Raw genomic sequence first — 55,286 nt, forward strand, 5'->3', positions numbered from 1 at the left:
TTAGCGTTTTGAACGCCGCTAGCGGCGGCCCGAAGGGCGAGCGTAGCGAGTCAAACCTCACGTACTACGTGTACGCTGCGGTTTTTGCGCGCTGTCCGTGTCCAAACTGGCTGCGTCAATAACGCCTGGTGGGACAGGCTCTTAATTTTTATTTTAAGGAACCATATATCTGGTCAACAATCCAGCCATACGTTGCCGCAGGTAATAATCCACTGACAAAAACATTCGGATTCACTTTAGGATTTGCTACCGGCGAGTGCGGCCTGTTACCTAAAATCACAATCGCCATATGATTAACCGGATCGATAGACGTCAGCGTTCCGGTCCATCCGGTATGTCCATACGTTTGCGGACTGGCTAATACCCCGAACGTGGGGGTCATTGAGGCGTTGCCGTTAACGCGCCACCCCAGACCAAAGGTAGCGTCTTCTGGCGAGCGGCGAGTAAACTGCGCAACCGTTTTGTCGTCGAATAGCTTCACGTTACCGTAGCCGCCCCCATTGAGCATGACTTGCATTAACACAGCCATATCATGGGTGTCAGAAAACAGTCCGGCGTGTCCTGAAACGCCGCCCATTGAGTACCAGGCTTTTTCATCATGCACCTGGCCCCATAGTGTATTGGTGCGAATATTGGGGAAATGAATCACGCCGCCACGCGTATTGCCGTGTAGTTCCGTTGCGGCGATTTGCGGCGGCGTGAAGCCTTTCATCAGCGGGTTAAAGACGGTATGTTTTAATCCGAGCGGTTTATAAATGGTGGTTTCGACGTAGCGATCTAATGGCATTGCCGTTATCGATTCAACGATAAAACCAAGAATCATATAATCCACGTCGCTGTAGATATGCTTTGACCCAGGTTGATATTCCAGCGGCGTCTTTTTAATCATCTCCAGAGTAGTGATTTTACTCTGTGAGAATAATTTACCGGCGACGTTTTTATTAGGATATTGTGGGTCGGCAGGAAAGCCCGCGACGTGATGAAGAATATCAATAATGCGGAGTTTATCTTTGCCTTTTATTTTATCCCCAGGCATATCCTTAAAGCCGGGGATGTATTTTGATACCAAATCATTGACATCTATTTTTCCTTCATACACCAGTTTTTGCAATGCAAAGTTAGTGGCATACATTTTTGTGTTTGAAGCCAGGTCATACATCGTGTTAGTGGTCGCCCGAATAGGATGGGCTAACAGCGTGGAACCGTCATATTTTTTGGCATAGCCCCAGGCTTTTTGTAGAACAATATGATTATCTTTTATCACCAGAAGATTAATACTGGGATATCCGGCATCAATTTGATTTTGAATCCAGCCATCAAGTCGGTGAAGTTTTTGGCTATCAAACCCCACCTGATCAGGACTCGCGGTGGTCAATACCGGATACTCAACGGCAAAAGCTGAAAGGGAAAACGTCAGTAGAACCGTCGCAACGAGAGTAAATTTCATGATGATTCCCTCAGTCTCACCCCGGCTGTCAAATCATATCGCGAGCATGGACTCTGCGGCCCGGAGAAGCAGAATATGGTCATGGCAGTGACAGAAAAATATGGCTGTACGTCCGTTCAGTTGGCATTAAGGATTAACCCTTCAGCAGACAAAACCGGCCTCACGGCGTAATATTAATGCTCTTTTTACACCCTGGAGCCAGCATGTCGCAAACCATTACGCTTATTAAGGATAAAATTCTTTCTGATAATTATTTCACTCTGCGCAACATTACCTATGACCTGACCCGTCGTAATGGCGAGGTTATCCGTCACAAGCGTGAGGTTTACGATCGCGGGAATGGCGCAACCATTCTGCTTTACAACTCAACTAAAAAAACCGTGGTTCTGGTTCGCCAGTTTCGCGTGGCGACATGGGTCAACGGTAATCAAGACGGTATGTTAATTGAAACCTGCGCTGGCCTGCTTGATAACGACGAGCCGGAGGTCTGTATCCGTAAAGAGGCCATTGAAGAGACAGGGTATGACGTTGGTGAGGTACGCAAGATATTTGAGCTTTATATGTCGCCAGGCGGCGTCACGGAGCTGATTCATTTCTTCATTGCCGAATATCATGAAAGCGAGCGTGCCAGCATCGGCGGCGGCGTGGAGGACGAAGAGATTGAGGTGCTTGAACTGCCGTTTTCCCGGGCGCTGGAAATGGTGCGCTCAGGCGAGATTCGGGACGGTAAGACCGTGTTATTGCTTAACTATTTACAGACATCTCATCTAATGGACTGAAAAAAAAGAAATATATTTCTTTACACAAAAAAGACCAATCCGATAAATCTGATTGAGAACCCTGAGGCGCGCAAGGAAGATACCGCCTTAGCTGTGTTGTTCTGAATCTGGGGTTGTTCCGTTCATGCGCTACCGCGTTATTCTTTTTTGTCTGTTTGGCCTGTTGCCGGTCCAGCTACTGTGGGCTGCGCCAGCGCAACGGACTTTTTCCGACTGGCAGGTCACCTGTAATAACCAAAATTTTTGCGTAGCGCGCAATACTGGCGAACATCATGGGCTGGTGATGACATTAAGCCGCAGCGCCGGGGCGCGTACCGATGCGGTACTGCGTATCGACCGCGGCGGTTTGGCGCCGCCCGACGCTAAAGAAGCCGCAATTGCGCCTCGCTTATTGCTGGATGGCAAACCGCTTTCGTTCAACAGTCCACACTGGCGCGTGTCGCCCTGGCATCTCATGACCGGCGATCCTGCCACCATCACCGCATTTTTACAGACGATTCAGGATGCGCAGGCCATCACCTTAAAAAACGGCGTTCAGACGCTTTCGCTGGCGGGATTAAAAGCGGCATTACTGTTTATCGACGCGCAACAAAAACGTGTGGGTAGCGAAACCGCCTGGATTGAAAAAGGAAACGAACCGCCGCTCAGCGTGCCCCCGGCGCCGGCATTAAAGGGGATCGCCGTGATTAATCCAACGCCCGTACCGCTGAGTGAGGAAGAACGCGACGATCTGCTGGACTACGCAGCATGGCGGGTAAACGGCATTCGTTGTTCGCTTGACCCGCTGCGTCGTGAGACGCAGGTCAGCGCGTTGACGGATGATAAAGCGTTATTGATTGTTAACTGCGAAGCCGGCGCCTATAACACTATTGATCTCGCCTGGGTAGTTTCACGCAAAAAAACGCTCGCCTCGCGCGCCGTACGTTTGCGGCTGCCGTTTAATCGCGGCGTCGAAAGTAATGACATGGAGTTGATGAACGCCTTCTTTGACGAGAAAACGCGCGAGCTGGTGACGTTGGCGAAAGGGCGGGGGTTAACCGACTGCGGTATCCAGACGCGCTGGCGTTATGATGGCGATCGTTTTCGTCTGGTACGTTATGCCGAAGAACCGAGCTGCGATAACTGGCACGGGCCGGATGCCTGGCCTACGCTATGGATCACGCGTTGAATCCTGGTTGTTATCCCCTTTTCAGAATAGGGATACACCTATTGAGGTTTCATTTATGGTATAGAGATTGCTACGTTACGGTAGGATTGTTACTTTACCCGATAGCCTCACCACAGCAGGAAATAGTATGAAAATAAATAATGGCCCCGTATTATGCCCCCATTGTGGCTGCCTGAGCGCTTATTATGAAATAGATCGGCTGGCGGCGATAAGAGAAAAAGTGAATAAAGAAGGCGGATCAGCGGCGTGGGATTCAACATTACAGGCGCATAAAAAAAAGGCCTTTTGCCTGATGTGCCATAAATCCATTGATGAGGTCGTCATCGGGCAGTCAGATGCGCCTGAGTCTACGAAGTAATTTTGCACAGCCTACAGAACAGGTCTGCAGACTGCGCAAAGTCTGTGTTGCTAACGCTCGCCTTAGCCTTTGATGTTCAGCACCCGGCGGGCTTTTTCTACAATATTTTCCACGGTAAAGCCAAAATACGGGAACAGTTTGTCAGCCGGAGCGGATTCACCGTATCCCGTCATGCCGATAATTGCGCCTTTTAGGCCAACATATTTATACCAGTAGTCGGCTATACCGGCCTCCACCGCGACGCGGGCGGTTACGTGCGCCGGTAGCACTGATTCGCGATATGCCTCGTCCTGCGCATCGAAAATATCCGTTGAAGGCAACGACACCACCCGAACGTTATGCCCCTCGCCAGTCAATTTTTCCGCCGCCTGGAGGGTAATTTCCATTTCCGATCCGGTAGCGATCAGAATGATATCCGGCTTGCCGCCGCTATCTTTCAGAATATAACCGCCGCGGGCAATCGCTTTCACCTGTTCCGGCGTGCGTTCCACCTGCGCCAGATTCTGCCGCGAGAGAATCAGCGCCGTCGGCCCGTGCTGACGTTCAATGGCCAGCTTCCAGCCGACCGCCGCCTCAACCTGATCGCAGGGACGCCAGGTGCTGAAGTTTGGCGTTAAGCGCAGGCTCGCCAGTTGTTCCACGGCCTGGTGCGTCGGGCCATCTTCGCCCAAACCGATGGAGTCGTGGGTATAGACCATAATCTGCCGGGCTTTCATTAAGGCCGCCATACGCGCCGCGTTACGCGCATATTCGACAAACATCAGAAACGTGGCGGTATACGGTACAAAACCGCCGTGGTGGGCGATGCCGTTGGCAATGGCGGTCATGCCGAATTCGCGCACGCCATAGTGGATGTAATTACCTGCCGGATCCTCTTTCAACGAGGTCGAACCTTTCCAGATAGTCAGGTTGCTCGGCGCCAGATCCGCCGATCCGCCCAACAGTTCCGGCAACAGGGGACCGTAGGCATTGAGCGTATTTTGCGATGCTTTACGGGTGGCGATTTTGGCCGGATTAGCCAGCAAGTCGTTAATAAATTTTTGCGTGGCGGATTCCCATGTCTCCGGCAGTCCGCCGTTCATCCGGCGGGTAAACTCTGCGGCCAGCTCAGGATAAGCCTTCTCATAAGCAGCAAACTTTTCCTGCCACTGCTGCTGCGCTTTCTCACCTTTTTCACGGCCATCCCACGCGCGGTAAATTTCTTTTGGGATCTCAAACGCCGGATGATGCCATCCCAGCTTCTGGCGGGTCAGCGCCACCTCTTCTTCGCCCAGCGCCGCGCCGTGCGACTCCTCCTTCCCGGCTTTATTCGGCGAGCCAAAACCTATCACCGTCCGACAGATAATTAGCGAAGGTTTGTCTTTTACGCTCTGGGCTTCCAGAATGGCTTTTTTCACCGCCTCCGGATCGTGCCCGTCAATGTCATGCACGACATGCCAGTGGTAGGCTTCAAAACGTTTGGCGGTATCGTCGGTAAACCAGCCTTCGGTTTCGCCATCAATGGAGATGCCGTTGTGATCATAAAAGCCGATCAGTTTGCCCAGTCCCAGCGTACCAGCCAGCGAACACACCTCATGCGAGATCCCCTCCATCAGACAGCCGTCGCCCATAAAGACATAGGTGTAGTGGTCGACAATCTCATGGTCCGGCCGGTTGAACTGTGCGCCTAACGTACGCTCGGCAATCGCCAGCCCGACGGCATTCGCCAGCCCCTGGCCCAGCGGCCCGGTGGTGGTTTCAACGCCGGGCGTATAGCCAATCTCCGGGTGACCAGGCGTTTTAGAGTGCAGTTGACGGAAGTTTTTTAACTCCTCCAGCGGCAGGTCATAACCGGTTAAATGCAGCAGACTATAGAGCAGCATGGAGGCGTGACCGTTGGAAAGGATAAAACGGTCACGGTCATACCAGGTCGGATCGGTGGGGTTATGTTTAAGAAAATCGTTCCATAGCACTTCAGCGATATCCGCCATCCCCATCGGCGCGCCGGGGTGCCCGGAATTGGCTTTTTGAACGGCATCCATGCTCAGCGCACGAATCGCATTGGCAAGGTCTTTACGGGACATAAATCACTCCATGCAAGGTTTATAGTTTGGCGGCAAGCAGGTCTTCCAGTTTGCGCTGGTCAACGGCAAAAAGACGGATACCTTCCGACAGCTTCTCTACGGCCATCGCGTCCTGATTATGTTCCCAGCGGAACTCCGCTTCCGTCATTGGCGTAGGACGGTGGAACATCTGCGAGGAAGGCACCAGTTTACGGATCACCGGTTCTTCTTTTTCTTTCAGCTCTTTAAGCAGGTTAGGGGAGATAGTCAGTCGATCGCAGCCGGTTAGCGCGAGGATTTGCTCAGTACGGCGGAAACTTGCGCCCATCACGATGGTTTCATAGCGATGCTGTTTAAAGTAATCGTAGATATTGCGTACCGATTTCACGCCGGGATCTTCCTCCACGACATAGGGCTCCAGCGGACTACGCGCCTGATACCAGTCGTAAATTCGGCCCACGAACGGAGAGATCAAATAGACGCCCGCTTCGGCGCAGGCGCGCGCCTGGGCAAAAGAGAACAACAACGTCAGGTTGCAATTAATGCCCTCTTTTTCGAGCTGCCCGGCGGCGCGGATACCTTCCCAGGTTGCGGCGAGCTTGATCAGAATGCGTGATTTATCAATACCCTGCTGCTGGTAGAGATCCACCAGATGGCGCGCTTTCTCGATACTTTTTTCTTTATCGAACGATAACCGCGCGTCGACTTCAGTGGAGACGCGACCGGGAATACTTTTCAGTATTTCCGCGCCAAAATTGACCGCCAGTTTATCGCTGGCTGCCGCAACCTGCTGTTCCTGCGTACCGCCGTGTTTTTTTCCCCAGGCAATCGCATCCTCAATCAAATGACCATACTGCTCAAGCCCGGCGGCTTTCAGCAGTAAAGAGGGATTTGTTGTGGCATCCTGCGGCTGGTAGTGGCGGATGGACTCGATGTCGCCGCTGTCGGCGACGACGGTAGTGAATTGTTTGATGCCGTCTAGCTGGTTCATAGGAAATACTCCTTGAAAAGTAAAGTGTTAGATGAGTGTGTTGATTCACACTTCTGAAAGATTGATACACTACATAACCAAAAAGCATAGCAGACAGGCATGGTATTGCTGGTATAAGCAGGTAACATGGCCGTTATAAGTTGATAACAAACTCTTGCGCCGCGTCGTGATAGTTTGCAGACCTTCAAAGTTTGTGTTGCGCAGTACGGTGATAATGTGCGGCGCACCAGGCCGCGTCACTTTTTGAACGATACGTGAAAGGAACAACAAGATGGATGAGCAGTTAAAACAAAGCGCCCTTGATTTCCACGAATTTCCGGTACCCGGTAAAATTCAGGTTTCTCCGACTAAGCCCCTTGCTACCCAACGCGATCTGGCGTTGGCTTACTCGCCAGGCGTGGCGGCGCCCTGCCTGGAAATCGAAAAAGATCCGCTGGCAGCCTACAAATACACCGCGCGCGGCAACCTTGTCGCGGTCATTTCCAACGGTACAGCGGTACTGGGGTTAGGCAACATTGGCGCGCTGGCCGGCAAGCCGGTCATGGAAGGCAAAGGCGTTCTGTTTAAAAAATTCGCCGGCATTGATGTGTTTGACATTGAAGTCGATGAGCTTGATCCGGACAAATTTATCAATGTGGTCGCAGCGCTGGAGCCGACCTTTGGCGGCATTAACCTCGAAGACATTAAAGCGCCGGAATGTTTCTATATTGAGCAGAAACTGCGCGAGCGCATGAACATCCCGGTTTTCCATGACGATCAGCACGGAACGGCGATCATTAGTACGGCCGCCATTCTTAATGGCCTGCGAGTCGTAGAGAAAAATATTTCCGACGTGCGGATGGTCGTCTCCGGCGCAGGGGCGGCGGCAATCGCTTGTATGAACCTGCTGGTCGCGTTGGGGATGCAAAAGCACAACATCGTGGTGTGCGACTCTAAGGGCGTTATTTACAAAGGCCGTGAGCCGAATATGGCGGAGACCAAAGCGGCCTATGCGGTAGACGACAGCGGCAAGCGCACGCTGGATGAAGTCATTGACGGCGCGGATATTTTCCTCGGCTGTTCAGGCCCGAAAGTGCTGACTCAGGAGATGGTGAAGAAAATGGCCCGCGCGCCAATGATTCTGGCGCTGGCCAACCCGGAACCGGAAATTCTGCCGCCGCTGGCGAAAGAAGTGCGTCCGGACGCCATTATCTGTACCGGTCGTTCCGACTATCCGAACCAGGTGAACAACGTATTGTGCTTCCCGTTTATCTTCCGCGGCGCACTGGACGTCGGCGCGACGGCGATCAACGAAGAGATGAAACTGGCGGCGGTCCGTGCGATTGCCGAGCTGGCGCATGCCGAACAGAGCGAAGTGGTGGCCTCGGCCTATGGCGATCAGGACCTGAGCTTTGGGCCGGAATACATTATTCCGAAACCGTTTGACCCGCGTCTGATTGTCAAAATCGCTCCGGCGGTCGCGAAAGCGGCAATGGATTCCGGCGTGGCGACGCGCCCGATTGCTGACTTTGATGCCTATATCGATAAACTGACCGAGTTTGTCTACAAAACCAACCTGTTCATGAAGCCGATCTTCTCGCAGGCACGCAAAGATCCGAAGCGTGTAGTGCTGCCGGAAGGGGAAGAGGCGCGCGTGCTGCACGCAACCCAGGAGTTGATCACCCTGGGGCTGGCGAAACCCATCCTGATCGGACGTCCGAGCGTGATCGAAATGCGTATCCAGAAACTGGGGCTACAGATCAAAGCGGGCGTTGATTTCGAGATCGTGAATAATGAATCCGATCCGCGCTTCAAAGAGTACTGGAGCGAGTATTACCAGATCATGAAGCGTCGCGGGGTAACTCAGGAACAGGCGCAGCGTGCGATGATCGGCAACCATACGGCCATTGGCGCGATCATGGTGCAGCGTGGGGAAGCGGATGCGATGATCTGCGGCACCATCGGCGACTACCATGAGCATTTCAGCGTCGTGAAAGCCGTCTTTGGCTACCGTGACGGCGTGCATACGGCAGGGGCGATGAACGCCTTACTGCTGCCAAGCGGCAACACTTTTATCGCCGATACTTATGTTAACGAAGATCCCACGCCGGAACAGTTGGCGGAGATCGCCGTAATGGCGGCGGAAACCGTTCGCCGCTTTGGTATTGAGCCGAAAGTCGCGCTGTTGTCGCACTCTAACTTTGGTTCCTCAAATTCGCTGTCCGCCAGCAAAATGCGCGAAACCCTTGAGCGGGTACGCGAACGAGCGCCCGATCTGATGATTGACGGTGAGATGCACGGTGATGCGGCGTTGGTGGAAAGTATTCGTAATGACCGGATGCCGGATAGCCCGCTGAAGGGAGCCGCCAATATTCTGGTGATGCCGAATATGGAAGCCGCCCGCATTAGTTACAACTTACTCCGCGTCTCCAGTTCCGAAGGCGTCACGGTCGGCCCGGTCCTGATGGGCGTGTCTAAACCGGTACATGTATTAACGCCGATCGCCTCTGTACGTCGTATCGTGAATATGGTGGCGTTAGCGGTAGTTGAAGCGCAAACCACGCCGCTTTAATAACGCATATACTCTCTCTTCTGGCGCAGGTTCTCCTGCGCTTTTTTTATGCGCCGCTGGGCTTCGCCATGGTATGAAAGGCTCAGGTGGGGATATTCTGGAACCTATTGCGTTACCCCTACTTATTTCACTGAATCTGTACTATGCACAAATCGAGTGATACGCATTATTTTTATCAATAATAGTAATACAAAGAATAGCCGGTGGGTATTTATTGCGGAACAAGCTTAAATTCAGAATGACGCCTGAAAATGTGATGCACCACGATATTTATCGTTAACATCTTCGACAGAAGTCCCTTTTATTTTCTTTCTCTTAGTGATCTACCTCACCTTTTACATCACCTTGCCGAATTTTGTTATTTACTCCGACAAAAAATTGCCACGATGACGGCAGTTTCAGTGGAGACGGTGAGCAATGAATAAAGAACGCATTATTCAGGAATTTGTGCCGGGCAAACAGGTCACGCTGGCGCATCTCATTGCGCACCCTGGTGAAGAACTGGCGAAAAAGATCGGCGTTCCCGATGCTGGCGCGATTGGCATTATGACCTTAACGCCGGGAGAAACGGCGATGATCGCTGGCGATTTAGCGATGAAGGCTGCGGATGTACACATCGGTTTTCTCGACAGATTTAGCGGTGCGCTGGTGATTTATGGCACCGTCGGCGCAGTAGAAGAAGCGCTATTACAGACGGTCAGCGGGCTGGGGCGATTATTAAACTTTACCCTGTGTGAGTTAACAAAAAGTTAATTGGTGGCGGTAATGAAACGTATTGCTTTTGTCGGCGCGGTCGGTGCCGGAAAGACAACGCTTTTTAACGCGTTACGGGGAAATTATTCCCTCGCCAGAAAAACGCAGGCCGTGGAATTTAATGATCATGGCGATATCGATACGCCGGGTGAATATTTTAGCCATCCCCGTTGGTATCACGCCTTAATTACCACGTTGCAGGATGTGGACACGCTGATTTATGTCCACGCGGCAAACGATAAAGAAAGTCGCTTACCTGCCGGGTTATTGGATGTTGGAACCCGTAAACGACATATCGCCGTTATCAGCAAAACGGACATGCCGGATGCCGACGTCGCCGCTACGCGGCAGTTGCTTTGCGAGACTGGATTCCGGGAGCCGATTTTCGAGCTCAACGGCCACGACCCGCAAAGCGTGCGGCAGTTGGTGGATTATCTGGCGGCTCTCAGTGAACAGGAGGAAGAGGCAGGTGAAAAAACTTATCACAGCTAACGATATTCGTGCGGCCCACGCCCGCGGCGAACAGGCGATGTCGGTAGTGCTGCGCGCCAGCATTATTACCCCGGAGGCTCGCGAAGTGGCGGAACTACTGGGCTTCACGATTACCGAATGCGACGAGTCCGTCCCGGCATCCACATCGGCGCAGGCGTGTAAAAGCGAAAGCCAGCGCATTCGGGAAGCCATCATCGCGCAGCTCCCGGAAGGGCAGTTTACTGAAAGCCTGGTGGCGCAGTTGATGGAAAAAGTGCTCAAGGAAAAGCAATCGCTGGAACTGGGGACGATGCAGCCGAGCTTTACCTCCGTCACGGGTAAAGGCGGCGTGAAAGTCATTGACGGCAGCAGCGTGAAATTTGGCCGCTTCGACGGTGCCGAACCGCACTGCGTCGGCTTAACCGATCTGGTTACAGAGCAGGATGGCAGCAGCATGGCCGCCGGGTTTATGCAGTGGGACAACGCCTTTTTCCCGTGGACGCTGAACTACGACGAAATCGACATGGTGCTGGAGGGCGAACTGCACGTACGTCATGAAGGCGAAACCATGATTGCCAAAGCCGGAGATGTGATGTTCATCCCTAAAGGCTCCAGCATTGAATTTGGCACGCCAACGTCCGTGCGCTTTCTGTACGTCGCCTGGCCTGCGAACTGGCAATCCGTATGAACGATTTCATCACCGAAACGTGGCTCAGAGCGAATCACACGCTCAGCGAAGGATCGGAGATCCATCTGCCCGCTGATGCACGACTGACGCCCTCGGCCCGGGAACTGCTGGAAAGCCGCCGCCTGCGCATTAAGTTTCTGGATCAGCAAGGCCGGCTGTTTGTCGATGATGACGAACAGCAACCGCAGCCGGTACATGGCTTAACCAGTAGCGATACGCACCCACAGGCCTGCTGTGAACTGTGCCGCCAGCCGGTGGTGAAAAAGCCCGATACGCTGACCCATCTGACGGCGGACAAAATGGTCGCCAAAAGCGACCCGCGCCTCGGCTTTCGCGCCGTGCTCGACAGCGCCATCGCGCTGACCGTGTGGCTACAAATCGAACTGGCGGAACCCTGGCAGCCGTGGCTTTTCGATATCCGTTCGCGGCTGGGCAACATTATGCGCGCCGACGCTATAGATGAGCCGCTGGCGGCGCAGTCTATCGTCGGGCTGAACGAGGATGAGCTGCATCGGCTTTCCCACCAGCCGCTGCGCTATCTCGACCACGATCACCTGGTGCCGGAGGCCAGCCACGGTCGCGATGCGGCGCTGCTTAATCTCCTGCGAACCAAGGTCCGCGAAACGGAAATCCTCGCCGCACAAGTGTTTATTACCCGTAGTTTTGAGGTCTTGCGCCCGGACATTTTACAGGCGCTGAACCGTCTCTCCAGCACGGTTTACGTGATGATGATTTTGAGCGTGGCGAAACATCCGCTGACGGTCGCCCAAATTCAACAACGGTTGGGAGAGAAGCCATGATCATTGAACGCGCCCGCGAACTGGCGGTACGCGCCCCCGCCAGAGTCGTCTTTCCCGATGCGCTGGACGAACGCGTGCTGAAAGCGGCGCATTACCTGCAACAGTACGGTCTGGCTCGCCCCGTTCTGGTCGCCAGTCCGTTTGCGCTGCGTCAGTTTGCCCTGAGTCATCGTATGGCGATGGATGGCATTCAGGTCATCGACCCACACAGCAACCTGAGTATGCGCCAGCGTTTTGCGCAACGCTGGCTTGCCCGTGCCGGAGAAAAAACGCCGCCGGACGCAGTGGAAAAGCTTAGCGACCCGCTAATGTTCGCTGCCGCCATGGTGAGCGCCGGTGAGGCTGATGTGTGTATCGCAGGCAACCTGTCGTCAACGGCGAATGTGCTGCGCGCAGGGCTGCGGGTGATTGGCCTGCAACCCGGGTGCAAAACATTGTCGTCTATTTTCCTGATGCTGCCGCAGTATGCCGGCCCGGCATTAGGGTTCGCCGATTGCAGCGTAGTGCCGCAGCCGACGGCGGCGCAGCTGGCGGATATCGCTATCGCCAGCGCCGACACCTGGCGGGCTATTACCGGCGAAGAGCCGCGCGTGGCGATGCTGTCATTTTCAAGCAACGGCAGCGCCCGTCACCCCAATGTTGCCAACGTGCAGCAGGCGACAGAGCTCGTTCGCGAACGTGCGCCGCAACTGCTTGTGGACGGTGAATTGCAGTTTGACGCCGCTTTCGTACCGGAGGTCGCCGCGCAAAAAGCGCCTGACAGCCCGCTGCAAGGCCGCGCCAACGTGATGATTTTCCCGTCGCTGGAGGCGGGCAATATTGGCTACAAAATCGCTCAGCGTCTGGGAGGCTATCGCGCTGTTGGGCCGCTAATTCAGGGGCTTGCCGCGCCGCTTCACGACCTCTCCCGAGGCTGTAGCGTGCAGGAAATTATCGAACTGGCGTTGGTGGCAGCCGTGCCGCGCCAGGCTGACGTGAGCCGCGAACGCAGCTTACACACACTGGTTGAATGAACGGTCCCGTTCTGGACCCCTTTAATGAGAGGAAAACACGATGGAAGCATTAGGAATGATTGAAACCCGGGGCCTGGTTGCGCTTATTGAGGCCTCAGATGCGATGGTAAAAGCCGCACGCGTGAAGCTGGTCGGCGTGAAGCAGATTGGCGGTGGCCTGTGTACGGCCATGGTGCGTGGCGACGTGGCGGCGTGCAAAGCCGCAACCGATGCTGGCGCCGCTGCGGCGCAGCGCATTGGCGAGCTGGTCTCCGTACACGTGATTCCACGCCCGCACGGCGATCTGGAAGAAGTGTTCCCGATCAGCTTCAAAGGCGACAGCAACATTTGATGGTAGGCCGGATAAGACGCGCAGCGTCGCCATCCGGCATGAATGCGCGCCATTGCCTGATGGTGCGCAGATTCAAGGCCTACGACCCAACGGGCAATCCATGGAGGCGGATATGAAACTGGCAGTCGTCACAGGACAAATCGTATGTACCGTCCGCCATCAGGGACTGGCGCATGACAAATTGCTGATGGTGGAAATGATCGATGCCCAGGGCAACCCCGACGGGCAGTGTGCCGTCGCTATCGACAGTATCGGGGCGGGAACCGGAGAGTGGGTACTGCTGGTCAGCGGCAGTTCCGCACGCCAGGCGCATCGCAGCGAATTATCACCGGTCGATCTGTGCGTCATTGGCATCGTCGATGAAGTGGTGGCTGGCGGGAAAGTGGTTTTCCATAAATAGGACTGAACATCATGAATCAACAGGATATTGAACAGGTGGTGAAAGCGGTACTGCTGAAAATGAAAGACAGCAGCCAGCCGGCCAGCACTGTTCATGAGATGGGCGTTTTTGCCTCCCTGGATGACGCAGTGGCGGCAGCAAAACGGGCCCAGCAGGGGCTGAAGAGCGTGGCGATGCGCCAGCTTGCCATTCATGCCATTCGCGAGGCGGGCGAAAAACACGCCCGAGAATTAGCGGAACTTGCCGTCAGCGAAACCGGCATGGGACGCGTTGACGATAAATTTGCTAAAAACGTGGCGCAGGCGCGCGGCACGCCGGGCGTCGAGTGTTTATCTCCGCAGGTGCTGACCGGCGATAACGGCCTGACGCTGATTGAAAATGCGCCGTGGGGCGTGGTGGCCTCGGTCACGCCGTCCACCAATCCGGCGGCGACGGTGATTAATAACGCCATCAGCCTGATTGCCGCAGGCAACAGCGTTGTGTTTGCTCCGCATCCAGCGGCGAAAAAGGTCTCTCAGCGGGCAATCACCCTCCTCAATCAGGCGGTGGTCGCCGCCGGTGGCCCGGAAAATTTGCTGGTCACCGTGGCGAACCCGGATATCGAAACCGCCCAGCGGCTGTTCAAGTATCCCGGTATTGGCCTGCTGGTGGTGACTGGCGGCGAAGCGGTGGTGGACGCGGCGCGCAAACATACTAATAAACGCCTGATTGCCGCTGGTGCCGGCAATCCCCCGGTGGTGGTGGATGAGACCGCCGACCTGCCGCGCGCTGCACAATCCATCGTCAAAGGCGCGTCGTTTGATAACAACATCATCTGCGCCGACGAAAAAGTGCTGATTGTGGTGGATAGCGTCGCCGACGAGCTGATGCGTCTGATGGAAGGTCAGCACGCGGTGAAACTGACCGCCGGTCAGGCCGAACAGCTCCAGCCGGTGCTGCTGAAGAATATTGATGAGCGCGGCAAAGGCACCGTCAGCCGTGACTGGGTCGGTCGTGACGCGGGCAAGATCGCCGCAGCCATCGGCCTGAACGTCCCGGATCAAACGCGCCTGCTGTTTGTGGAAACGCCAGCTAACCATCCGTTTGCCGTCACTGAAATGATGATGCCGGTACTGCCGGTGGTGCGGGTCGCCAACGTCGAAGAAGCCATCGCCCTGGCGGTTCAGCTTGAAGGCGGTTGCCACCATACGGCGGCGATGCACTCGCGCAATATCGACAACATGAACCAGATGGCGAACGCCATCGACACCAGCATTTTCGTCAAAAACGGGCCGTGCATTGCCGGGCTTGGATTGGGCGGAGAAGGCTGGACCACCATGACTATCACTACGCCAACCGGCGAAGGGGTGACCAGCGCGCGTACCTTTGTGCGGCTGCGTCGATGCGTGCTGGTGGATGCGTTTCGCATTGTATAAGGGATGACTCATGGCGCACGACGAACAACTCTGGCTCACCCCAAGACTGCAAAAAGCGGCGGCTCTGTGTAACCAGACGCCCGCCGCCAGCGATACACCGCTGTGGCTGGGCGTCGATTTGGGCACCTGCGACGTGGTGTCGATGGTGGTCGACGGCAACGCCCAGCCGGTGGCGGTGTGCCTTGACTGGGCCGACGTTGTGCGTGACGGCATCGTCTGGGATTTCTTCGGCGCCGTCACCCTCGTGCGCCGCCATCTCGACACCCTTGAACAGCAGCTCGGCTGCCGCTTTACCCACGCGGCGACCTCGTTCCCGCCGGGCACCGACCCGCGTATTTCGATCAACGTGCTGGAGTCTGCCGGGTTAGAAGTCAGCCACGTACTGGATGAACCGACGGCGGTGGCGGATCTGCTGGCGCTTGATAATGCAGGCGTGGTGGATATTGGCGGCGGCACTACCGGCATTGCCATCGTCAAACAGGGCAAGGTGACTTACTCCGCCGATGAAGCCACTGGCGGGCACCATATCTCCCTGACGCTGGCGGGCAACCGCCGTATTCCCCTGGAAGAGGCGGAACAGTACAAGCGCAGCAATGCGCAGGAGATTTGGCCGGTAGTGAAGCCAGTGTACGAAAAGATGGCGGAGATCGTCGCTTGCCATATTGAAGGGCAAGGAATTGCTGATTTATGGCTGGCGGGCGGTTCCTGTATGCAGCCGGGCGTGGAGGCGTTATTTCGCCAGCGTTTCCCGGAGTTACAGGTGCATTTACCGCAGCACAGCCTGTTTATGACCCCGCTGGCGATAGCTAACAGCGGGAGAGCGAAAGCGGAGGGACTCTATGCAAGCTGAACTACAGACGGCGCTGTTTCAGGCATTCGACACACTGAATCTGCAACGGGTGAAAACGTTCAGCGTACCGCCGGTCACGCTGTGCGGGCTTGGGGCGCTCGGCGCCTGCGGGCAGGAAGCGCAAGCGCGGGGCGTAAGCCATTTGTTTGTGATGGTCGACAGCTTCCTGCATCAGGCGGGAATGACCGCGCCGCTGGCACGCAGCCTGGCGATGAAAGGCGTGGCGATGACGGTCTGGCCGTGTCCGCCAGGCGAGCCGTGCATCACCGATGTCTGCGCGGCGGTGGCGCAACTGCGTGAGGCGGCGTGCGACGGCGTAGTGGCCTTTGGCGGCGGTTCGGTGCTGGACGCGGCGAAAGCGGTCGCCCTGCTGGTGACTAACCCTGACCAGACGCTGAGCGCCATGACCGAGCACAGTACATTACGCCCGCGTCTGCCGCTGATTGCGGTGCCGACCACCGCCGGAACCGGTTCTGAAACCACCAACGTAACGGTGATTATCGACGCGGTCAGCGGGCGCAAGCAGGTACTAGCGCACGCGTCACTAATGCCGGACGTGGCGATTCTTGATGCTGCCGTGACCGAAGGCGTTCCGCCAAACGTGACGGCAATGACCGGTATCGATGCGTTGACGCATGCGATTGAGGCCTACAGCGCGCTCAACGCCACGCCGTTTACCGACAGCCTGGCGATTGGCGCGATAGCGATGATTGGCAAATCGCTGCCGAAAGCCGTGGGTTACGGCCACGATCTGGCGGCGCGTGAAAATATGTTACTGGCCTCCTGTATGGCGGGAATGGCTTTTTCCAGCGCTGGTCTGGGGCTGTGTCATGCGATGGCGCACCAGCCAGGGGCGGCGCTGCATATTCCGCACGGCCAGGCCAACGCCATGCTGCTGCCAACGGTCATGGGCTTTAACCGGATGGTATGCCGCGAGCGCTTCAGTCAAATCGGTCGGGCGTTAACCAATAAGAAATCGGACGATCGCGATGCGATTGCGGCGGTGAGCGAGCTGATTGCCGAAGTAGGGCAGAGCAAACGGCTGGCTGACGCTGGCGCCAAACCCGAACACTACAGCGCATGGGCGCAAGCCGCGCTGGAGGATATTTGTCTGCGCAGTAACCCACGCACCGCCACACAGGCACAGATTATCGACCTGTACGCGGCTGCCGGGTAATGCCTGTAGGCCGGATAAGGTGCTCACACCGCCATCCGGCAATAACACGGCGTTAATGCCGGAGGCGACGTAAACGTCTTATCCGGCCTACAAATCATAAATGGCAGGGAGTAAGGGCTATGGGAATTAACGAAATCATCATGTACATCATGATGTTCTTTATGCTGATTGCCGCCGTGGACAGAATCCTGTCGCAGTTCGGCGGGTCGGCGCGCTTCCTCGGTAAATTCGGCAAGAGTATCGAGGGGTCTGGCGGCCAGTTTGAAGAGGGCTTTATGGCGATGGGCGCGCTGGGACTGGCGATGGTCGGTATGACCGCGCTGGCGCCGGTGCTGGCGCATGTACTGGGGCCGGTTATTATCCCGGTATACGAAATGCTGGGCGCGAACCCATCCATGTTCGCGGGTACGCTGCTGGCCTGTGATATGGGCGGATTCTTCCTCGCCAAAGAGCTGGCCGGCGGTGATGTCGCGGCGTGGCTATACTCAGGGTTAATACTTGGGTCGATGATGGGGCCGACCATTGTGTTCTCCATTCCGGTGGCGCTCGGCATTATCGAACCGTCTGACCGCCGCTACCTGGCGCTTGGCGTACTGGCGGGTATCGTCACCATTCCCATTGGCTGCATTGCGGGGGGACTGATCGCCATGTACTCAGGCGTGCAGATCAATGGTCAGCCAGTGGAGTTTACCTTCGCGCTGATCCTGATGAACATGATCCCGGTATTGATCGTCGCGGTGCTGGTAGCGCTGGGGCTGAAGTTCATCCCGGAAAAAATGATCAACGGTTTCCAGATTTTCGCCAAATTTCTGGTGGCGCTGATCACCATCGGTCTGGCGGCTGCGGTGGTTAAATTCCTGTTGGGTTGGGAGTTGATTCCGGGACTCGACCCGATCTTTATGGCGCCAGGCGACAAACCCGGCGAAGTGATGCGCGCCATTGAAGTGATCGGCTCTATCTCCTGCGTGCTGCTCGGCGCGTATCCGATGGTGCTGTTACTGACCCGCTGGTTTGAAAAACCGTTGATGAATGTCGGTAAGCTGCTGAACGTAAATAATATTGCGGCGGCAGGCATGGTGGCGACCCTGGCGAACAATATCCCCATGTTCGGCATGATGAAGCAGATGGATACCCGCGGCAAAGTGATTAACTGCGCATTTGCCGTCTCTGCGGCGTTCGCGCTGGGCGACCATTTAGGCTTCGCCGCCGCGAATATGAACGCCATGATCTTCCCGATGATCGTCGGCAAGCTGATCGGCGGCGTGACGGCGATTGGCGTGGCGATGATGCTGGTGCCGAAAGATGACGCCGCCCAGGTGAAAACCGAAGCGGAGGCGCAATCGTGAACACTCGCCAGCTACTGAGCGTCGGTATCGATATCGGCACCACCACCACGCAGGTGATCTTCTCGCGCCTGGAGTTGGTTAACCGTGCGGCGGTGTCGCAGGTGCCGCGCTACGAATTCATCAAACGCGACATTAGCTGGCAAAGCCCGGTCTTCTTTACGCCCGTGGATAAGCAGGGCGGTCTGAAAGAGGCCGAACTTAAAGCGCTGATTCTGGCCCAGTATCAGGCCGCAGGCATCGCGCCTGAATCGGTGGACTCCGGGGCTATCATTATCACCGGCGAAAGCGCCAAAACCCGCAACGCCCGTCCGGCGGTCATGGCGCTCTCGCAGTCGCTGGGCGACTTTGTGGTCGCCAGCGCCGGGCCGCATCTGGAATCAGTCATTGCCGGTCACGGCGCCGGAGCGCAAAGCCTGTCTGAACAGCGGATGTGCCGGGTGCTGAATATTGATATCGGCGGCGGCACGTCTAACTACGCGCTGTTTGACGCGGGAAAAGTCAGCGGTACCGCCTGCCTTAACGTCGGTGGTCGCCTGCTGGAAACCGATGCTCAGGGGCGCGTGGTTTATGCCCATCAGCCGGGGCAGATGATTATCAATGAGGTGTTCGGTTCGGGTACTGATGCTCGCGCCTTAGCTGCCGCACAGTTGGGGCAGGTGGCGCGGCGGATGGCGGATCTCATCGTCGAGGTTATCACTGGCGCGCTCTCGCCGCTGGCGCAATCGCTGATGCAAACCGGGCTGCTGCCCGCCGATATTACGCCGGAGGTGATCACCCTTTCCGGTGGGGTAGGTGAATGCTACCGCAACCAACCTGCCGATCCGTTCTGCTTTTCTGATATCGGGCCGCTGCTGGCGACCGCGCTGCATGAGCACCCGCGTCTGCGCGAGATGAACGTGCAGTTTCCGGCGCAAACCGTGCGCGCCACGGTGATTGGCGCGGGGGCCCATACGCTCTCGCTTTCCGGCAGTACTATCTGGCTGGAAGACGTCCAACTGCCGCTGCGCAACCTGCCGGTGGCGATCCCGCAGGATGACGCCGATCTGGTGAACGCCTGGCGGCAGGCGCTTCTCCAGCTTGATCTCGACCCGCAAACCGACGCTTACGTGCTGGCGCTTCCCGCCACGCTTCCGGTGCGTTACGCCGCATTACTCACGGTCATCAACGCGCTGACGGCTTTTGTCGCGCGTTATCCCAATCCACATCCCCTGCTGGTGGTGGCCGAGCAGGATTTTGGTAAAGCGCTGGGCATGTTATTGCGCCCACAGTTACCGCAACTTCCGCTGGCGGTCATCGATGAGGTGGTCGTGCGGGCGGGAGACTATATCGACATTGGTACGCCTCTTTTTGGCGGATCGGTTGTGCCGGTGACGGTGAAATCACTCGCATTTCCTTCCTGAGGGAACGACTTATGAAACTAAAGACCACATTGTTCGGCAATGTTTATCAGTTTAAGGATGTAAAAGAGGTACTGGCTAAAGCCAACGAACTGCGTTCGGGGGATGTGCTGGCCGGGGTTGCCGCGGCAAGTTCGCAGGAGCGCGTAGCGGCAAAACAGGTACTGTCGGAAATGACGGTGGCGGATATCCGCAACAATCCGGTGATTGCCTATGAAGAGGACTGCGTGACGCGCCTGATTCAGGATGACGTCAACGAAACGGCCTATAACCGGATTAAAAACTGGAGCATCAGCGAACTGCGCGAATACGTACTGAGCGATGAAACCTCCGTGGACGATATCGCGTTTACCCGCAAAGGCCTGACCTCCGAAGTGGTGGCGGCAGTGGCGAAAATCTGCTCCAACGCCGACCTGATCTACGGCGGCAAGAAAATGCCGGTGATCAAAAAAGCCAATACCACCATCGGTATTCCGGGCACCTTTAGCTGCCGTTTGCAGCCGAACGATACCCGTGACGATGTGCAGAGTATCGCCGCGCAAATCTACGAAGGGCTTTCTTTCGGCGCAGGCGATGCGGTGATCGGCGTTAACCCGGTGACCGATGACGTGGAAAACCTGACCCGAGTGCTCGACACCGTTTACGGCGTTATCGATAAATTCAATATTCCGACCCAGGGCTGTGTGCTGGCGCACGTCACCACCCAGATCGAAGCGATTCGTCGCGGCGCGCCGGGCGGACTGATTTTCCAGAGCATTTGCGGCAGCGAGAAGGGCTTAAAAGAGTTCGGCGTCGAGCTGGCGATGCTCGACGAAGCGCGGGCTGTGGGGGCGGAGTTCAACCGCATCGCCGGGGAAAACTGCCTGTACTTTGAAACCGGGCAAGGGTCTGCGCTGTCGGCTGGTGCGAACTTTGGTGCCGACCAGGTGACGATGGAAGCGCGTAACTACGGGCTGGCTCGCCACTACGATCCGTTCCTGGTGAACACCGTGGTGGGCTTTATCGGGCCGGAATATCTCTACAACGACAGGCAGATTATCCGTGCCGGTCTCGAAGATCACTTTATGGGCAAGCTGAGCGGCATCTCGATGGGCTGCGACTGCTGCTATACCAACCATGCCGACGCCGACCAGAACCTTAACGAAAACCTGATGATTCTGCTCGCCACTGCCGGCTGTAACTACATCATGGGGATGCCGCTCGGCGACGACATCATGCTCAACTACCAGACCACCGCTTTCCACGATACCGCCACCGTCCGTCAGTTGCTGAATTTACGGCCGTCGCCGGAGTTTGAACGCTGGCTGGAAACGATGGGCATTATGGCAAACGGTCGTCTGACCAAACGGGCGGGCGATCCGTCACTGTTCTTCTGATGACGCGGGGATAACACCATGGATCAAAAACAGATTGAAGAAATTGTACGTAGCGTGATGGCGTCAATGGGACAGGACGTACCGCAACCCGCCGCGCCGTCAACGCAGGAAGGCGCAAAGCCGCAGTGCGCCGTGCCGACGGTGGCCGAAAGCTGCGCGCTGGATTTAGGTTCTGCGGAGGCAAAAGCCTGGATTGGCGTCGAGAACCCGCATCGTGCGGACGTGCTGACCGAACTGCGTCGCAGTACTGCGGCACGCGTCTGTACGGGTCGTGCCGGGCCGCGTCCACGTACCCAGGCGCTGTTGCGCTTCCTGGCGGATCACTCCCGTTCGAAAGACACCGTGCTCAAAGAAGTGCCGGAAGAGTGGGTCAAAGCGCAAGGGCTGCTGGAAGTACGTTCGGAGATCAGCGACAAAAACCTGTACCTGACGCGCCCGGATATGGGGCGTCGCCTGAGCCCGGAAGCCATTGACGCGCTGAAGTCGCAGTGCGTGATGAACCCGGATGTGCAGGTAGTGGTCTCCGATGGCCTCTCTACGGATGCGATCACCGCCAACTATGAAGAGATCCTGCCGCCGCTGCTTGCCGGTCTGAAGCAGGCCGGGCTGAACGTCGGCACGCCGTTCTTTGTGCGCTATGGCCGCGTGAAGATTGAAGATCAGATTGGCGAAATTCTCGGCGCGAAGGTCGTCATCCTGCTGGTGGGCGAACGTCCGGGGCTGGGGCAGTCGGAAAGCCTCTCCTGCTACGCCGTCTATTCCCCGCGCGTGGCGACCACCGTCGAGGCCGACAGAACCTGTATTTCAAACATTCATCAGGGGGGGACGCCGCCAGTAGAAGCCGCCGCCGTGATTGTGGATTTGGCCAAACGGATGCTGGAGCAGAAAGCGTCCGGCATCAACATGACCCGTTAAGGAGACATCATGCCTGCATTAGATTTGATTCGACCTTCAGTGACTGCCATGCGCGTGATTGCCTCCGTGAATGACGGCTTTGCGCGGGAACTTAAATTACCGCCACATATCCGTAGCCTCGGACTCATCACGGCAGATTCTGATGATGTGACCTATATTGCCGCTGACGAAGCGACCAAACAGGCGATGGTGGAAGTGGTCTATGGCCGCTCCCTCTATGCCGGGGCGGCTCACGGGCCGTCGCCGACCGCCGGTGAGGTGTTGATTATGCTGGGCGGACCGAACCCGGCGGAAGTGCGCGCCGGTCTGGATGCGATGGTCGCCAGTATTGAAAACGGCGCGGCGTTCCAGTGGGCGAACGATGCGGAAAATACCGCGTTCCTGGCGCATGTGGTTTCGCGTACCGGCTCGTACCTCTCGTCTACCGCAGGTATCGCGCTGGGCGATCCAATGGCCTATCTGGTGGCGCCGCCGCTGGAAGCGACATTCGGCATTGACGCGGCGATGAAATCCGCTGACGTTCAGCTGGTGACTTACGTGCCGCCGCCGTCGGAAACCAACTATTCGGCCGCGTTCTTAACGGGAAGCCAGGCCGCGTGTAAAGCCGCCTGCAATGCCTTTACCGACGCCGTGCTGGATATCGCCCGTAACCCTGTCCAGCGTGCGTAACGGAGGCTGCCAATGATCAATGCCCTGGGATTACTGGAAGTGGACGGAATGGTCGCCGCCGTCGATGCGGCGGATGCCATGCTGAAAGCGGCCAACGTGCGTTTGCTCAGTCATCAAGTGCTCGACCCTGGCAGGCTCACGCTGGTGGTGGAGGGCGATCTGGCGGCGTGTCGTGCGGCGCTGGATGCCGGAAGCGCCGCCGCGCAGCGCACAGGCCGTGTGATTAGCCGCAAAGAAATTGGTCGTCCGGAAGAGGACACCCAGTGGCTGATTGGCGGGTTTGCGCGTGCGACAACGCCGACTGAGAAAGCGCCCCAGGTACCCGCAACGCCTGAGTTCGCTGAGGCGTTACTGGCGCTGCTGGCATCAGTACGCCAGGGAATGACGGCGGGAGAGGTTGCCGCGCATTTTGGCTGGTCGCTGGAGCAGGCCAGAAACGTGCTGGAACAACTCTTTTCTGACGGAGCGTTGCGTAAACGCAGTAGTCGCTATCGCATCAAAAATTAATCTGTCGGAGGGCCGGGCGTCCTGGCGGGCGTCCGGCATAGAAGATCATGAAAAAGACCCGTACAGCGAATTTGCACCATCTTTATCATGAAGCGTTACCCGAAGACGTTAAACTTACGCCCAGAGTCGAGGTGGACAATGTTCATCAGCGACGGACGACGGATGTCTATGAACATGCTCTGACTATCACCGCCTGGCAGCAGATCTACGATCAGTTACACCCGGGTAAATTTCATGGCGAGTTCACGGAAATCCTGCTTGATGAGATTCAGGTGTTCCGTGAATACACCGGCCTGGCGCTGCGTCAGTCGTGTCTGGTTTGGCCAAACTCTTTCTGGTTTGGTATTCCGGCGACGCGCGGCGAACAGGGATTTATCGGCGCGCAGGGGCTCGGCAGCGCCGAGATTGCCACCCGACCGGGAGGCACCGAGTTTGAACTGAGCACGCCGGATGATTACACCATTCTGGGCGTTGTTATCTCGGAAGATGTTATTTCCCGTCAGGCCACGTTTTTGCATAACCCGGAAAGGGTGCTGCATATGCTACGTAACCAGTTAGCGCTGGAGGTAAAAGAGCAGCATAAAGCGGCGCTGTGGGGCTTTGTGCAGCAGGCGCTGGCCACCTTCAGCGAGAGTCCTGAAACCCTGCATCAACCTGCGGTGCGTAAGGTCTTGAGTGATAATTTGTTGCTGGCGATGGGCACGATGCTGGAAGAGGCGAAGCCGATTCATAGCGCCGAAAGCATCAGCCATCAGGGATATCGTAGGCTACTGTCGCGGGCGCGGGAATATGTGCTGGAAAATATGTCGGAGCCGCTGACGGTGCTCGACTTATGTAACCAGCTACACGTAAGCCGTCGCACGCTGCAAAATGCGTTTCACGCCATTTTGGGCATTGGCCCCAATGCGTGGCTGAAACGTATTCGCTTAAACGCAGTACGCCGGGAGCTGATTAGCCCGTGGTCGCAGAGCGCCACGGTCAAAGATGCCGCGATGCAGTGGGGATTCTGGCATCTGGGGCAATTTGCCACCGATTATCAGCAATTATTTGCCGAAAAACCGTCGTTGACGCTGCATCAACGGATGCGGCAATGGGCTTGATATTGATGGGTAGGCTCTCCGGTTGCTGATAACGTGCGCGTGTCGGGAATTGCCCGGTGGCGGCTGGCGCCTTACCGGGCCTACGGATTCGCTGCTGTCTGTGGTTGGTAGCCCGGACAAGGCGCGCCAGCGCCGCCTCCGGAGAACCGCGCGCAATTTTGCCTCCGCTGATAAGCCCGTAAAGCATCCCATTGGCATATTTCTCAATATCTTCATAACTTATTTGTGCGAGGAACATTATCGTTTGCGCGCACGTTGGGCACGTTGGGTATTCCGCATCCTGAACCCAGGCCGGGTGGCCGCCGAGCTGTGAGAAGGTCGTGGGTGAATTAGGAACGGCCGTGGCGAAAACGGTGTTATATGCCGTACAACGCTACCAGGTCAGAATGCGAATTACCGAGTTCTTTATCTACAATGAACTCGTTTATTTCTACGAGCCTGCTTTTACTCAACGGCCAACCGGATAGGCGATAAACAAACCGGCTATCGTCAGAATACATGCCAGTAGGCATAGCAAGATGCAGTTAACGCTTTTACGCGGAATATGAATAATAAAGCAGAGTAATGTTATCAGGGCCATGACCACAGGGATGGTCACCATATTGATAACCAGAAGCACGATCAGACCGAAGCTCACCCCTCCGCTATGAGGGATGAATATTCTTTCTTCAAAATATATTTCTAGCGTAATGGCAAGCAGGCAGCCAATAAAACTTATACCCAGATGGGGATGCCATTTGGCGTCACTGGTTACTACTTTCCGTGTATTTGTTTGCATTGTTTTACTTTATAAATAAGTTAAATCCAGTCGCGTACCTGAATAAACTCGCTCAGCGCCGCTTCCGGGCTACCCGCTTCTGGCTGCCAGTCGTACTCCCAGCGCACCAGCGGCGGCATCGACATCAGGATAGATTCAGTGCGCCCGCCGGTTTGCAGACCAAACAGGGTGCCTCTGTCCCATACCAGATTGAACTCCACGTAGCGCCCGCGGCGATAAAGTTGAAAATTACGCTCCCGCTCTCCCCAGACCATCGCTTTGCGTCGTTCGACAATCGGTAAATACGCCTCGGTGTAGCCGTTACCGACCGCCTGCATAAAAGCAAAACAGTGGTCGAAATCCGGCGTATTCAAATCGTCAAAAAACAGGCCGCCGATACCGCGCTGCTCGTTACGATGCTTGAGGAAAAAGTAGTCATCGCACCACTTTTTATAGCGCGGATACACATCGTCGCCAAACGGCTGGCACAGGTCGCGGGCGGTGCGGTGCCAGTGAACGGCATCCTCTTCAAAGCCGTAGTAGGGCGTTAAATCGAACCCGCCGCCAAACCACCACACCGGATCGGCGCCCGGTTTTTCGGCAATAAAAAAGCGCACGTTAGCATGGCTGGTGGGAATATACGGATTGTGCGGATGTACCACCAGCGATACGCCCATCGCTTCGAAGCTACGCCCGGCGAGTTCTGGCCGATGCGCGGTGGCGGACGCGGGCATTGCATCGCCGTGAACGTGAGAGAAATTAACGCCCGCCTGTTCGAAAATCCCGCCGTTGCGTAATACCCGGCTGCGTCCGCCGCCGCCCGCTTCGCGTCGCCAGCTATCTTCGACAAAGTTTGCGCCATCCACAGCGGATAACTTTTGGCAAATATCATCCTGCAGGCGTAGCAGAAACTGTTTTACGTGATGTGCATCGGGTTTCATGATTACCGTTTCTTCGTGTGTGCTTTCTGATTATCAAACCAGTGAAAATAACTGATGATGCCGTTGGCGATCGCCGTAGCGATTTTCTGGCGAAACGCCGTCGTGCCCAGCAGGCGTTCTTCTTCCGGATTGGTAATAAACGAGGTTTCGACCAGTACCGACGGAATTGACGGTGATTTTAGCACCACGAAAGCCGCTTGTTCGGTAGTGCGGCTGTGTAATTTATGTATGGGTTTGATTTTCTTGAGAATATGCGAACCCAGCGTCAGACTGTTTTTAATCGTATCGGTTTGCACCAGATCAAACAAAACTTGTTGTAATAGATGATCCCGGTCAGTGGCTTTTTTACCCGCCACTTCGTCCGCGCGGTTTTCACGCTCGGAGAGATACTTCGCCATGGCGCTACTGGCCCCGCGGTTGGAAAGCGCAAAAACGGAAGCGCCCGCCGCTTTCGGGTTGGTAAAACCATCGGCATGAATGGACATAAACAGATCCGCGCCGTGCTTATGGGCGATTTCCACCCGATCGTACAGCGGAATAAAGGTATCCCCTGTCCGGGTTAAACGCGCATCGATTCCGTGATTTCGTAAAATAGCGCGTACGTTTTTGGCAATTGCCAGCACGACGTGTTTTTCCTGAGAACCGTTGCGGCCAATCGCGCCGGTATCGATGCCGCCGTGTCCGGGGTCGAGCATCACCAGCCGTTTACTGCCGGTTTTTTTGGTTTTGGGTTTGCTGTGACCATTACTGGTTTTTAGCGTTTCTTCTTTGGCTATTGCGTGCGACATACCTGACAGCGTCAGGGCCGCCAGACCTGTTTTGAGTACCTGGCGGCGCGAAGTGAGAGTTTTTAGGAGTTTAAAAGTGCTCATACGGCCTGAGTTGTGAAAATTAAGTTCAAGATGTTATATCGTATCGCGTAATCCGTTACGACGGTTGGTGATGAGAATTGTTTTACTTTTCATTTCAATACGTGACACATCGCCATTATGCCATTTTTTCCGCTACATCGCGTCAGATATTGGCTGAATCAGATGTTTGCGCCATAATCTTGGTTTTTCCACCCGAAAAGGCAACGAATACCATGGAAATACGCGTTTTTCGCCAGGAAGATTTCGAAGAGGTGATTACCCTCTGGGAGCGTTGCGACCTGCTGCGTCCATGGAACGATCCTGAAATGGATATTGAACGCAAGGTGAATCATGATGTCAGCTTGTTCCTCGTTGCGGAAGTTAGCGGCGAAGTCGTCGGTACGGTAATGGGCGGTTATGACGGGCATCGCGGCTCGGCGTATTACCTGGGCGTTCACCCGGAGTTCCGCGGGCGCGGCATTGCGAATGCGTTGCTTAACCGGCTGGAAAAAAAACTCATCGCCCGCGGGTGTCCGAAAATCCAAATTATGGTGCGCGATGATAACGACGTTGTGCTGGGCATGTATGAACGTCTGGGGTATGAGCATTCTGACGCCCTAAGTTTGGGTAAACGCCTGATTGAAGATGAAGAGTACTGAGTTTCATCCAGCCGATTATGATGTACACGGACGTTTACGCCTGCCGTTTCTGTTCTGGTGCGTACTGCTACTTCAGGCGCGCGCTTGGGTACTCTTTGTCATTGCCGGTTCATCCCGTGGACAGGGTAATACTTTGTTAAACTTTTTTTATCCCGACCATGACAATTTTTGGCTGGGGCTGTTGCCCGGCGTTCCGGCGGTAGTGGCGTTTTTACTCAGCGGGCGGCGTGAAGCGGTTCCTGGTGTGTGGCGCTGGCTGCGCGGACTCCTGATCCTCGCTCAACTGGTGTCGTTGTGCTGGCTGCCGGTGATGTGGCTGGGTGGCGACCCGGTCAACGGCGTCGGGCTGGCGCTGCTGCTGGCGGACATCGTCGCGCTGATCTGGCTGTTAACCAATCAACGTTTGCGTGCCTGTTTTTCCTTTGAGAAAGAATAACGGCACTTTTTGGCGAACCCGCACTCCAACCAACGTTAATTAATAAAAGAAAGGAAGTGAGATGAAATCGCTGCGTTTGACTTTACTCGCACTGCCGCTGGCGCTGACCGGCTGCTCGACGCTCTCCTCGGTCAACTGGTCTGCCGCAAATCCATGGAACTGGTTTGGTTCTTCGACAGAAGTCACTGAGCAAGGCGTGGGAGCGCTGACCGCCGCCACGCCGCTGGAAGAGCCGGCTATTGCAGAGGCATTAGATGGCGATTATCGCCTGCGTAGCGGTATGAAAACCGATAACGGCAACGTGGTGCGCTTTTTCGAAGCGATGAAGGGCGACAACGTCGCGATGGTGATCAACGGCGAGCAGGGCACCGTGAGCCGTATTGATGTGCTCGACAGCGATATCCCAACCGCCGCGGGGGGCAAAATCGGTACGCCGTTTAGCGACCTTTACAGCAAAGCGTTTGGTCACTGCGAGCCGGTTTCCAGCGATAGCCATACCAGCGTCGAATGTAAAGCCGAGGGAAGTCAGCATATTAGCTATGTTTTCTCCGGCGAGTGGAGCGGACCGGAAGGCTTAATGCCTCCTGATGACGTCTTAAAAAACTGGGACGTGCGCAAAATTATCTGGCGTCGTTAATTTGCGCCTGAACAAACCGCTTCGCTTAAAAACAAGGTAAAATAGCCTCCATTAATGCCACGACTGCGTGGCATTCTCATTTTCAGGAGGAATCATGTCTCAGGTTCAAAGTGGCATTTTGCCGGAACATTGCCGTGCGGCAATTTGGATTGAAGCCAATGTGAAAGGCGACCTGGACGCCCTGCGCGCGGCCAGCAGAACATTTGCCGATAAACTGGCGACCTTCGAAGTCAAATTTCCGGACGCCCATCTTGGGGCCGTTGTGGCGTTTGGCAACAACACCTGGCGCGCCCTGAGCGGCGGCGTCGGGGCGGAAGAACTGAAAGATTTTATTCCTTATGGTAAAGGACTGGCGCCAGCCACGCAGTATGACGTGCTGATCCATATCCTTTCTCTGCGCCACGATGTGAATTTTTCTGTTGCCCAGGCGGCGATGGAAGCCTTCGGCGACTGTATCGACGTGAAAGAAGAAGTTCACGGCTTCCGTTGGGTGGAAGAACGCGATCTGAGCGGCTTTGTCGACGGGACAGAGAACCCGGCGGGCGAAGAGACGCGCCGTGAAGTGGCGGTGATCAAAGATGGCGTGGATGCCGGCGGCAGTTATGTGTTCGTGCAGCGTTGGGAACACAATCTCAAGCAACTTAACCGGATGAGTATTCACGATCAGGAGATGATGATCGGGCGTACCAAAGAAGCCAATGAAGAGATTGACGGCGATGCGCGTCCGGCAACGTCTCACCTGAGCCGCGTCGATCTCAAAGAAGATGGCAAAGGGCTGAAGATTGTGCGCCAGAGCCTGCCATACGGCACCGCCAGCGGTACTCATGGTCTCTATTTCTGCGCTTACTGCGCACGTCTGCACAATATCGAACAGCAGCTTCTGAGTATGTTCGGCGATACCGACGGTAAACGCGACGCAATGCTGCGCTTCACCAAGCCGGTGACTGGCGGCTACTATTTTGCGCCGTCGCTGGATCGCCTGTTAGCGCTATAAGTAAAACCCTGTCGGATGGCAGCGCAAACGCTTTATTCGACCTACGATTGGTAGGCCTGATAAGCGCCGCGCCATCAGGCAGAACAGCATAAAAATGCCCATCCCCGCCTCCGCGGGGATTTTTTTACCTAATATTTACCTGAATTAGTGAGCTATTCCTCAGCACTTATTTGTTATTACTGTATTTTCAGTGTTAATGGAGTGTAAGACTCCATATTCAAAAGGAGACATTGAAAATGGGTAAACTCACGGGCAAGACAGCATTGATTACGGGCGCATCGCAGGGCATTGGCGAAGGGATCGCTCGCGTATTCGCACGCCACGGCGCGAACTTAATCTTGCTGGATATCTCCGATGAGATTGAAAAGCTGGCGGATGAGCTGGGCGGGCGCGGACATCGCTGTACTGCCGTTAAGGCTGACGTCAGAGATTTTGCTTCGGTGCAGGCGGCGGTTGCGCGCGCCAAAGAGACTGAAGGTAGAATTGATATTTTGGTGAATAACGCTGGCGTGTGCCGTCTGGGCAACTTCCTCGATATGAGTGAAGAAGATCGCGATTTCCACATTGATATTAATATTAAAGGTGTCTGGAACGTCACCAAAGCCGTCCTGCCGGAGATGATCAAACGTAAAGATGGCCGCATTGTGATGATGTCTTCCGTCACGGGAGATATGGTGGCGGACCCGGGTGAAACGGCCTATGCGCTGTCAAAAGCCGCCATTGTCGGTTTAACCAAATCGCTGGCGGTAGAGTATGCGCAGTCCGGTATTCGCGTGAATGCCATTTGCCCCGGTTATGTAAGAACGCCGATGGCGGAAAGCATTGCCCGTCAGTCTAACCCTGACGATCCGGAATCGGTATTAACGGAAATGGCAAAAGCCATTCCGCTACGCCGTCTTGCCGATCCGCTGGAAGTAGGGGAACTGGCGGCATTTCTGGCTTCCGATGAGTCCAGCTATCTTACCGGAACGCAAAACGTCATTGATGGCGGCAGTACCCTGCCTGAAAGCGTAAGCGTAGGCGTCTGATTGATGCCGGTCTCCTCCTCACGCCGCGTGGGGAGGGATTCTCTTATTCCCTTTTCAACTTTCAAATCATCAAACGGTATATAAAACCGTTACTCCTTTAGCGCTGGTTATAAATATGATGACCATAAGAAAGTCATTAAATTTATAAGGGTGCGCAATGGCCGTTAACTTACTGAAAAAGAGACCCCTGACGCTGGCAGCAATGCTGTTACTGGCAGGGCAGGCGCAGGCAACGGAGCTGCTGAACAGCTCATACGATGTCTCCCGCGAGCTGTTTGCCGCCCTTAACCCGCCGTTTGAGCAACAATGGGCAAAAGATAACGGCGGCGACAAACTGACGATTAAGCAGTCTCATGCCGGGTCATCAAAACAGGCGCTGGCGATTTTGCAGGGACTGAAGGCAGACGTCGTGACCTATAATCAGGTGACCGACGTACAGATTCTCCATGATAAAGGCAAACTGATCCCTGCCGACTGGCAAAGCCGTCTGCCGAACAACAGTTCGCCATTCTATTCCACGATGGGCTTCCTGGTGCGCAAGGGGAACCCGAAAAATATTCACGACTGGAGCGATCTTGTACGTTCCGACGTGAAGCTGATTTTCCCTAACCCGAAAACCTCCGGCAACGCCCGTTACACGTATCTGGCGGCATGGGGCGCGGCGGATAACGCAGACGGCGGCGATAAAGCCAAAACCGAACAGTTTATGACCCAGTTCCTGAAAAACGTCGAAGTGTTTGATACCGGCGGTCGCGGCGCTACGACTACCTTTGCCGAGCGTGGTCTGGGCGATGTGCTGATTAGTTTTGAATCGGAAGTGAACAACATCCGCAAACAATATGAAGCCCAGGGATTTGAAGTGGTGATCCCGAAAACGAACATTCTTGCTGAATTCCCGGTTGCCTGGGTGGATAAAAACGTGCAGGCCAACGGCACAGAAAAAGCCGCCAAAGCTTACCTGAACTGGCTGTATAGCCCGCAGGCGCAGACCATCATTACCCATTACTACTACCGCGTGAATAACCCGGAAATCATGGGCAAGCAAGCAGATAAATTCCCGCAGACCGAACTGTTCCGCGTGGAAGACAAGTTTGGCACGTGGCCTGAGGTGATGAAAACGCACTTTGCCAGCGGCGGCGAGCTGGACAAACTGTTGGCGGCGGGGCGTAAGTAATGCTTGCCGTTTCTTCCCGACGCGTGCTGCCTGGCTTTACGTTAAGCCTCGGCACCAGTTTGCTGTTTGTCTGCCTGATCCTGCTGTTGCCGTTGAGCGCGCTGGTGATGCAGCTCTCACAGATGAGCTGGTCGCAATACTGGGATGTCGTGACCAACCCTCAGGTGGTGGCTGCCTATAAAGTGACGCTACTGGCGGCATTTGTGGCATCGATTTTTAACGGCGTGTTTGGCCTGCTGATGGCGTGGATTTTAACCCGCTACCGTTTTCCAGGGCGCACGTTGCTGGATGCGCTGATGGATCTGCCGTTTGCGCTGCCGACAGCGGTGGCGGGGTTAACGCTGGCCTCGCTGTTCTCAGTGAACGGTTTCTACGGTCAGTTTCTCGCGCAGTTTGATATCAAAGTGACCTATACCTGGCTCGGTATTGCGGTGGCGATGGCCTTTACCAGCATTCCATTTGTGGTACGCACCGTCCAGCCGGTACTGGAAGAGCTGGGGCCGGAATATGAAGAAGCGGCACAAACGCTGGGGGCCACCCGCCTGCAAAGTTTTCGCAAAGTCGTGTTGCCTGAGCTGTCGCCTGCGCTGATTGCCGGCGTGGCGCTCTCTTTTACCCGTAGCCTGGGCGAGTTTGGCGCGGTGATTTTTATCGCTGGAAATATCGCCTGGAAAACAGAAGTGACCTCGCTGATGATTTTTGTGCGTTTGCAGGAGTTTGACTACCCAGCCGCCAGCGCCATTGCCTCAGTGATCCTTGCGGCATCACTGCTGCTGCTGTTCTCAATTAACACTCTGCAAAGTCGCTTTGGTCGACGTGTGGTAGGTCATTAATGGCGGAAGTGACTCAATTGAAGCGATACGACGTCCCCCGCATTAACTGGGGAAAATGGTTTCTGATTGGCGTCGGGATGCTGGTTTCGGCGTTTATCCTGCTGGTGCCGATGATTTACATCTTCGTGCAGGCGTTCAGCAAAGGGTTAATGCCGGTACTGCAAAATCTGGCCGATCCGGACATGCTGCACGCCATCTGGCTGACGGTGTTGATTGCCTTGATCGCAGTGCCGGTGAATCTGGTGTTCGGTATTCTGCTGGCGTGGCTGGTGACGCGCTTTAACTTCCCCGGACGTCAGCTATTGCTGACCCTGCTGGATATTCCCTTTGCCGTCTCGCCGGTGGTGGCCGGTCTGGTTTATCTGCTGTTTTATGGTTCCAACGGCCCGTTGGGCGGCTGGCTGGATGAGCATAATTTGCAAATGATGTTCTCCTGGCCGGGGATGGTACTGGTCACTATTTTTGTCACCTGCCCGTTTGTGGTGCGCGAACTGGTGCCAGTGATGCTCAGTCAGGGCAGTCAGGAAGATGAGGCGGCGATTTTACTGGGCGCATCCGGCTGGCAAATGTTTCGCCGCGTGACGTTGCCGAATATTCGCTGGGCGCTACTTTACGGCGTGGTGTTAACTAACGCCCGCGCGATTGGCGAGTTTGGCGCGGTGTCGGTGGTGTCCGGCTCGATTCGCGGCGAAACGTTATCGCTACCGTTACAGATTGAATTACTGGAGCAGGACTACAACACCGTCGGCTCCTTTACCGCCGCCGCATTGTTGACGCTAATGGCGATTATTACCCTGTTTTTGAAGAGCATGTTGCAATGGCGTCTGGAGAATCAGGAAAAACGCGCGCAACAGGAGGAAAATCATGAGCATTGAGATCGCCAGAATTAAGAAATCGTTTGGTCGTACTCAGGTACTGAATGATATCTCGCTGGATATTCCTTCCGGCCAGATGGTTGCCTTGTTGGGGCCGTCAGGTTCCGGCAAAACGACGCTGCTGCGCATTATTGCCGGGCTGGAACATCAGTCCAGCGGCCATATTCGTTTCCACGGTACGGACGTTAGCCGCCTGCACGCGCGTGAGCGTAAAGTCGGTTTTGTGTTTCAGCACTATGCGCTGTTTCGCCATATGACGGTGTTTGACAACATCGCTTTTGGCCTGACGGTGTTGCCGCGACGCGACCGCCCAACTGCGGCGGCGATTAAAACGAAAGTGACGCAATTGCTGGAGATGGTGCAACTGGCGCACCTCGCGGATCGCTTCCCCGCCCAGCTTTCCGGCGGACAAAAACAGCGCGTGGCGCTGGCGCGCGCGCTTGCCGTAGAACCGCAAATTCTACTGCTGGATGAACCCTTTGGCGCGCTGGATGCCCAGGTACGTAAAGAGTTACGTCGCTGGTTGCGCCAGCTACATGAAGAACTGAAATTCACCAGCGTCTTTGTTACCCACGATCAGGAAGAAGCAACGGAAGTGGCGGATCGGGTGGTGGTGATGAGTCAGGGCAATATCGAACAGGCTGATGCGCCGGATCGGGTGTGGCGTGAACCGGCAACCCGCTTCGTACTGGAGTTTATGGGCGAGGTGAACCGCCTGACAGGCACCGTCCGCGGCGGGCAGTTTCACGTTGGCGCGCATCGCTGGCCGCTGGGTTATACGCCCGCGTACCAGGGGCCGGTCGATCTGTTCCTGCGTCCGTGGGAGGTAGATATTAGCCGCCGCACCAGCCTGGATTCTCCGCTACCAGTACAGGTCATTGAGGCCAGCCCGAAAGGTCACTATACACAGCTAGTGGTGCAGCCGCTGGGGTGGTATCACGATCCGCTGACGGTGGTGATGGCGGGTGAGGATGTTCCGGTTCGCGGCGAGCGTTTGTTTGTTGGACTGCAAAAAGCGCGTCTGTATAACGGCGACCAGTGTATTGAAACGCGTGAAGAGGAACTTGCTCTGGCGCAATCGGCCTGATAGGTTAATTTGTATAGTTATCGCCCGGTGGCGCTACGCATACCGGGCTTTTTTACGAGCTGAAAACGTGAATACATTAGAACAAACCATCGGCAATACGCCGCTGGTCAAATTACAACGTCTGGCGCCGGATAACGGCAGTGAAATTTGGGTTAAGCTGGAAGGCAATAATCCGGCAGGATCGGTGAAAGATCGCGCGGCGCTATCGATGATTGTCGAGGCGGAAAAGCGCGGGGAAATTAAACCGGGCGATGTCCTGATTGAAGCGACCAGCGGCAACACTGGCATTGCGCTGGCGATGATCGCCGCGCTGAAAGGTTATCGCATGAAGCTGTTGATGCCAGACAACATGAGCCAGGAGCGTCGGGCGGCAATGCGGGCCTATGGCGCGGAACTGATTCTGGTCACTAAAGAGCAGGGAATGGAAGGGGCGCGCGATTTAGCGCTCGCTATGTCTGAGCGAGGCGAGGGCAAACTGCTCGATCAGTTTAATAATCCTGATAATCCCTACGCCCACTACACGACTACCGGCCCGGAAATCTGGCGGCAAACGTCAGGTCGCATCACCCATTTTGTCTCCAGCATGGGCACGACCGGCACCATTACCGGCGTGTCGCGTTTTCTGCGCGAGCAGGAAAAGCCGGTCACTATCGTTGGCCTGCAGCCGGAAGAGGGCAGCAGTATTCCGGGCATTCGCCGCTGGCCTGCGGAATATATGCCGGGCATTTTTAACGCCTCGCTGGTAGATGAGGTGCTGGATATTCACCAGAATGATGCCGAAAACACCATGCGTGAACTGGCCGTTCGTGAAGGCATTTTCTGCGGCGTGAGTTCCGGCGGCGCGGTAGCGGGCGCGTTACGCGTCGCACGAGCCACGCCCGGCGCGATAGTGGTGGCGATCATCTGCGATCGCGGCGACCGTTACTTGTCTACCGGCGTGTTTGGTGAAGAGCATTTCAGCCAGGGGGCAGTGATTTAAACTAATGGGTTCAGCTGATTGGGATAAACAAGGCAACGGCCGCCTTTGACAAGCGGGAATATCCTGCCGATTTTCTATGTGCGCCAGCGCATTACCGCCGTCTTTTATAATAAAAGCTCGTCTGTTGTTCTTATTGTTGTATTTGTTCCTGGCAAAGCGTCATGTAATGCTTGCTGCTTTCTACCAGCCTGGCTGAACCAGGCCGGTAAAGTGACGGTGCTTTAAACATATAAATCAGTTGTACTTGTTGCTGGCAGGTCATCTCTGTCACTGGTACGTGAAATAACGTTAACGCCGCATTTTTCGTACCGTAAACCGCGTTACCCTGCGAATCCCGGCCATAATACGCTTGCGCCAGCATCATGGCATACAGCTCGTCGTCGCGGTACAGGCTGTCCAACCAGAACACCCAGATCGCGGTCCTGAAATGCCCATCCACGCCGGCTTGGGTATAGAGCAATCTGGCAGTATAAGATTTGGGATGTATTTTGGCCGCAGCGCGGCGCAAAAAACGCGTCTGCGGCGATTCGGACAACCAGAAAGAGGCGCTCTGTAATGCGGTCTGGGCTATGGGACGAATTTCCAGATAATAGTAAACGGTTAACCCTACAGCAAACGCTAACAGAAGCGCGATAACGCCTTTAAAAAACCACAGTAACACGCCTGGCATTATGATTTTTTCTTACTCAACATTCTTATCCGTTTCCGCAATAAGCGCATGTAAATAAGGCTGCGCGTTTTCATCGCTTTTACCAGGAATTTTTACGATATAGGGTTTTCCGGTGATGGACGACGACGACGCGACTTTATCGATAAACTGTTCGGCGGTGTCGATACGATTGCGCGTGTTGCCCAGTTTTAAGCGCAGGTGCGATACGGCTTCCTCGCAGTTATGCGCATCACCGTTACGAACGAATGTCAGATCCTTTTTCTGCGCCAGCGCATTAAGCATGGCGTTAATGCGCGCTTCTTCATGGGCGTTTAGCTTCGCCCAGGCGGGTAGAGTCAGCAGGAGCGCAACGACGGCGCAGACAATTTTCTTCATGGTAAAATCCTTTTTCATGCGATAATCACTGCACCTCAGACCGTTAGCCGGGTAATAAGTTGCACTCCTGGTGTGGTTATTTCTGTGAGTGCGCCAGCGTGAGTCCATCCAGAAAACGCCACAGCTTTTCATTCATTTGCTGGTAATCCCATGCGCGCATCTCGGCAACCGAGCGGATAAAACGCTTCCCTTGCGCGTCGGCCAGCTCCTGCTGCGAATGTTGGATTAATCCTTCAACCGCCTCGACGGTAAATTCCATATGACACTGGAAGCCGTAGACAAAATTGCCGTACTGCACTATCTGACGTGGACAGCCGGCACTTTCAGCCAGCACGGTCGCCTGATCGGTGAGTCCTGGCATATCGTTGTGCCAGTGGCCGACGGTTAACGGGGAGCCAAAGTGGTCGATAAGCGGATGCCGCAGACCGGCTTCAGTGAGCGTAATAGGGTAGTGACCAATCTCTTTTTCCGGACTTTGGCACACAGCGGCGCCCAGCGCCTCGCCAATGAGCTGTGAACCAAGACAAATGCCGATAACCATTCGCCGGGCCGAAATCGCCTGATTAATTAAGTGCTGTTCGGCGCGAGAGTCAAAGTACGGGTACTCTTCGCGGGTGGTGCGCGGCGACTGCGGACCGCCAAATACCACGAGCATATCGAACTCATCGGCATTGGGCGGTAGCGCTTCTCCGGCATAGACGCGCGACCATGAAATGGTATAACCGCGATCTTCAGCCCATTTCAGATAAGCGCCAGCGGATTCAAACGACTCATGGACAACAAAATGAACTCGCACGTTATTTTCTCCTGTTAGCGATTTAGCGCCTGATGGATATCAGCCGCCAGCGTGTTGATCTCGCTGTCATTTAATGTCGACAGCGTGATACGTAGACCGTGAGACGGCGCGCTTACGCCAAAGGCTTCTCCCTCACGTACCAGCCAGCCGGATTTTGCCAGCGTAAACGCGGTAACCTGGCTATGGGTGTCCAGCGGGAGCCAGGCATTCACGCCGTCGCCGGGAGAAATGGCGATGCCATATTGCTGTAGGGCGCGGGCCAGTTTTTGTTGCCGGGCGGCGTAAAACAGCCGCGTTTGCGCCAGCCTGTGCTGATACTCAGGGTCGGTCAGGCAGGCGTAGACCAGATCCTGTAACAGATGGCTGACCCACTGACTACCGGCATTTAGCCGCAGCCGAAGTTTTGCCGAGGTCGCGCTGTCGCTGGCGACAATAGCAAGACGTAAATCGGGGCCGAGGGTTTTGGAAACGGAGCGTATCACCGCCCAGTGTTGCGTTGTCTGCGCAATAACCGGCTGCCAGGGCGACGAAGAAAGTAGAGCGAAGTGATCGTCGATAATGACCACTACCTGAGGGTAACGCGCCAGTATATTTTGCAGCGCAGCGGCACGGCGAGCGCTCAGGCTACAGCCGGTAGGGTTGTGCGCGCGCGGCGTTAAGATCACTGCCCGCGCGCCCTGATTTAGCGCCTGTTCCAGCTTTTCAGGCTGCATTCCTTCGCTATCTACGCTGACCGGGCTGGCGCTAAAACCGGCATAGCGCAGCATATTGATACTGCTTAAAAAACAGGGATCTTCCACCGCGACGCTGTCGCCCGGCAGCAGATGCGCGCAAAGCAGTCTTTCGATAGCGTCGATAGCTCCGCTGGTGATATCAATTTCGCCTGCGACGGGGGTGGCATCCCGTAGCCAGCGCGCCGCCCAGGCGTGTAGTTCAGGGGAAACGGGCGCATCGCCGTAGAGATGCGGCGTGCGGCTGAGACGGGCAAAATAACGGCTAAGGTCAGGCAGACGCTGCGGATCGGGATTGCCGCCGGAAAGGTCGTGCAGAGGCGTATGTGGATCGCCGCCTTCCAGCGCTACGGGAGACGGACTGCCTTTAATCACCGTCCCATTGCGGCCTAAACTTTGCGCCAGTCCCGCCGTTATCAGCCGTTTATACGCCGCTGCGACGGTATTGCGGTTCACCTTTAATTCGCTTGCCAGCTCCCGTACCGGCGGGAGCGAATCCTCCGCCCGTAACGTGCCGGCGATAATGTGTTGACGGATACTGTCAAAAATTTCGTTAGCGGTTTTTCCGTCGATCATTATTGACCTATGACAAAATGAATTTTAGCATATGACAATGATAATGAGGCGGTAGCCTGCTGTCCAGCGAGAGGAAAATTTTATGGGACAAGAGAGTGATATTCAGTCAGTGCTCTTCGACGACAACCATCGGGCATTACAGACCGATATCGTCGCCGTCCAGTCACAGGTCGTGTACGGCAGCGTAGGCAACAGTATCGCTGTTCCGGCCATTAAAGCGCAGGGACTACGCGTGACGGCGGTCCCGACGGTGCTATTCAGCAATACGCCGCACTATAAAACCTTTTATGGCGGCATTATTCCCGCCGAGTGGTTTGCAGGCTACCTTACGGCGTTGAATGAGCGCGATGCGCTACGTGAATTAAAAGCGATTACCACCGGTTACATGGGCAGCGCAGACCAAATTGTCTTGCTTTCGAAGTGGCTAATGGCGATCCGGGCTTCGCATCCGGAGGTGTGTATTCTTGTTGATCCGGTCATTGGCGATACCGACAGTGGAATGTATGTGCAGGCGGAAATTCCGCAGGCTTATCGCACGCATTTGTTGCCGCAGGCGCAGGGGCTAACGCCGAACGTATTTGAGCTGGAGATGCTGAGTGGTAAACCGTGCCGCACGCTGGAAGAGGCGGTGGCGGCGGCGCAATCGCTGCTTTCCGATACGTTGAAATGGGTGGTTATCACCAGCGCGCCGGGCGAGTCTCTGGAGACCATAACGGTTGCGGTCGTTACTGCGCAGGTCGTAGAGGTCTTTGCCCATCCGCGGGTGGCGACGGAGTTAAAAGGGACGGGAGATCTCTTCTGCGCCGAGCTGGTCAGCGGTATTGTGCAGGGGAAAAAACTGACGACCGCGGCAAAAGATGCGGCGCAGCGCGTGCTGGAGGTGATGACCTGGACACAGCAGTGTGGCTGTGATGAGTTAATTCTGCCGCCGGCAGGGGAGGCGCGATGAAGAGTTATCGGCTGGTGGTTCGCCAGCAGGGGCGTATCGTGGGGCATTTTGAAACGAGCGGGCTGGACGCGCTGGAAGATATCTGCGTGGCGCGAGCGATGTTTGGCATCACTGGCGGCTATCAGTGCGAGTTGCAAGTGTCCGATTCCGAACGCAGGATGCTGGAGAGTGGCCCGGATGGGATGAAGATCCTGATGCGCGAGAAGTGCTTTCGCCCGGTGACCTCGCAGTTGTAACCCGTGGATTGGCGCTGAAATGTTCGCAACCTTGTAGGCCTGATAAGCGTAGCGCCATCAGGCAGTGCGCCGCACCACCGCCGGATGGCGGCGCAAGTACAGGCAAAAAAATGGCGCCCAAAGGCGCCATTCTTCACTGCGGCAAGAATTACTTCTTAATGCGGATAACCGGAGTTTCACCCACGGTCACGCTACCGGACAGTTTGATCAGTTCTTTGATTTCATCCATGTTGGAGATAACAACCGGAGTCAGGGTAGACTTGGCTTTTTCTTCCAGCAACGGCAGATCGAACTCGATGACCGGATCGCCAACTTTCACGCGCTGACCTTCTTCAGCAATACGCTTGAAGCCTTCGCCTTTCAGCTCAACGGTGTCGATACCGAAGTGAACGAACAGCTCAATGCCGCTATCGGATTCGATAGAGAACGCATGGTTGGTTTCAAAGATTTTGCCGATGGTACCGTCAACAGGGGCGACCATTTTGTTACCGGTTGGTTTGATAGCGATGCCATCACCAACGATTTTTTCAGCAAAAACTACATCCGGCACGTCTTCGATGTTGACGATCTCGCCAGAGAGCGGGGCAACAATCTCAATAGTTCCGGTGTCTTTCTTATCATCAGAAACCAGAGATTTTAGTTTATCGAACAAACCCATGATCTTCTCCTAAGCAGTAAATTGGGCCGCATCTCGTGGATTAGCAGATTGTTTTTTCTTCAATGAACTTGTTAACCAGCGTCATTAACTCGTCCGTTGTCGGTTGAGCAAGAGCCTGCTCTGCTAACACCTTCGCATCTTCGAAGTTCGTGTTACGGATAATCTTCTTAATGCGCGGGATAGAAATGGCGCTCATAGAGAATTCGTCCAGACCCATCCCCAGCAACAGAAGTGTAGCACGTTCGTCGCCTGCAAGCTCACCACACATGCCAGTCCATTTACCTTCTGCATGAGAAGCATCAATAACTTGCTTGATCAAGTTCAGTACGGACGGTGACATTGGCTGGTAAAGGTGTGAAATCATATCATTACCACGGTCAACTGCCAGGGTGTACTGCGTTAAATCATTGGTGCCGATACTAAAGAAATCAACTTCTTTGGCTAAATGACGCGCAATTGTCGCCGCAGCCGGTGTTTCCACCATCACGCCAATCTCAATGCTTTCGTCAAATGCTTTACCTTCGTCACGCAGTTCCTGTTTGTAGATTTCAATCTCTTTGCGCAGCGCGCGAACTTCTTCAACAGAGATGATCATCGGGAACATAATGCGCAATTTACCGAAAGCGGAGGCACGCAGAATCGCGCGAACCTGGTCACGCAGGATCTCTTTGCGATCCATGGCGATACGCACGGCGCGCCAGCCCAGGAACGGGTTCTCTTCTTTCGGGAAGTTCATGTACGGCAGCTCTTTGTCGCCGCCAATGTCCATGGTACGGACGATAACCGCCTGCGAGCCGCACGCTTCAGCGACCGCTTTATAGGCGGCAAACTGCTCTTCTTCCGTCGGCAGCGCGTCGCGATCCATGAACAGGAATTCAGTACGATACAGACCAACGCCTTCCGCGCCGTTACGCTCAGCGCCTTCAACGTCACGAACGGTACCGATGTTGGCGCAAACTTCAACCTGATGTCCATCCAGCGTGATTGCCGGCAGATCTTTCAGTTTTGCGAGTTCCGCTTTCTCGGTCGCAACCTGCTCCTGGACGGCGCGCAGTTGCTCAATAACATCGTTGGTCGGGTTGACGTAAACCTGGTTGTTCACGGCATCCAGAATCAGATAGTCGCCGTTTTTCACCTGAGAGGTGACGCTACCGGTACCTACGATCGCTGGCAGTTCCAGAGAACGCGCCATGATGGAGGTATGAGACGTACGTCCGCCCGCGTCGGTGATGAAGCCCAGCACTTTCTGCAGGTTCAACTGTGCGGTTTCTGACGGCGTCAGGTCAGCGGCAACCAGGATAACTTCTTCCTGAATCGCGCTCAGATCGATAATGGCCAGACCCAGGATGTTGCGCAGCAGGCGCTTACCAATATCACGTACGTCAGCCGCACGCTCTTTCAGGTATTCGTCATCCAGTTCTTCCAGGGCAGTGGCCTGACCTTCGATAACTTCATGTGCGGCTGCGTCAGCCGTCATGTGCTTATCTTTAATCAGGGCTATGATTTCCTGCTCCAGCTCCTCATCTTCGAGCAGCATAATATGCCCTTCAAAGATGGCTTCTTTTTCTTCACCGAACGTTTCACCAGCTTTTGTCTTGATCGCTTCCAGTTGCGCAGATGCCTTGGCACGACCGCTCAGAAAACGTTCAACTTCCTGATCAACCTTGTCGGCAGAAATTTTTTTCCGGTCAATGACGATTTCGTCTTCTTTCAGCAGCAGTGCTTTGCCGAAAGCGATACCCGGGGATGCTAAAATGCCTGAAATCATAACCCTACCTTACTTGTGACTGATTTTTAAAAGAACCCGGAAAAAAACTTACTCGAGTTCCGCCATCAGTTTGACCAGATGTTCAACCGCTTTCTGCTCATCTTCACCTTCTGCGGAGATGGTGACGACGGTGCCTTGAGTCAGGCCCAGAGTCTGCAGTTTAAACAGGCTTTTCGCGCTGGCGCTTTTGCCGTTGGAAGTCACAGTAATCTCAGAAGTGAAGCCTTTTGCTTCTTTAACAAACTGAGCAGCAGGGCGGGTGTGCAGACCGTTCGGAGCGGTAATGGTAACTTCTTGCTGGAACATTGTATTTCCCCAACTTATAGGTTTAGTGTTGTGGAACTAAAGTCTAGCCTGGCGGCTCAACTTTAGCCTGTATTGTTAGCGCCGGCGTAAACGGGACGCGACACAAAAGGTGTTCTACGCAATCCGTTGCTGGCAACTTATGGCCGCTGACGTTTCGCTCGTCATTAAACATTATGCCGCGAAAGGAAGATTTGAACCAAATCATAAAATCGATTCAGCTAACGCTTTTCCTGTAACGATTAATTTCGCGCATCAAAATAATTAGTCTGGTTAAATACCAGTTCCGGCAGGGTGAATCAATGCCAGGTGAGGTGAAAGTTTGAAGCAGGCCACAAAAAAGCACCCAAAAAGGTGCTTTTTTACGCGTTTTTAACATGCTGGCATCACTGTTGCAGTTCTTTCTCAGTAAAGAGATCGGCGAACAACGCGGTGCTCAGATAACGCTCACCTGATGAAGGTAGGATAACCACAATATTCTTATTGGTAAAGCTTTCATCTTCCTGCAGCTTAAGCGCTGCAGCAACTGCGGCGCCGGAAGAAATTCCCGCCAGAATACCTTCCTCTTCCATCAGACGGCGCGCGGTAGAAATGGCTTCTTCATTGGTGATGCCAACCACTCTATCAATCAGTTTCAGATCCAGGTTGCCCGGGATGAAGCCTGCGCCGATGCCCTGAATTTTATGCGGGCCTGGTTTGATCTCTTCACCAGCCAGCGCCTGGGCGATAACCGGGGAGTCAGTGGGTTCTACCGCAACGGTGATAAGATCGGTTTTACCCTTCGTCCCTTTGATATAACGCGTGACGCCAGTTAACGTACCGCCAGTGCCGACGCCGGAGATAAACACATCCACCTGACCATCGGTGTCTTCCCAGATTTCCGGGCCGGTGGTTTTTTCATGGATTTCCGGGTTGGCAGGGTTGCTGAACTGCTGGAGCAGGAGATATTTTTGCGGATCGCTGGCGACAATTTCTTCGGCTTTCTGAATAGCGCCTTTCATCCCTTTCGCCCCTTCGGTCAGCACCAGATTCGCGCCTAATGCTTTGAGTAGCTTGCGGCGTTCAATGCTCATGGTTTCCGGCATGGTCAGGGTGAGTTTGTAACCGCGCGCGGCGGCGACATACGCCAGCGCAATACCGGTGTTGCCGCTGGTCGGCTCCACCAGTTCCACGCCAGGTTTCAGTACGCCACGCTTTTCGGCATCCCAAATCATATTGGCGCCGATACGGCACTTGACGCTGAAGCTCGGGTTGCGCGACTCTACCTTCGCCAGAATGCGTCCATTACCGATACGGTTCAGTCGAACCAGCGGCGTATGACCGATAGTCAGCGAGTTATCTTCATAAATCTTACTCATGGCCTGTCCTTAACTGTATGAAATTGGGATACCTTCCCAGCATACCTTCCAGCCAGATATGGGGAAGTAAGGATTTCGCATATCTATATGCTGATGGGAAATAATGGTTATCAGTATGGAATAAGAGACAGCATAAGCCATCTCTTATTTATACATTTTTACGTTATTTCCATAACGCGTGCTTAGCACGCCAGCAATCAACCCACATTGCCGTCGCGCCACAGACGGCGACAGGCATAATGAAAAGGTTAAGCACCGGAATCATCGTAAAGAGGCTGGTGAGCGCGCCAAATTGCATATTCGCGACCTTCTGCGTGCGCAACGCGGCGCGCATCGTTTTAAACGGCACTTTGTGGTTATCAAACGGGTAGTCGCAATACTGGATCGCCAGCATCCAGGCGCTGAACAAAAACCACAGCACCGGCGCGATGGTTTGGCCAATGCCAGGAATAAAATAGAGAACCAGCAGCACAATAGCGCGCGGCAGATACCACGCCAGCTTTTGCCATTCACGTTTCATAATGCGCGGTACATCTTTCATGATGCCGAGTATGCCGGTATCTGGCGGCGTGGCGCCGGTTAACCGCGCCTCAAGCTGTTCGGCTAAAAGGCCGTTAAACGGCGCGGCGATCCAGTTGGCGAGGGTAGAGAAAAAATAGCCAAAGACCAACAGAACAGAGATAACTGCAATCGGCCACAGCAGATAGCTCAGCCATTGCAGCCAGTCCGGCACATGACTCATCAACGAAGGTATCCAGGCGTCAAGCTGGGTAAACAGCCACCAAAATGCGCCGCCCATCAGCACAATGTTGACCAGCAAAGGTAAAATAACAAAGCGGCGGATTCCCGGTAGGGTGACTAACTTCCATCCTTGCGAGAAATAATAGACGCCGCTACGTGGTACGGTTGTGGATGATGAAACCATATTCAGGACATACTCCTTTTTCTTAAAGCCCTGGGTAAACGTGGGATATCTTACCCGGTTATCAGACGGTGGATAGTTCGGAAATGTTCGAAAAAACAGCAAAAAGCACATTTTCCTTCATCTTTATGCTGCGAAAGCCAACAGTACACTTGCACTTGACGTAATCGGCAAATACTCTTAGTGAGTAAATGTTTGCCGTGGTGGCAAGGTGTTAGAACAACAGAGAATATAATGATGCAGGATTTGCGTCTGATATTAATCATTGTTGGCGCGATCGCCATAATCGCTTTACTGGTACATGGTTTCTGGACCAGCCGTAAAGAACGATCTTCTATGTTCCGCGATCGTCCACTAAAACGCATGAAATCGAAACGCGACGACGACTCGTATGACGACGATGTCGAAGAAGACGAAGGCGTGGGTGAAGTTCGTGTTCACCGCGTAAATCATGCCCCCGGCCAGTCGCAGGAGCATGATGCCCCTCGTCAGTCGCCGCAACACCAGTACCAGCCGCCTTATGCGTCTGCGCAACCGCGTCCAGCGGCGCCGCCGCAGCCGCAAGCGCCGATGCAACAGCCGGTTCAGCAACCGGTCCAACCTGCGCCGCAGCCTCAGCAGGTTCAGCCATCTGCGCCGCCGGTACAGCCGCCGCAACAGCAGCCTGCACCGCCGTCGCAAGCGCCGCAGCCTGTTGCGCAGCCCGCGCCGCCGCCATCAGCGCAAACCTTCCAGCCTGCGGAACCTGTGGTTGAGGCGGAACCGGTAGTGGAAGAAGCGCCGGTTGTGGAAAAACCGCAGCGTAAAGAGGCGGTCATCATTATGAACGTCGCGGCCCATCATGGCAGCGAGCTTAATGGTGAAGTGTTACTGAACAGTATTCAGCAGTCAGGCTTTAAATTTGGCGATATGAATATTTTCCATCGTCATTTGAGCCCGGACGGCAGCGGCCCGGCCTTGTTCAGTCTCGCGAATATGGTCAATCCGGGAACGTTCGATCCTGAAATGACGGACTTCACTACGCCTGGCGTCACTATCTTTATGCAGGTACCGTCTTACGGCGATGCGCTGCAGAATTTCAAGCTGATGCTGCAATCCGCGCAGCATATCGCTGATGAGGTCGGCGGCGTCGTGCTGGATGACCAGCGTCGGATGATGACACCGCAGAAACTGCGCGAATATCAGGACCGCATCCGCGAGGTGATGGACGCTAACGCCTGAGGTTAACGCAGGTGTGACATTTTTAACGTAACCCCCGCCTGTCGGGGGTTTTTTATCATTGATGGTGTGATATGGAACCAATCGAACAACAACTGACAGAACTGCGAACCACGCTTCGCCATCATGAATATCTGTATCATGTGATGGATGCGCCAGAGATTCCCGATGCCGAATATGACCGCCTGATGCGGGAACTGCGAGAGCTGGAGGCGCAACGTCCGGACCTTATCACGCCGGATTCGCCCACGCAGCGCGTTGGCGCGGCGCCGCTGACGGCATTCAACCAGATTCGCCATGAAGTACCGATGCTGTCGCTCGATAACGTATTTGATGAAGAAAGCTTCCTGGCGTTTAACAAGCGAGTGCAGGATCGTCTAAAAAGCACGGAAAATGTCATCTGGTGCTGCGAGTTAAAGCTGGATGGCCTGGCGGTCAGCATTCTGTATGAAAACGGCGTGCTGGTGAGCGCTGCGACGCGTGGCGACGGCACCACCGGTGAAGATATTACTTCAAACGTGCGCACGATTCGCGCCATTCCGTTAAAGCTGCACGGCGATAACATTCCGGCGCGTCTTGAAGTTCGCGGAGAGGTATTTTTACCGCAGGCCGGGTTCGAAAAGATCAATGAAGACGCGCGCCGTACTGGCGGCAAAGTGTTTGCTAACCCGCGTAACGCGGCGGCGGGCTCGCTGCGTCAGCTCGATCCGCGTATTACGGCGAAGCGACCGCTAACATTTTTCTGCTACGGCGTCGGTATTCTGGAAGGCGGCGAGTTGCCGGATACGCATCTGGGACGGTTGCTGCAATTTAAAGCGTGGGGGTTACCGGTCAGCGATCGCGTGACGCTGTGCGATTCTCCCCAGGCGGTACTGGATTTTTATCACAACGTCGAAAAAGATCGCCCCACGCTCGGTTTTGATATCGACGGCGTGGTGATTAAGGTCAACTCGCTGGCTTTGCAGGAACAGCTGGGCTTTGTGGCCCGCGCGCCGCGCTGGGCGGTGGCGTTTAAATTTCCTGCTCAGGAGCAGATGACTTTTGTGCGCGATGTTGAGTTTCAGGTCGGGCGCACTGGGGCGATTACGCCGGTGGCGCGTCTGGAACCGGTTCAGGTGGCTGGTGTGCTGGTCAGCAATGCCACGTTGCATAATGCCGATGAAATTGAGCGACTTGGCTTGCGTATTGGCGATAAGGTGGTTATCCGTCGGGCAGGCGATGTGATCCCTCAGGTGGTCAACGTGGTTCTGTCCGAACGCCCTGAAGAGACGCGTCCGATTGTGTTTCCAACGCACTGTCCGGTGTGCGGATCGGACGTAGAGCGCGTTGAAGGCGAAGCCGTTACCCGTTGTACCGGCGGGCTGATTTGCGGCGCGCAGCGTAAAGAGTCGCTGAAACATTTTGTGTCGCGCCGGGCGATGGATGTAGACGGGATGGGCGATAAGATCATCGACCAACTGGTGGAAAGGGAGTATGTCCATACGCCAGCGGATCTGTTCCGTCTGACGGCGGGTAAACTGACCGGCCTGGACCGAATGGGGCCAAAGTCCGCGCAAAATGTTGTAAACGCGCTGGAAAAAGCCAAAGCGACGACTTTTGCGCGTTTTCTCTATGCGCTGGGCATCCGTGAAGTGGGTGAAGCGACGGCGGCGGGGCTGGCGGCTTATTTCGGCACGCTGGAGGCGCTGCAAACCGCTACCATTGACGAGTTGCAGAAAGTACCCGACGTGGGGATTGTGGTCGCTACGCACGTCTTTAACTTTTTTGCCGAAGAGAGCAATCGTGACGTGATTGGGCAGCTACTGGCGGAAGGGGTTCACTGGCCCGCGCCGGTAGTCATTAATGTGCAAGAGATCGATAGCCCGTTTGCCGGTAAAACCGTGGTACTAACCGGTAGCCTGAGCCAGATGTCCCGCGATGACGCTAAAGCGCGTTTAGCGGCGCTGGGCGCGAAAGTGGCAGGCAGCGTATCGAAGAAAACCGATCTGGTGATTGCCGGTGAAGCGGCGGGCTCCAAACTGGCCAAAGCGCAGGAACTGGGTATTACCGTGATTGATGAAGCGGAAATGATCCGCTTACTGGGTGCCTGAGATGGAAAAAGAGCAGTTGGTTGAAATCGCCAACACCGTGATGCCGTTCGGCAAATATCAGGGACGTCGATTGATCGACCTTCCGGAAGAGTATTTGCTGTGGTTTGCCCGTAAAGATCAGTTTCCGGCGGGTAAACTGGGGGAGTTGATGCAAATCACGCTGCTGATTAAAACCGAGGGGCTGACGCAACTGGTGCAGCCCCTTAAACGCCCGCTTTAAGCTTTCGCGGCGCGGCTTTCCTGCTGCGCCTGTAACTTCTCGGTCTGGCGTTTGTAGCGCCGCGCCAGCCCTGCGCAGACCATCAGTTGGATCTGGTGGAAGATCATCAGCGGTAATACCATCATACCCAGCACTGACGTCGGAAACAGAATATTGGCCATCGGGATCCCGTTGGCCAGGCTTTTTTTCGAACCGCAGAAAACAATAGTGATTTCGTCGGCTTTATTGAAGCCGCATTTACGGGCGACAAAGACGTTAATGGCGATGACGATCGCCAACAGTATGAGGCTGACCACGACGATAAACAGCAGCGATCCCCAGCCGACTTTGTGCCAGATGCCGTTGACCACCGCTTCGCTGAACGCCGAGTAGACCACCAGCAGAATAGAGGTCTGATCCGTTTTCGCGATCCACTTTTTGTTGCGCGCGACCCAGTTGCCGATCCACGGGCGAGACAGGTGTCCCAGCACAAAAGGTAGCAGCAGTTGCAGCATAATTTTGCCCACCTCTTCCAGACTGCCCTGCGCGCCATGAATATTCATTACCAGACCGACCAGCAGCGGCGACAGGAAAATGCCCAGCAGACTGGACGCAGACGCTGAGCACACCGCGGCCGCGACGTTACCGCCCGCGAGTGAAGTAAATGCAATCGCCGACTGCACGGTGGCGGGCAAAATGCACAGATACAGAAAGCCGCTGTAGAGCATAGGGTCGACATTGACAGGCGCCCACCAGGCAAACAGTACGCCGAGGACAGGAAAGAGCACAAAAGTGCTGCACATGACCCAAAGATGCAACCGCCAGTGGCTGCCGCCAGCGATGATCGCTTCACGTGAAAGCTTCGCGCCATGCATAAAAAACAGCAGAGCGATGGCCGCTGTCGTAATGCCTTCAACGACAGGCACAAAGCCGCCTTCCGCCGGGAAAAAAGAGGCCAGTAGTACCACGGTGATAAGTGTCAGCGTGAAAGGGTCAAGGATACGAAAAAGTTTCATAAAAACTCCTGAAAGTCGGTGCAGCTATTTTGCGTTTTTCGCTTTGAGAAATAAAATTGATTTATTGCATCTATATATGAATCTAGTCGATGAACTATTCACTGCGTCAACTGCGTATTTTTATTACCGTCGCCCAGGCCAAAAGTTTCAGTCGGGCAGGGGACAGGATTGGACTGAGCCAGTCTGCGGTCAGTCATAGCGTAAAAGAGCTGGAGCGGCAAACCGGCGTCAGACTGTTGGATCGCACTACGCGTGAGGTGGTGCTGACCGAGGCGGGGCAACAACTGGCGACGCGTCTGGAGCGGGTGCTTGATGAACTGAACAGCATACTGCGCGATGCAGGCAGAGTAGGGACACAATTAACCGGCACCGTGCGCGTTGCCGCGAGCCAAACCATTTCTGCGCATCTTATTCCGCAATGCATTGCCCAAAGTAATTCACTTTATCCCGCTATTGATTTTGTATTGCACGATCGTCCGCAGCAGTGGGTGCTGGAGAGCATCCGCCAGGGTGAAGTGGATTTTGGCATCGTTATCGATCCCGGCGCAGCGGTGGATTTACAGTGTGAAGCCATCTTATCAGAGCCTTTTTTACTGTTGTGTCGCCAGGATCATCCGCTGGCGCATCAGGAATGGGTGAGCTGGCAGGATCTTAAACAGGCCTCGCTGGTCTTACAGGATTATGCTTCCGGCAGTCGACCGCTGATTGATGCGGCGCTGGCCCATTTTGCTATTGAGGCGGATATCGTGCAGGAGATTGGTCACCCGGCCACGCTGTTTCCAATGGTGGAAGCGGGAATCGGCATCAGCGTGCTGCCCGCGCTGGCGTTACCGCTCCCGCAGGGCAGCCACTTACAGGTTAAACGGCTGACGCCCGTAGTTGAAAGGCAGCTCATGCTGGCGCGGCGAAAAAACCGATCGCTCTCCACGGCGGCGCAGGCGTTGTGGGACGTGGTGCGTACTCAGGCCAGCGAATTAACCGCCGCGAGGGCGAAAGATCCGCTGTATCAGCTATAAATATCTGTCTGTGTGTGAGGTGCGGTCTTGCCCTGCCATTTTTGACAGGGCTGTGTGTTAAAACAGGTATTTGATGGAATAAATAATGCCATCCTGCAGGAAGGATTCTCCTAACTTATTATCAGCGTAACGATATTGTACTCCTGCGGTCAGGTGAGGAGTCGCATTCCACCACAGCGCTACTGCGCCATTAATGCCATCTTTCCCGCCATTGCCCGCAGCGTAGGACGCATCGCGGTCAAACTCATACTCATTCCAGTTCGTTACGCTGAATTTCTCACTACCCAACGAGAAGCTATAGCCGGCCACCCAACCTAATACATAACCATTATCGCCTGTGTAGTAGGTCTGATCGGTATAACGTTTGGCAAAGAAGGGTTTAAACCAGTAACCGTTACCTGTGAAGTTATAGCCTAAACCATAGAGAAACATGTCATCATGGAAATTAGCGCGATGAGGTGAACCGTACGTCCCGTAGGCATGGAGATAGAGGTTTAATCCTGTATCGCCCAGATAAATACGGTTGGTATTTTTAAAGGTGTAACGCTGTTCGCTGCCTGGTTTAGCGTGGCGGCCATTGTAAAAATTTTCCCAGTCGAAGAACCCGTACATTTCTCCCCAGCTAAAATTCGCTCCGCCTTCCAGTTCCAGGTACCCAAAATCATCTTTATGGGATTTTTTACTGGTTTTTTCCGTGGTGTCTGATGTCCAGTCGAGGTAATGGAGGCCGATATCGGCGAACCCGCCTTTAAATTCCGCATGGGTGAGTGCGGGAATAATGAGTAAAGAAGAAAGCGTCAGAGTAAGAATTTTTTTCATAGCATATTTCCCTATGCCGATAATTATTAATGGGTTAATTAAAAAGAGGCAATTTATAAATATGAAAGCGGCATATTGTTAATATGAAGTGCAAGCAAAAACCAATACTGTTTTCCCTCTGTATTAATACAGAAGCGATCTAAATCTATCGATATTAAATGGCTATTGATGACACGTGAAAAGTGTATTGGTCAGCAAGGGGCGATGGTCGTTATAAAAAGGAGTCAAATTAAATCCGATAGAACAAGGAAACTTATGCCTCACGCTCTTTTTTCTCATAATCCTGAGTATTGTATTGATATTATTCATGCACATAAACCGGCATTTACCCCGCGAGTTGCGTTTATTTTAGGCTCCGGGTTGGGTGCTCTGGCGGACCAAATCGAAGATGCGGTAGCCATTTCTTACGAGAAATTGCCGGGATTTCCCGTCAGCACTGTACACGGCCATGCTGGTGAACTGGTGCTCGGCCATCTGGCGGGGGTTCCGGTGGCCTGTATGAAAGGCCGCGGACATTTTTATGAAGGGCGTGGAATGGCGGTGATGACCAATGCCATTCGCACGTTGAAATTACTGGGCTGTGAAGTGTTGTTCTGCACCAATGCGGCAGGATCTCTGCGCCCGGAAGTGGGGCCGGGTAGCCTGGTTGCGCTTAGCGATCACATTAATACGATGCCCGGTACGCCGATGGTGGGGCCAAACGATGATCGTTATGGCGATCGCTTCTTCTCGCTGGCTAATGCTTATGACGCAGATTATCGCGCCATGCTTCAGTCCGTTGCGGCAGAGGAGGGATTCCCCCTCACTGAAGGCGTATTTGTTTCTTATCCGGGTCCGAACTTCGAAACGGCGGCAGAAATCCGCATGATGCAGATTATTGGCGGCGATGTGGTCGGAATGTCCGTTGTCCCTGAGGTGATTAGCGCACGTCATTGTGGCCTCAAAGTTGTTGCCGTCTCAGCGATCACCAATCTGGCGGAAGGGTTAGGCGATGTAAAACTCTCCCATGCGCAAACGCTGGCGGCGGCTGAACTTTCCCGGCAGAACTTTATAAATCTGATTTGCGGCTTTTTACGTAAGCTGGCCTAAACACAATGACTACGGCCCCGTATTGGGGCTTTATCTCACGGCAAGGAATAAAAAATGGGTATTACGTCCCGCTTAAAAGTCATGTCGTTCTTGCAATATTTTATCTGGGGGAGCTGGCTGGTTACCCTGGGTTCTTACATGATCAACACTCTGGATTTTACCGGCGCGAATGTCGGTATGGTCTACAGCTCAAAAGGACTGGCAGCGATTATCATGCCGGGCATTATGGGGATCATTGCTGATAAATGGCTGCGCGCTGAGCGAGCCTACATGCTTTGCCATCTGGTTTGCGCGGGGGCGTTATTGTACGCCACCACCGTTACCGATCCCCAGACGATGTTCTGGGTGATGTTGGTTAATGCGATGGCGTATATGCCAACGATTGCATTATCCAATAGCGTTTCGTACTCCTGTCTGGCGAAAGCAGGTCAGGATCCGGTAACGTCATTTCCGCCTGTGCGCGTTTTCGGCACAATAGGTTTTATTGTTGCGATGTGGACGGTGAGCCTGATGGGGCTGGAACTGAGCAGTGCGCAATTATACATCGCTTCTGGCGCATCGTTATTGCTGGCCCTGTATGCGCTGACGTTACCGAAAATTCCGGTAGCCGAGAAGAAGGCGAACACCACGCTTGCCAGTAAGCTCGGACTGGATGCTTTTGTTCTGTTTAAAAATCCACGCATGGCAATCTTCTTTTTGTTTGCGATGATGTTGGGGGCGGTGCTGCAAATTACCAATGTCTTCGGTAATCCGTTCCTGCATGATTTTGCCCGTAATCCTGAGTTTGCCGATAGTTTTGTGGTGAAGTATCCCTCTATCTTGCTTTCAGTTTCGCAGATGGCGGAAGTGGGCTTTATCCTCACCATTCCGTTTTTCCTTAAACGCTTTGGTATTAAAACGGTAATGCTGATGAGTATGCTGGCGTGGACGTTGCGTTTCGGCTTCTTTGCTTTTGGCGATCCATCCCCGTTTGGCTTTGTGCTACTGCTGCTGTCGATGATTGTTTATGGCTGCGCATTTGATTTCTTCAACATCTCAGGGTCAGTATTTGTAGAGCAGGAGGTGGACTCAAGTATTCGCGCCAGCGCGCAGGGGCTATTTATGACCATGGTTAACGGCGTGGGGGCGTGGATTGGGTCTCTTTTAAGCGGTATGGCCGTGGATTATTTTTCTATTGATGGTGTAAAAGATTGGCAAACCATTTGGCTGGTTTTTGCCGCCTACGCTCTGGCATTGGCCGTTATTTTTGCATTGTTCTTTAAATATCAGCACCATCCAGAAAAACTGTCGACCAAATCATTAGCACATTAATTTTATTTGACTGGCGAGAGGATGTTCGCCAGTCCATTTTTATGAACAAGGACACAGTATGAAAGAAATTATTCTCTCCTCCGGTATTGGATTTGGTATTGGCGCATTTTTTACTTTATGCCGTATACCTATTCCCGCACCAAATGTTTTACCCGGGGTATTATCTATTGTATTTATGTATATTGGGTATCTTGTCGTTAAATCTATTTTTTACTAGGTAATATGGTAAATTCCAGACGTTATCCCTTATTCCTGGAGTGCGATAGTGATGGAACGAGCCCATCGTATTGATCTAAAGCTATTACGTTATTTCCTCGCTGTTGCAGAAGAATTGCATTTTGGCCGGGCTGCTGCCCGGTTAAATATGTCACAACCTCCCTTGAGTATCCATATCAAAGAACTTGAACAGCAACTGGGTACATTGCTGTTTATTCGTCATTCCCGCAGCGTTGCATTAACCCATGCCGGGAAAGTTTTAATGGAGGAGTCACGTCGCTTGTTAGCCAATGTAAATCAGGCGCTGGCGCGAGTGGAGCAGATTGGTCGCGGTGAAGCGGGGCGCATTGAACTGGGTGTGGTTGGTACGGCGCTGTGGGGAAGAATGCGTCCTGCGATGCGTCACTTTTTGAAAGTAAATCCCAATGTTGAAGTACTTTTTCGCGAAAAGTCTCCAGGTATGCAAATGGCGTTGTTAGAGCGTCGGGAACTTGATGCAGGGATCTGGCGTATGGCTATCGAACCGGCAGTCGGTTTTACCAGCATACGTTTGCATGAATCTGCATTCATGGTTGCAGTTCCGGAAGATCACGATCTGGCATCCAGAGATTCTGTGCCGCTGTCGGCGTTGCGCAATGAATATTTTGTTACGTTGCCTTCCGTACATTCTGATTGGGGATTTTTACAACGTGTATGCCAACAGGCGGGTTTCTCGCCAATGATTATTCGGGAAGTGGTTGAGCCGCAAACGGTGTTGGCGATGATCAGTATGGGGATCGGGATTACGTTGATGGCTGATGGCTATGCGCAAATGAGCTGGCCGGGTGTGGTGTTCCGTCCGTTAGAGGAACGTATTCCGGCGGATTTGTATATTGTGTATGACCAGCAGCAGGCAACGCCAGCACTGGAGAAACTGGTGGCGGCGTTGACGGTATGATGTCTGTGCCGGATGGCGACTAACGTCTTATCCGGCCTACGTGTGCGGTGTCGTCTGTAGGCCTGATAAGCGCAGCGCATCAGGCAAGACCCGAACCTGCTGCAGGTTCGGGTCTTCCATATCGCAGATAGCAAAAAAGCGCCTTTAGGGCGCTTTTTTACATTGGTGGGTCGTGCAGGATTCGAACCTGCGACCAATTGATTAAAAGTCAACTGCTCTACCAACTGAGCTAACGACC

At 54.5% G+C, this 55,286-nt stretch carries 58 protein-coding genes and 1 pseudogene; 41 read left to right on the forward strand and 18 right to left on the reverse strand.

Annotated elements, in window-relative coordinates:
* Positions 1 to 148: 148 nt before the first annotated feature.
* On the reverse strand, positions 149 to 1,447 hold the full coding sequence (pbp4b, locus tag ACLJQD_RS22045; protein WP_017441387.1) for a penicillin binding protein PBP4B: 1,299 nt from the start codon (positions 1,445 to 1,447) through the stop codon (positions 149 to 151).
* Between the two features lie 203 nt (positions 1,448 to 1,650).
* On the opposite strand from pbp4b, the gene nudK reads away from it, so the two are divergent.
* The 3 genes from nudK (at position 1,651) to ACLJQD_RS22060 (ending at position 3,752) form a co-directional block, all read left to right on the forward strand.
* Positions 1,651 to 2,226 (forward strand): GDP-mannose pyrophosphatase NudK, encoded by a 576-nt coding sequence (nudK, locus tag ACLJQD_RS22050; protein ID WP_017441388.1) that lies wholly within the window; start codon positions 1,651 to 1,653, stop codon positions 2,224 to 2,226.
* Positions 2,227 to 2,350: 124 nt separating this feature from the next.
* Entirely contained in the window at positions 2,351 to 3,394 is a 1,044-nt protein-coding gene (locus ACLJQD_RS22055; RefSeq protein ID WP_001270668.1) for a DUF1176 domain-containing protein, read from the forward strand.
* A 127-nt stretch (positions 3,395 to 3,521) separates the two neighbouring features.
* Positions 3,522 to 3,752, forward strand: a complete 231-nt coding sequence (locus ACLJQD_RS22060) for a hypothetical protein (RefSeq protein ID WP_000700635.1) — start codon at positions 3,522 to 3,524, stop codon at positions 3,750 to 3,752.
* A gap of 62 nt (positions 3,753 to 3,814) precedes the next feature.
* Here the strand turns inward: ACLJQD_RS22060 and tkt are convergent, their stop codons facing one another.
* Both tkt and tal read right to left on the reverse strand, forming a co-directional pair.
* On the reverse strand, positions 3,815 to 5,815 hold the full coding sequence (tkt, locus tag ACLJQD_RS22065) for a transketolase (protein WP_017441389.1): 2,001 nt from the start codon (positions 5,813 to 5,815) through the stop codon (positions 3,815 to 3,817).
* A gap of 19 nt (positions 5,816 to 5,834) precedes the next feature.
* Complete coding sequence (gene tal, locus ACLJQD_RS22070; RefSeq protein WP_001072443.1) at positions 5,835 to 6,785, reverse strand: transaldolase; 951 nt, start codon at positions 6,783 to 6,785, stop codon at positions 5,835 to 5,837.
* Between the two features lie 271 nt (positions 6,786 to 7,056).
* Here tal and maeB point away from each other — a divergent pair, with 271 nt between their 5' ends.
* The 18 genes from maeB to eutR all read left to right on the forward strand — a co-directional run bounded on the left by maeB (position 7,057) and on the right by eutR (position 24,544).
* Positions 7,057 to 9,336: an NADP-dependent oxaloacetate-decarboxylating malate dehydrogenase gene (maeB, locus tag ACLJQD_RS22075; protein WP_000344299.1), complete on the forward strand. Its 2,280-nt coding sequence runs from the start codon at positions 7,057 to 7,059 to the stop codon at positions 9,334 to 9,336.
* Positions 9,337 to 9,753: 417 nt separating this feature from the next.
* Positions 9,754 to 10,089, forward strand: a complete 336-nt coding sequence (gene eutS / locus ACLJQD_RS22080; RefSeq protein ID WP_001031445.1) for an ethanolamine utilization microcompartment protein EutS — start codon at positions 9,754 to 9,756, stop codon at positions 10,087 to 10,089.
* A gap of 12 nt (positions 10,090 to 10,101) precedes the next feature.
* On the forward strand, positions 10,102 to 10,581 hold the full coding sequence (gene eutP / locus ACLJQD_RS22085; protein WP_000820754.1) for an ethanolamine utilization acetate kinase EutP: 480 nt from the start codon (positions 10,102 to 10,104) through the stop codon (positions 10,579 to 10,581).
* On the forward strand, positions 10,559 to 11,248 hold the full coding sequence (eutQ, locus tag ACLJQD_RS22090) for an ethanolamine utilization acetate kinase EutQ (protein WP_000733867.1): 690 nt from the start codon (positions 10,559 to 10,561) through the stop codon (positions 11,246 to 11,248). The genes eutP and eutQ overlap by 23 nt, the downstream gene beginning before the upstream one ends.
* A complete protein-coding gene (gene eutT / locus ACLJQD_RS22095; protein WP_017441390.1) occupies positions 11,245 to 12,048 on the forward strand; it encodes an ethanolamine utilization cob(I)yrinic acid a,c-diamide adenosyltransferase EutT in 804 nt (267 codons plus the stop codon). The genes eutQ and eutT overlap by 4 nt, the downstream gene beginning before the upstream one ends.
* Positions 12,045 to 13,061: a phosphate acetyltransferase gene (pta, locus tag ACLJQD_RS22100; protein WP_000582927.1), complete on the forward strand. Its 1,017-nt coding sequence runs from the start codon at positions 12,045 to 12,047 to the stop codon at positions 13,059 to 13,061. The genes eutT and pta overlap by 4 nt, the downstream gene beginning before the upstream one ends.
* Before the next feature lie 40 nt (positions 13,062 to 13,101).
* Positions 13,102 to 13,392 (forward strand): ethanolamine utilization microcompartment protein EutM, encoded by a 291-nt coding sequence (eutM, locus tag ACLJQD_RS22105; protein WP_000387716.1) that lies wholly within the window; start codon positions 13,102 to 13,104, stop codon positions 13,390 to 13,392.
* 112 nt (positions 13,393 to 13,504) lie between these two features.
* Positions 13,505 to 13,792, forward strand: a complete 288-nt coding sequence (gene eutN, locus ACLJQD_RS22110; protein ID WP_001522340.1) for an ethanolamine utilization microcompartment protein EutN — start codon at positions 13,505 to 13,507, stop codon at positions 13,790 to 13,792.
* Positions 13,793 to 13,803: 11 nt separating this feature from the next.
* A complete protein-coding gene (locus ACLJQD_RS22115) occupies positions 13,804 to 15,207 on the forward strand; it encodes an aldehyde dehydrogenase family protein (protein WP_017441391.1) in 1,404 nt (467 codons plus the stop codon).
* A gap of 10 nt (positions 15,208 to 15,217) precedes the next feature.
* On the forward strand, positions 15,218 to 16,057 hold the full coding sequence (gene eutJ / locus ACLJQD_RS22120; RefSeq protein WP_017441392.1) for an ethanolamine utilization protein EutJ: 840 nt from the start codon (positions 15,218 to 15,220) through the stop codon (positions 16,055 to 16,057).
* A complete protein-coding gene (eutG, locus tag ACLJQD_RS22125; RefSeq protein WP_001147501.1) occupies positions 16,047 to 17,234 on the forward strand; it encodes an ethanolamine utilization ethanol dehydrogenase EutG in 1,188 nt (395 codons plus the stop codon). Before eutJ ends, eutG begins: the two co-directional genes overlap by 11 nt.
* A 119-nt stretch (positions 17,235 to 17,353) precedes the next feature.
* Positions 17,354 to 18,580 carry an ethanolamine utilization protein EutH gene (gene eutH / locus ACLJQD_RS22130; RefSeq protein WP_000512359.1) on the forward strand — a complete coding sequence of 409 codons (1,227 nt, stop codon included), beginning with the start codon at positions 17,354 to 17,356 and terminating at the stop codon, positions 18,578 to 18,580.
* On the forward strand, positions 18,577 to 19,980 hold the full coding sequence (gene eutA, locus ACLJQD_RS22135) for an ethanolamine ammonia-lyase reactivating factor EutA (protein WP_017441393.1): 1,404 nt from the start codon (positions 18,577 to 18,579) through the stop codon (positions 19,978 to 19,980). The genes eutH and eutA overlap by 4 nt, the downstream gene beginning before the upstream one ends.
* An 11-nt stretch (positions 19,981 to 19,991) precedes the next feature.
* Positions 19,992 to 21,353 carry an ethanolamine ammonia-lyase subunit alpha gene (gene eutB, locus ACLJQD_RS22140; RefSeq protein WP_000769990.1) on the forward strand — a complete coding sequence of 454 codons (1,362 nt, stop codon included), beginning with the start codon at positions 19,992 to 19,994 and terminating at the stop codon, positions 21,351 to 21,353.
* Between the two features lie 18 nt (positions 21,354 to 21,371).
* Positions 21,372 to 22,268, forward strand: a complete 897-nt coding sequence (eutC, locus tag ACLJQD_RS22145) for an ethanolamine ammonia-lyase subunit EutC (protein ID WP_000372336.1) — start codon at positions 21,372 to 21,374, stop codon at positions 22,266 to 22,268.
* A 9-nt stretch (positions 22,269 to 22,277) separates the two neighbouring features.
* Positions 22,278 to 22,937, forward strand: coding sequence for an ethanolamine utilization microcompartment protein EutL (eutL, locus tag ACLJQD_RS22150; RefSeq protein ID WP_001111056.1), 660 nt, complete (start codon positions 22,278 to 22,280; stop codon positions 22,935 to 22,937).
* A gap of 12 nt (positions 22,938 to 22,949) precedes the next feature.
* Positions 22,950 to 23,444 (forward strand): ethanolamine utilization microcompartment protein EutK, encoded by a 495-nt coding sequence (gene eutK, locus ACLJQD_RS22155; protein WP_017441394.1) that lies wholly within the window; start codon positions 22,950 to 22,952, stop codon positions 23,442 to 23,444.
* A gap of 47 nt (positions 23,445 to 23,491) precedes the next feature.
* Positions 23,492 to 24,544, forward strand: coding sequence for an HTH-type transcriptional regulator EutR (eutR, locus tag ACLJQD_RS22160; RefSeq protein ID WP_000753665.1), 1,053 nt, complete (start codon positions 23,492 to 23,494; stop codon positions 24,542 to 24,544).
* Positions 24,545 to 24,713: 169 nt separating this feature from the next.
* Here the strand turns inward: eutR and ACLJQD_RS22165 are convergent.
* The 4 genes and pseudogenes from ACLJQD_RS22165 to amiA all read right to left on the reverse strand — a co-directional run.
* Positions 24,714 to 24,914 (reverse strand): annotated as a pseudogene (locus tag ACLJQD_RS22165) (DUF1963 domain-containing protein); the annotation flags it as partial.
* Between the two features lie 78 nt (positions 24,915 to 24,992).
* A complete protein-coding gene (locus tag ACLJQD_RS22170) occupies positions 24,993 to 25,322 on the reverse strand; it encodes a hypothetical protein (protein WP_023242678.1) in 330 nt (109 codons plus the stop codon).
* Positions 25,323 to 25,342: 20 nt separating this feature from the next.
* Positions 25,343 to 26,242: an oxygen-dependent coproporphyrinogen oxidase gene (gene hemF / locus ACLJQD_RS22175; RefSeq protein ID WP_000801326.1), complete on the reverse strand. Its 900-nt coding sequence runs from the start codon at positions 26,240 to 26,242 to the stop codon at positions 25,343 to 25,345.
* Positions 26,243 to 26,244: 2 nt separating this feature from the next.
* Positions 26,245 to 27,114 carry an N-acetylmuramoyl-L-alanine amidase AmiA gene (gene amiA / locus ACLJQD_RS22180; RefSeq protein ID WP_000102880.1) on the reverse strand — a complete coding sequence of 290 codons (870 nt, stop codon included), beginning with the start codon at positions 27,112 to 27,114 and terminating at the stop codon, positions 26,245 to 26,247.
* Positions 27,115 to 27,326: 212 nt separating this feature from the next.
* On the opposite strand from amiA, the gene ACLJQD_RS22185 reads away from it, so the two are divergent.
* The 10 genes from ACLJQD_RS22185 (at position 27,327) to cysM (ending at position 35,795) form a co-directional block, all read left to right on the forward strand.
* Positions 27,327 to 27,752, forward strand: a complete 426-nt coding sequence (locus ACLJQD_RS22185; protein ID WP_000406008.1) for a GNAT family acetyltransferase — start codon at positions 27,327 to 27,329, stop codon at positions 27,750 to 27,752.
* Positions 27,739 to 28,188: a DUF2919 domain-containing protein gene (locus ACLJQD_RS22190; RefSeq protein WP_017441396.1), complete on the forward strand. Its 450-nt coding sequence runs from the start codon at positions 27,739 to 27,741 to the stop codon at positions 28,186 to 28,188. Before ACLJQD_RS22185 ends, ACLJQD_RS22190 begins: the two co-directional genes overlap by 14 nt.
* Positions 28,189 to 28,249: 61 nt before the next feature.
* Entirely contained in the window at positions 28,250 to 28,825 is a 576-nt protein-coding gene (locus ACLJQD_RS22195) for an RpoE-regulated lipoprotein (RefSeq protein ID WP_000838968.1), read from the forward strand.
* 94 nt (positions 28,826 to 28,919) lie between these two features.
* The gene (yfeX, locus tag ACLJQD_RS22200) at positions 28,920 to 29,819 is read left to right on the forward strand and encodes a porphyrinogen peroxidase (RefSeq protein WP_000084583.1); all 900 of its coding nucleotides are present in this window, start codon (positions 28,920 to 28,922) and stop codon (positions 29,817 to 29,819) included.
* Positions 29,820 to 30,055: 236 nt separating this feature from the next.
* Positions 30,056 to 30,847 carry an SDR family oxidoreductase UcpA gene (gene ucpA, locus ACLJQD_RS22205; protein ID WP_000517460.1) on the forward strand — a complete coding sequence of 264 codons (792 nt, stop codon included), beginning with the start codon at positions 30,056 to 30,058 and terminating at the stop codon, positions 30,845 to 30,847.
* Between the two features lie 157 nt (positions 30,848 to 31,004).
* Positions 31,005 to 32,021 (forward strand): thiosulfate/sulfate ABC transporter substrate-binding protein CysP, encoded by a 1,017-nt coding sequence (cysP, locus tag ACLJQD_RS22210; RefSeq protein ID WP_000290274.1) that lies wholly within the window; start codon positions 31,005 to 31,007, stop codon positions 32,019 to 32,021.
* The gene (gene cysT, locus ACLJQD_RS22215; protein WP_000881746.1) at positions 32,021 to 32,854 is read left to right on the forward strand and encodes a sulfate/thiosulfate ABC transporter permease CysT; all 834 of its coding nucleotides are present in this window, start codon (positions 32,021 to 32,023) and stop codon (positions 32,852 to 32,854) included. The genes cysP and cysT overlap by 1 nt, the downstream gene beginning before the upstream one ends.
* Complete coding sequence (cysW, locus tag ACLJQD_RS22220; RefSeq protein WP_000852705.1) at positions 32,854 to 33,729, forward strand: sulfate/thiosulfate ABC transporter permease CysW; 876 nt, start codon at positions 32,854 to 32,856, stop codon at positions 33,727 to 33,729. The genes cysT and cysW overlap by 1 nt, the downstream gene beginning before the upstream one ends.
* The gene (gene cysA, locus ACLJQD_RS22225; RefSeq protein WP_017441397.1) at positions 33,719 to 34,816 is read left to right on the forward strand and encodes a sulfate/thiosulfate ABC transporter ATP-binding protein CysA; all 1,098 of its coding nucleotides are present in this window, start codon (positions 33,719 to 33,721) and stop codon (positions 34,814 to 34,816) included. Before cysW ends, cysA begins: the two co-directional genes overlap by 11 nt.
* 67 nt (positions 34,817 to 34,883) lie before the next feature.
* Positions 34,884 to 35,795 carry a cysteine synthase CysM gene (cysM, locus tag ACLJQD_RS22230; RefSeq protein WP_017441398.1) on the forward strand — a complete coding sequence of 304 codons (912 nt, stop codon included), beginning with the start codon at positions 34,884 to 34,886 and terminating at the stop codon, positions 35,793 to 35,795.
* Positions 35,796 to 35,925: 130 nt separating this feature from the next.
* On the opposite strand, the gene ACLJQD_RS22235 is transcribed toward cysM, so the two are convergent.
* Genes ACLJQD_RS22235 through ptsJ form a run of 4 tightly spaced genes read right to left on the reverse strand, consistent with a single transcriptional unit; the run spans position 35,926 to position 38,943 of the window.
* Positions 35,926 to 36,465 (reverse strand): transglycosylase domain-containing protein, encoded by a 540-nt coding sequence (locus tag ACLJQD_RS22235; protein ID WP_017441399.1) that lies wholly within the window; start codon positions 36,463 to 36,465, stop codon positions 35,926 to 35,928.
* 12 nt (positions 36,466 to 36,477) lie between these two features.
* Positions 36,478 to 36,858 (reverse strand): YfeK family protein, encoded by a 381-nt coding sequence (locus tag ACLJQD_RS22240; RefSeq protein ID WP_000710730.1) that lies wholly within the window; start codon positions 36,856 to 36,858, stop codon positions 36,478 to 36,480.
* Between the two features lie 58 nt (positions 36,859 to 36,916).
* Positions 36,917 to 37,636: a GMP synthase gene (locus ACLJQD_RS22245; protein ID WP_017441400.1), complete on the reverse strand. Its 720-nt coding sequence runs from the start codon at positions 37,634 to 37,636 to the stop codon at positions 36,917 to 36,919.
* 14 nt (positions 37,637 to 37,650) lie between these two features.
* Positions 37,651 to 38,943, reverse strand: a complete 1,293-nt coding sequence (gene ptsJ / locus ACLJQD_RS22250; RefSeq protein WP_017441401.1) for a transcriptional regulator PtsJ — start codon at positions 38,941 to 38,943, stop codon at positions 37,651 to 37,653.
* A gap of 82 nt (positions 38,944 to 39,025) precedes the next feature.
* Here ptsJ and pdxK point away from each other — a divergent pair, with 82 nt between their 5' ends.
* Together pdxK and ACLJQD_RS22260 are read left to right on the forward strand one after the other, a co-directional pair.
* Complete coding sequence (gene pdxK, locus ACLJQD_RS22255) at positions 39,026 to 39,892, forward strand: pyridoxine/pyridoxal/pyridoxamine kinase (protein WP_000529613.1); 867 nt, start codon at positions 39,026 to 39,028, stop codon at positions 39,890 to 39,892.
* Positions 39,889 to 40,128 (forward strand): hypothetical protein, encoded by a 240-nt coding sequence (locus tag ACLJQD_RS22260; protein WP_000844541.1) that lies wholly within the window; start codon positions 39,889 to 39,891, stop codon positions 40,126 to 40,128. The genes pdxK and ACLJQD_RS22260 overlap by 4 nt, the downstream gene beginning before the upstream one ends.
* Positions 40,129 to 40,276: 148 nt before the next feature.
* Here the strand turns inward: ACLJQD_RS22260 and crr are convergent, their stop codons facing one another.
* The 5 genes from crr to cysZ form a co-directional block, all read right to left on the reverse strand.
* The gene (crr, locus tag ACLJQD_RS22265) at positions 40,277 to 40,786 is read right to left on the reverse strand and encodes a PTS glucose transporter subunit IIA (protein ID WP_000522253.1); all 510 of its coding nucleotides are present in this window, start codon (positions 40,784 to 40,786) and stop codon (positions 40,277 to 40,279) included.
* A 40-nt stretch (positions 40,787 to 40,826) separates the two neighbouring features.
* The gene (gene ptsI, locus ACLJQD_RS22270; protein ID WP_000623118.1) at positions 40,827 to 42,554 is read right to left on the reverse strand and encodes a phosphoenolpyruvate-protein phosphotransferase PtsI; all 1,728 of its coding nucleotides are present in this window, start codon (positions 42,552 to 42,554) and stop codon (positions 40,827 to 40,829) included.
* A gap of 48 nt (positions 42,555 to 42,602) precedes the next feature.
* On the reverse strand, positions 42,603 to 42,860 hold the full coding sequence (gene ptsH / locus ACLJQD_RS22275; RefSeq protein WP_000487600.1) for a phosphocarrier protein Hpr: 258 nt from the start codon (positions 42,858 to 42,860) through the stop codon (positions 42,603 to 42,605).
* Between the two features lie 383 nt (positions 42,861 to 43,243).
* Positions 43,244 to 44,215, reverse strand: coding sequence for a cysteine synthase A (gene cysK / locus ACLJQD_RS22280; RefSeq protein ID WP_017441402.1), 972 nt, complete (start codon positions 44,213 to 44,215; stop codon positions 43,244 to 43,246).
* A gap of 163 nt (positions 44,216 to 44,378) precedes the next feature.
* A complete protein-coding gene (gene cysZ, locus ACLJQD_RS22285) occupies positions 44,379 to 45,140 on the reverse strand; it encodes a sulfate transporter CysZ (RefSeq protein WP_000255008.1) in 762 nt (253 codons plus the stop codon).
* Positions 45,141 to 45,371: 231 nt separating this feature from the next.
* On the opposite strand from cysZ, the gene zipA reads away from it, so the two are divergent.
* The 3 genes from zipA to ACLJQD_RS22300 all read left to right on the forward strand — a co-directional run bounded on the left by zipA (position 45,372) and on the right by ACLJQD_RS22300 (position 48,665).
* On the forward strand, positions 45,372 to 46,358 hold the full coding sequence (gene zipA, locus ACLJQD_RS22290; protein WP_000983126.1) for a cell division protein ZipA: 987 nt from the start codon (positions 45,372 to 45,374) through the stop codon (positions 46,356 to 46,358).
* Between the two features lie 71 nt (positions 46,359 to 46,429).
* Complete coding sequence (ligA, locus tag ACLJQD_RS22295; RefSeq protein ID WP_000433273.1) at positions 46,430 to 48,445, forward strand: NAD-dependent DNA ligase LigA; 2,016 nt, start codon at positions 46,430 to 46,432, stop codon at positions 48,443 to 48,445.
* 1 nt (position 48,446) lies between these two features.
* A complete protein-coding gene (locus ACLJQD_RS22300) occupies positions 48,447 to 48,665 on the forward strand; it encodes a DUF3820 family protein (protein ID WP_001519708.1) in 219 nt (72 codons plus the stop codon).
* Here ACLJQD_RS22300 and ACLJQD_RS22305 read toward each other — a convergent pair.
* Positions 48,662 to 49,660 (reverse strand): bile acid:sodium symporter family protein, encoded by a 999-nt coding sequence (locus tag ACLJQD_RS22305; RefSeq protein ID WP_000765569.1) that lies wholly within the window; start codon positions 49,658 to 49,660, stop codon positions 48,662 to 48,664. The two genes, ACLJQD_RS22300 and ACLJQD_RS22305, sit on opposite strands and share 4 nt — an antisense overlap.
* Before the next feature lie 89 nt (positions 49,661 to 49,749).
* Between ACLJQD_RS22305 and ACLJQD_RS22310 the strand changes: the two genes are divergently transcribed.
* Positions 49,750 to 50,676, forward strand: coding sequence for a LysR family transcriptional regulator (locus ACLJQD_RS22310; protein WP_001109831.1), 927 nt, complete (start codon positions 49,750 to 49,752; stop codon positions 50,674 to 50,676).
* Positions 50,677 to 50,733: 57 nt separating this feature from the next.
* On the opposite strand, the gene ACLJQD_RS22315 is transcribed toward ACLJQD_RS22310, so the two are convergent.
* On the reverse strand, positions 50,734 to 51,495 hold the full coding sequence (locus ACLJQD_RS22315) for an outer membrane protein (RefSeq protein WP_000722926.1): 762 nt from the start codon (positions 51,493 to 51,495) through the stop codon (positions 50,734 to 50,736).
* Positions 51,496 to 51,750: 255 nt separating this feature from the next.
* Between ACLJQD_RS22315 and xapA the strand changes: the two genes are divergently transcribed.
* From xapA to ACLJQD_RS22335, 4 genes are read left to right on the forward strand one after another with little or no spacing between them, the layout of a single operon-like run.
* Positions 51,751 to 52,584, forward strand: coding sequence for a xanthosine phosphorylase (gene xapA, locus ACLJQD_RS22320; RefSeq protein WP_017441403.1), 834 nt, complete (start codon positions 51,751 to 51,753; stop codon positions 52,582 to 52,584).
* Between the two features lie 54 nt (positions 52,585 to 52,638).
* Positions 52,639 to 53,895, forward strand: coding sequence for a nucleoside permease (locus ACLJQD_RS22325; protein WP_000513241.1), 1,257 nt, complete (start codon positions 52,639 to 52,641; stop codon positions 53,893 to 53,895).
* Positions 53,896 to 53,953: 58 nt separating this feature from the next.
* Positions 53,954 to 54,112 (forward strand): XapX domain-containing protein, encoded by a 159-nt coding sequence (locus ACLJQD_RS22330; RefSeq protein WP_000658727.1) that lies wholly within the window; start codon positions 53,954 to 53,956, stop codon positions 54,110 to 54,112.
* Between the two features lie 51 nt (positions 54,113 to 54,163).
* Positions 54,164 to 55,048 (forward strand): LysR family transcriptional regulator, encoded by an 885-nt coding sequence (locus ACLJQD_RS22335; RefSeq protein ID WP_017441404.1) that lies wholly within the window; start codon positions 54,164 to 54,166, stop codon positions 55,046 to 55,048.
* Positions 55,049 to 55,286: the final 238 nt, after the last annotated feature.

It is taken from the genome of Salmonella sp. SAL04214 (assembly GCF_046550615.1).
Taxonomy (GTDB): domain Bacteria; phylum Pseudomonadota; class Gammaproteobacteria; order Enterobacterales; family Enterobacteriaceae; genus Salmonella; species Salmonella enterica.

Excerpts from the sequence above, each read along its gene's own strand:
- ACLJQD_RS22260 (WP_000844541.1), top strand. The coding sequence starts at position 39,889 with ATGAAGAGTTATCGGCTGGTGGTTCGCCAGCAGGGGCGTATCGTGGGG.
- ACLJQD_RS22170 (WP_023242678.1), bottom strand. The coding sequence starts at position 25,322 with ATGCAAACAAATACACGGAAAGTAGTAACCAGTGACGCCAAATGGCAT.
- cysP (WP_000290274.1), top strand. The coding sequence starts at position 31,005 with ATGGCCGTTAACTTACTGAAAAAGAGACCCCTGACGCTGGCAGCAATG.
- ACLJQD_RS22235 (WP_017441399.1), bottom strand. The coding sequence starts at position 36,465 with ATGCCAGGCGTGTTACTGTGGTTTTTTAAAGGCGTTATCGCGCTTCTG.
- eutH (WP_000512359.1), top strand. The coding sequence starts at position 17,354 with ATGGGAATTAACGAAATCATCATGTACATCATGATGTTCTTTATGCTG.
- eutM (WP_000387716.1), top strand. The coding sequence starts at position 13,102 with ATGGAAGCATTAGGAATGATTGAAACCCGGGGCCTGGTTGCGCTTATT.
- ucpA (WP_000517460.1), top strand. The coding sequence starts at position 30,056 with ATGGGTAAACTCACGGGCAAGACAGCATTGATTACGGGCGCATCGCAG.
- ptsH (WP_000487600.1), bottom strand. The coding sequence starts at position 42,860 with ATGTTCCAGCAAGAAGTTACCATTACCGCTCCGAACGGTCTGCACACC.
- maeB (WP_000344299.1), top strand. The coding sequence starts at position 7,057 with ATGGATGAGCAGTTAAAACAAAGCGCCCTTGATTTCCACGAATTTCCG.
- ACLJQD_RS22190 (WP_017441396.1), top strand. The coding sequence starts at position 27,739 with ATGAAGAGTACTGAGTTTCATCCAGCCGATTATGATGTACACGGACGT.
- ligA (WP_000433273.1), top strand. The coding sequence starts at position 46,430 with ATGGAACCAATCGAACAACAACTGACAGAACTGCGAACCACGCTTCGC.
- cysT (WP_000881746.1), top strand. The coding sequence starts at position 32,021 with ATGCTTGCCGTTTCTTCCCGACGCGTGCTGCCTGGCTTTACGTTAAGC.
- eutB (WP_000769990.1), top strand. The coding sequence starts at position 19,992 with ATGAAACTAAAGACCACATTGTTCGGCAATGTTTATCAGTTTAAGGAT.
- nudK (WP_017441388.1), top strand. The coding sequence starts at position 1,651 with ATGTCGCAAACCATTACGCTTATTAAGGATAAAATTCTTTCTGATAAT.
- eutK (WP_017441394.1), top strand. The coding sequence starts at position 22,950 with ATGATCAATGCCCTGGGATTACTGGAAGTGGACGGAATGGTCGCCGCC.
- ptsJ (WP_017441401.1), bottom strand. The coding sequence starts at position 38,943 with ATGATCGACGGAAAAACCGCTAACGAAATTTTTGACAGTATCCGTCAA.
- ACLJQD_RS22115 (WP_017441391.1), top strand. The coding sequence starts at position 13,804 with ATGAATCAACAGGATATTGAACAGGTGGTGAAAGCGGTACTGCTGAAA.
- tal (WP_001072443.1), bottom strand. The coding sequence starts at position 6,785 with ATGAACCAGCTAGACGGCATCAAACAATTCACTACCGTCGTCGCCGAC.
- xapA (WP_017441403.1), top strand. The coding sequence starts at position 51,751 with ATGCCTCACGCTCTTTTTTCTCATAATCCTGAGTATTGTATTGATATT.
- crr (WP_000522253.1), bottom strand. The coding sequence starts at position 40,786 with ATGGGTTTGTTCGATAAACTAAAATCTCTGGTTTCTGATGATAAGAAA.
- pbp4b (WP_017441387.1), bottom strand. The coding sequence starts at position 1,447 with ATGAAATTTACTCTCGTTGCGACGGTTCTACTGACGTTTTCCCTTTCA.
- eutJ (WP_017441392.1), top strand. The coding sequence starts at position 15,218 with ATGGCGCACGACGAACAACTCTGGCTCACCCCAAGACTGCAAAAAGCG.
- ACLJQD_RS22325 (WP_000513241.1), top strand. The coding sequence starts at position 52,639 with ATGGGTATTACGTCCCGCTTAAAAGTCATGTCGTTCTTGCAATATTTT.
- eutP (WP_000820754.1), top strand. The coding sequence starts at position 10,102 with ATGAAACGTATTGCTTTTGTCGGCGCGGTCGGTGCCGGAAAGACAACG.
- ACLJQD_RS22185 (WP_000406008.1), top strand. The coding sequence starts at position 27,327 with ATGGAAATACGCGTTTTTCGCCAGGAAGATTTCGAAGAGGTGATTACC.
- ACLJQD_RS22315 (WP_000722926.1), bottom strand. The coding sequence starts at position 51,495 with ATGAAAAAAATTCTTACTCTGACGCTTTCTTCTTTACTCATTATTCCC.
- ACLJQD_RS22055 (WP_001270668.1), top strand. The coding sequence starts at position 2,351 with ATGCGCTACCGCGTTATTCTTTTTTGTCTGTTTGGCCTGTTGCCGGTC.
- ACLJQD_RS22300 (WP_001519708.1), top strand. The coding sequence starts at position 48,447 with ATGGAAAAAGAGCAGTTGGTTGAAATCGCCAACACCGTGATGCCGTTC.
- pta (WP_000582927.1), top strand. The coding sequence starts at position 12,045 with ATGATCATTGAACGCGCCCGCGAACTGGCGGTACGCGCCCCCGCCAGA.
- ACLJQD_RS22060 (WP_000700635.1), top strand. The coding sequence starts at position 3,522 with ATGAAAATAAATAATGGCCCCGTATTATGCCCCCATTGTGGCTGCCTG.
- eutS (WP_001031445.1), top strand. The coding sequence starts at position 9,754 with ATGAATAAAGAACGCATTATTCAGGAATTTGTGCCGGGCAAACAGGTC.
- ACLJQD_RS22240 (WP_000710730.1), bottom strand. The coding sequence starts at position 36,858 with ATGAAAAAGGATTTTACCATGAAGAAAATTGTCTGCGCCGTCGTTGCG.
- pdxK (WP_000529613.1), top strand. The coding sequence starts at position 39,026 with ATGGGACAAGAGAGTGATATTCAGTCAGTGCTCTTCGACGACAACCAT.
- eutL (WP_001111056.1), top strand. The coding sequence starts at position 22,278 with ATGCCTGCATTAGATTTGATTCGACCTTCAGTGACTGCCATGCGCGTG.
- cysZ (WP_000255008.1), bottom strand. The coding sequence starts at position 45,140 with ATGGTTTCATCATCCACAACCGTACCACGTAGCGGCGTCTATTATTTC.
- amiA (WP_000102880.1), bottom strand. The coding sequence starts at position 27,114 with ATGAGCACTTTTAAACTCCTAAAAACTCTCACTTCGCGCCGCCAGGTA.
- ACLJQD_RS22195 (WP_000838968.1), top strand. The coding sequence starts at position 28,250 with ATGAAATCGCTGCGTTTGACTTTACTCGCACTGCCGCTGGCGCTGACC.
- ptsI (WP_000623118.1), bottom strand. The coding sequence starts at position 42,554 with ATGATTTCAGGCATTTTAGCATCCCCGGGTATCGCTTTCGGCAAAGCA.
- eutN (WP_001522340.1), top strand. The coding sequence starts at position 13,505 with ATGAAACTGGCAGTCGTCACAGGACAAATCGTATGTACCGTCCGCCAT.
- cysA (WP_017441397.1), top strand. The coding sequence starts at position 33,719 with ATGAGCATTGAGATCGCCAGAATTAAGAAATCGTTTGGTCGTACTCAG.
- ACLJQD_RS22330 (WP_000658727.1), top strand. The coding sequence starts at position 53,954 with ATGAAAGAAATTATTCTCTCCTCCGGTATTGGATTTGGTATTGGCGCA.
- cysK (WP_017441402.1), bottom strand. The coding sequence starts at position 44,215 with ATGAGTAAGATTTATGAAGATAACTCGCTGACTATCGGTCATACGCCG.
- zipA (WP_000983126.1), top strand. The coding sequence starts at position 45,372 with ATGATGCAGGATTTGCGTCTGATATTAATCATTGTTGGCGCGATCGCC.
- yfeX (WP_000084583.1), top strand. The coding sequence starts at position 28,920 with ATGTCTCAGGTTCAAAGTGGCATTTTGCCGGAACATTGCCGTGCGGCA.
- eutG (WP_001147501.1), top strand. The coding sequence starts at position 16,047 with ATGCAAGCTGAACTACAGACGGCGCTGTTTCAGGCATTCGACACACTG.
- eutR (WP_000753665.1), top strand. The coding sequence starts at position 23,492 with ATGAAAAAGACCCGTACAGCGAATTTGCACCATCTTTATCATGAAGCG.
- eutT (WP_017441390.1), top strand. The coding sequence starts at position 11,245 with ATGAACGATTTCATCACCGAAACGTGGCTCAGAGCGAATCACACGCTC.
- ACLJQD_RS22335 (WP_017441404.1), top strand. The coding sequence starts at position 54,164 with ATGGAACGAGCCCATCGTATTGATCTAAAGCTATTACGTTATTTCCTC.
- ACLJQD_RS22305 (WP_000765569.1), bottom strand. The coding sequence starts at position 49,660 with ATGAAACTTTTTCGTATCCTTGACCCTTTCACGCTGACACTTATCACC.
- cysW (WP_000852705.1), top strand. The coding sequence starts at position 32,854 with ATGGCGGAAGTGACTCAATTGAAGCGATACGACGTCCCCCGCATTAAC.
- ACLJQD_RS22310 (WP_001109831.1), top strand. The coding sequence starts at position 49,750 with ATGAACTATTCACTGCGTCAACTGCGTATTTTTATTACCGTCGCCCAG.
- tkt (WP_017441389.1), bottom strand. The coding sequence starts at position 5,815 with ATGTCCCGTAAAGACCTTGCCAATGCGATTCGTGCGCTGAGCATGGAT.
- hemF (WP_000801326.1), bottom strand. The coding sequence starts at position 26,242 with ATGAAACCCGATGCACATCACGTAAAACAGTTTCTGCTACGCCTGCAG.
- eutC (WP_000372336.1), top strand. The coding sequence starts at position 21,372 with ATGGATCAAAAACAGATTGAAGAAATTGTACGTAGCGTGATGGCGTCA.